The following is a 56,989-nucleotide window of genomic DNA, read 5'->3' as shown; positions in this document are numbered from 1 at the left end:
AGGGCCATCCGCCACGCGCTGATCGTGACCGGTGAGAGGTCGTCGTGCTCGCGGATCAGCTGGACGGCGAGGCCGCCGGTGCCCCAGAGGACGCTGGCGGCGGCGACCTCGGTGAGGCCGCGCAGGTGGGACGAGTGGGTGGACATGCAGGAACGCTCCGTGGCGCGAGTCGGGACAGGGCTCGGTGCGGAGCGGCGGGGACCGCTCCGGTCAGGCGACCGGAGGCGGGAGCAGGCGCGGCGTCAGGCTCATGCCGGCGATTGTGCCAAAGCCTCGCGTGCCGCCAGCACGCTTTTCGGCGGGCGGGCGTCCGTGGCCTAGCATCGGGTGTCCGTAGGAGGCGGACGAGCCCAGCCGTGCCAGACACAACGAGGGGAACTTCCGACCGCATGACTTCAGCGACTGACGTCCGACCGGGCCGCGTGCTCGTCACCGGAGGCGCCGGCTTCATCGGCACGACGCTCGCCACCCAGCTCGCCGACCGCGCCGAGTCCTGGGTCGTGCTCGACAACCTCCACCCGCAGGTCCACCCCGACTCCCAGCCGCCGGCCGACCTCCCCGACTCCGTCGACCTCCGCGTCGGCGACGTCACGAGCGCCGACGACCTCGATGCCGTCGTCGCCGACCTGCGCCCCGACACGGTGGTCCACCTGGCTGCCGAGACCGGCACCGCGCAGTCCCTGTCGGAGAGCACCCGCCACGGCATGGTCAACGTCGTTGGCACCACCCAGCTGCTCGACGCGTTCACCCGCGCCGGCCACGTGCCCGCCCACTTCGTGCTGACCAGCTCGCGTGCGGTCTACGGCGAGGGCGTGTGGCGCAACCACGACGGCTCCACCTTCCAGCCCGGTCTGCGCACCCACGCGCAGCTCGAGGCCGGCAAGTGGGACCACGGCGACGGCGCCGCCCACGTGCCCAACACCGTGGCCGGCACCCACCCCAACCCGATCAACGTCTACGGCGCCACCAAGCTCGCGCAGGAGCAGATCCTCGCCGCGTGGACCGGCTCGCACGACACCCGCCTGTCGGTGCTGCGCCTGCAGAACGTCTACGGCCCGCGCCAGTCGCTCTCCAACCCCTACACCGGCATCGTCTCCCTCTTCTCGCGGCTCGCCCGCGAGGGCAAGTCGATCCCGCTCTACGAGGACGGCGACATCACCCGCGACTTCGTCTACATCGACGACGTCGTCAGCGCGCTCGTGGCCGCGATCGCCCACATGCCGGCCGACCACATGCGCACCGTCGACATCGGCAGCGGCGTTCGGACCACCATCGGCGACCTCGCCCGCGAGATCGCCCTCTACCACTCCGCCCCGGAGCCGCACGTCACCGGCCAGTACCGCGACGGCGACGTCCGGCACGCCTCGTGCGTCGTCGAGGACACCGTGCGGCGCCTGGACTGGGAGCCCCGCTGGAGCCTGCGCGACGGCGTCGCCGGCCTCCAGGAGTGGATCGGGACCCAGCTCGACTGATGGCTGCCTCCACGCCCCTTCCCGCACCCGACGGCGTACCTGCCGCCGGGGTCCCGGCGACCGCACCGGTCACCGCCACCGCACACCGCTCCAACAACCTCGACGCGCTGCGCCTGGTCGGTGCGCTCGCGGTGATCTTCGGGCACGCCTACCACATCGTCGGGCGGCCGTTCGAGAACCCGGTCGTGGCCGGCTACCCCGTCCAGACGCTCGGCGTGGTGATCTTCTTCAGCATCTCCGGCTACCTCATCACCGCGAGCTGGAGCCGCACCCGCAACCCGGTCAGCTACTTCGCCGCCCGCAGCCTGCGCATCTTCCCGGCGCTGGCCGTGGTGGTGCTGGTCTGCATGTTCGTCGTCGGCCCGCTGGTCACGGTCCTGACGACCGGGCAGTACTTCGACGCACCCAACTTCTGGTCCTACCTCGGCAACATCATCCTGCGCCCGCAGTACGAGCTGCCCGGCGTCTGGGCCGACCAGCCCTACCCCAACGCGGTCAACGGCTCGCTCTGGACGCTGCCCGCGGAGTTCTTCTGCTACCTGCTCGTCCCGCTGGTCTTCCTCGTGCCGAAGGTGCTGCGGATCCCGGTGATCGCGCTGCTGCTGGCCTGGTCGGTCTGGTACTCGATGACCCCGCCGCTGGAGTCGGCCATCATCTGGCACTCGCGGATCTCCGACAACGCGCTGATGTGGGCCTTCTTCGCCGCCGGCGCGATCCTGCGGCTGCTCGCCGAGCGCGGCCTGAGGTTCCGCACCGACGTGGCCGTCGGCCTGCTCGCCGTCCACCTGGTCTTCGCCGCGACGCTGCCCCAGCACACGGCGAAGGTGGCGTGGCTCTTCCTGCCCTACGTCGTGCTGACTGTCGGCCTGGCGTCGACGCCGTACGTCCGGCGGGCCTCACGCTTCGGCGACCTGTCCTACGGCCTCTACCTCTGGGCGTTCCCGGTGCAGCAGCTGGTGATCGACCTGTGGGGCGTGCAGCGGATGTCGGTCAACCTCGTCGTCGTCACCGCGATCACCGCCCTGCTGGCGCTCGCGTCGTGGCACGTGGTCGAGCACCCCTCGCTCAAGCTCAAGGACCGGGTCGTGCGCCGCTTCACCCGGCCGCGCCCGCAGCCGGCGCCAGCGGCTGGGACGCCCGTCGAGGAGCCCGCCGCGCGGTCGTAGGGTTTCGGCCATGACCGAGACCCCCGCCGTCGCCGACCTCCTGGAGCAGATCCAGGGGTTCGGGGCCTGGGCGGTGATCCGGCGCAAGGCCGCGCCCACCGCGGGCCTGGTCGGCGGGACGCCCCACGAGGTGGCGAGCCTGCTCGACATCCCGCTCGAGACCGGTACGCCGGAGCCCGGGCGCAGTGCCGACCGGCTGGTCGCCGTGCCGTTCCGCCAGGTGCGCGAGCGGGGTTTCGCCGCGATCGACGACGGCGCCCCGCTGACCGTCGTCGACATCGAGGCCGAGCACGAGGTGGCGGTCGACGACCTCCTCGCGGCGCTCCCCGACGTGCCAGTCGAGTTCGCTGACCGGGGCGGCTTCGCCACCGACGACGAGGACTACGGCACGGTCGTCGAGGCGATCATCCGCGACGAGATCGGCCAGGGCGAGGGCGCCAACCTCGTCATCGGCCGCCACTACCGGGCCGTCGTCGCCGACTGGGACGCCTCGCGGGCGCTGACCGTCCTGCGTCGCCTGATGGAGCGCGAGCGCGGTGCCTACTGGACGTTCTGCTTCTTCACCGGCGAGCGGTTCCTCATCGGCGCCAGCCCCGAGCGGCACGTGTCGGTGCGGCAGGGCGACGTCCGGATGAACCCGATCTCGGGGACGTTCCGCGTCGGCGGCCACGGCGACGAGCTCAAGGACCGGCTGCTGGACTTCCTCGCCGACGAGAAGGAGATCTTCGAGCTCTTCATGGTCGTCGACGAGGAGCTGAAGATGATGTGCGACATCTGCCACGAGGGTGGTCAGGTGCTCGGGCCCTTCCTCAAGCCGATGACGCACCTGATCCACACCGAGTACCTCCTCGCCGGGCGCTCGGACCGCGACCACCGCGAGATCCTGCGCGACACGATGTTCGCCGCGACCGTCACCGGCGCGCCGGTCGAGAACGCCTGCCGGCTGATCGCCGACTACGAGCCCGAGGGCCGCGGCTACTACGGCGCCGCGCTCGCGCTCTTCGGCCGCGCGCCCGACGGGACGCCCACCATGGACAGCCCGATCCTGATCCGCACCGCCGACGTGTCGCCGTCCGGCGAGCTCAAGGTCACCGCGGGCGCCACGCTGGTCCGCGACTCCGACGCGGCCTACGAGGTCGCCGAGACCCGCGCCAAAGCCGGCGGCATCCTCAGCGCCTTCGGCCTCGCGCCGGCGGCGGCGACTGATGGGACCGACATCGCCGACCTGGCCCGCGACGAGGACGTCGTGCTGGCCTTGGGCGGTCGCAACCAGCGGCTCTCGCGCTTCTGGCTGACCGACCAGGCCGGCGAGCCGGCCGACCCGGGTCTGGCGGGCAAGGAGGTCGTGATCCTGCACGGCGAGGACGACTTCGTGAACATGCTCGTCCACGTGCTCGGCGTCTTCGGCATGACCTCGCGCGTGGTGCGGCACGAGGACTACGCCACCGGCGCCTTCGACGGCGCCGACCTCGTCATCGTCGGCCCCGGGCCGGGCGACCCGCGCGAGGGCGACCACCCCAAGATCGCGTCGTTCCGTCGCGCCGTCGACGACCTGCTCGCCTCGGGCCAGCCGTTCCTGGCGGTGTGCCTCGGCCACCAGACGCTGTGCCAGCGGCTCGGCCTCGACCTCGGCTACAAGGACGTCGTCTTCCAGGGCACGCAGTCGCCGGTCCGGCTCGACGGCCGCACCGAGCGGGTCGGCTTCTACAACACCTTCGTCGGCCGGGTGCCGTCCGGCGGTGCGGTCCCCGAGGGCGTGCAGGTCGAGGCCGACGAGGCCACCGGTGACATCCACGCGATCACCGGCCCGCACTTCCGCGGCATCCAGTTCCACGCCGAGTCGATCCTCACCGAGAACGGCTACGACCTGCTCCACCGCGCCGTCCGCGACCTCCTGACCTGAACCGGGCGGTCTGTCGAGCCCCCTGATGCTGGGGTAGTTAGGGACGTTCTCGTAGGTGGGATACCCGAGATCCACCTATTTCGTCCCTAACTACCCCGGGGGTGGCCGGGTCCTCCGCTAAAGTCGAGTCAAACGGTCGACATTGGGTCGGCGTGGCACGCAACCGATCGCGCCTCCACGACGTCACCCTGTACAGGCCGGCTCGGGACATGACGGGGGAGACGTGCGACATCTGAAGCGAGCGCTGGCAGGCGTGTGCCTGCTCGGGCTGGTGGCCTGCGGTGGCACCAGCCGTACGACGACGGACGAGGACGTGCGTCCGCCGCGGGAGACGGGTCGGGCCGCGCCCGTCGCGGACCTGCAGCCGGCCGCCAGCCGGGCCGCTCGGCCCAACATGGTCGTGGTGGTGCTCGACGACTTCTCGATGGACCTCGTCCAGACGATGCGGTCGGTGCAGAAGATGCGGAAGGCCGGCGCGAGCTATCCCCACTCCTTCGTCACCGACTCGCTGTGCTGCGTCTCGCGGTCGAGCTTCTTCACCGGGCAGTACCCCCACCAGACCGGCGTACGGACCAACACGTCGAACAACGGCACGTCGATGCTCGGCGGCTGGCCGGCCTACGACACGCATGGCAACCCCGAGCGCGCCTTCAACGTGCGCCTCCAGGAGGCCGGCTACACGACCGGTTTCGTGGGCAAGTTCCTCAACGAGTACGAGTGGACGCCCGGGCGCGCGCTGCCCCCCGTGGTGCCGGGCTGGTCGACCTTCAACACCGTCTTCGGCTCGGCCTACGACGGCTGGGACTTCGCCAGCACGTCGGTCGCGGACGGGCGGCTCCAGGTCCGGCAGCACCCGGCGCCGCCGGCCTCGGCGAGCAACGCCGAGAAGGACCGGGCCTACGCCGGCACCGTGATCGGCGACCTGGCGATGGACTTCCTCGCCAAGGGCGAGGCGGGCGACGCGCCGTACTTCCTCGAGGTCGCGGTCTACGCGCCGCACAACCGCACCCAGCCGGAGGGCCACTACCCCGGCGACCCGCTGTTCCCGCCGGCGTTCGGCGACCGCACCGGCAAGCGCAGCTGCGGCCGGGTGGCGTGCGGCAAGCTCACCGTCGCCGACCTGCCCGGCTACGGCGACGCGCGCGGCGACAACGTCCCGCGCAACGCGAAGGGCAAGAAGCTGCGCGCCTGGAACACCACCGGCACGCTGCGGGCGGCGGTCGCGGTGCGCGACCTGCGCGACCGCGCGCGGATGGCGCAGTCCGCCGACCGGCTGGTGTCGCGGATCCTCCGCTCCGTCGGCCCCGACACCTACGTCGTGCTCACCTCGGACAACGGCTTCCACCTGGGCCAGAACGGGATGGGCCGCGGCAAGGGGACGCCGTACGACACCGACGTGCGCGTGCCGCTGCTGGTCACCGGACCGGGCGTGGTGCCCGGCAAGCGGCAGGAGGTCACCAGCAACATCGACCTCGCGCCGACCTTCGAGGAGCTCGCGGGCCTCCCGCCCGCGCCCTACCGCAGCGGAGTCTCGCTCGCGCCGACCTTCGCCCAGCCCGCGCTGGTGCGCCGGTCGTACGCCTTCCTCGAGCACACCCAGCAGACGCTCACCGGCGGCGACCCGGACGCCGCGTTCACCGGCTCCGAGCTAGACCGGATCCCGTCCTTCACCGCGGTGCGCAGCCGGACCGCGCTCCTCGCGCGCTTCGACCTCGACCCGCGGCCGGGCAGGAAGAAGTGGGGCTACGAGTACTACAACTACAAGCTCAACCGCTTCGAGAAGAAGAACAACGTCGCCAACCCGAAGAGGCGCGAGGAGGTGGCGTTGCTGATGGCGAAGCTCGCCGCCTTCGACGGGTGCCGCGAGAAGGCCGACCAGCCGGTCTCGGAGGCCTGCCGACTGCTGACCCAGTGAGCACGGCAGTGAGTAACCTCGGCGCGTGACGCCGGACGTGATCGTGGTCGACCACCACGACTCCTACACGTGGAACCTGGTGCACCTGGTCGCCGCGGTCACGGGCGCGCTGCCGCGGGTCGTCCAGCACGACGAGGTCGAGCCCGACGACGTGCTGCGTCACTCGCACGTGGTGCTCTCCCCGGGCCCGGGCCACCCGGCGTCGCACACGGACTTCGCCGTCGGGACCGAGGTGCTGCTCGCGGCGAGCCGCCCGGTGCTCGGGGTGTGCTTGGGCATGCAGGGGCTGGTGACGGCGTACGGCGGGACAGTGGACCGTGTCGCACCGGCGCACGGGGAGGTGGCCGCGATCCGGCACGACGGCGCCGGCGTCTTCGCCGGGCTCGCGCAGGGCTTCGCGGCCGTCCGCTACCACTCGCTCGCCGCGACCGACCTGCCCGACAGCCTGGTGGCGACCGCCTGGAGCGAGGACGGCGTGGTGATGGGCGTACGCCACCGCGACCTGCCGCTGGAGGGCGTGCAGTTCCACCCGGAATCGATCCTCTCGGCGCACGGCGAGGCCATGATCAGGAACTTTCTGGCATGAACGACCCGGTCGACTTCTTCACCTCGGTGGCAGCCGAGCACCGGCGCTGCTTCTGGCTCGACGGCGGCGGCGCCCGCGAGTGGTCGGGCCGCCGCTCGATCGTCGGCTGGCTCGACGACGACGACGTCTCGCTGACCTGGTCCGCCAGCCGGCGCGAGGTGCGCGCGTGGTCGGGCGGCACGTCGACGGTGGTCGGCGACGACGTGTTCGCCGCACTGGAGGAGTGGCTCCGCCCGGGCGAGCAGTGGTTCGGCTACCTCGGCTACGCCTCGCGCACCGACGTCCCGGCGTACCCCGACCCGACCCTCCCCGACGCGGTCTGGATGCGGCCGTCGTCGGTGCGGGTCTTCGAGCACCCCCCTTCGGGATCCCCGGCTGGCCGGGGATCGCTGAACATGTCGGCCCGTGCACGGCCTGACAACTTCAGCGACTCCCTGACAACCCCGCCCGATGAGTACGCCGCTGCCTTCGCGCGCGTGCAGGAGCACCTCCACGCGGGCAACTCCTACGAGGTCAACCTCACCCACCGCCTCACCCGCGAGTCCGACCTCGACCCGGTCGCGGCGTACCTCCGGCTGCGCGAGCTCAACCCCGCGCCCTACAGCGGGTTCCTCCAGCACGACGTCGACGGCGCGCGGGCGTGGCTGCTGTCGAGCTCACCGGAGCGGTACGCCCTGGTCACGCCCGACCGGCACCTGGAGACCAAGCCCATCAAGGGCACCACGCCGCGCGGCGCGACGCCAGAGGAGGACGAGGCCCATCGCGTGCGGCTGGCGGCCGACCCGAAGACCCGCGCGGAGAACCTGATGATCGTCGACCTGCTCCGCAACGACCTCTCGCTGGTGTGCGAGGTCGGGTCGGTCGAGGTGCCCGCGCTGATGGAGGTCGAGTCCTACGAGTCGGTGCACCAGCTCGTCTCGACGGTGCGCGGGCGGCTGCGCGACGACGTCACCACCGTCGCCGCGCTGCGCGCGCTCTTCCCGGCGGGCTCGATGACCGGGGCTCCGAAGCTGCGGACCATGCAGGTCATCGAGGAGGTCGAGTCGACCCCGCGGGGCGTGTACGCCGGTGCGTTCGGCTGGATCAGCGGCGACGGCCCGGCCGACCTGGGCGTCGTGATCCGCTCGCTGATGACCGACGGCGGCGGCACCTGGACGCTCGGCACCGGCGGCGGCATCACGGTCAAGTCCGACGTCGCCGAGGAGTGGGCGGAGTCGGAGTGGAAGGCCGAGCGGCTGCTACGCGTCTTCGACCATCCCGCTGGTTGAGCAGGGCGAGGAACGAGCCCGTGTCGAAACCGAGGGGGCCTGGGTTTCGACACGCTCGCTTCGCTCGCTGCTCAACCAGCGGGGGCGTCGGCCGCCACGCCGGGCAGCCACAGCGAGATCCGCGCGCCACCCGAAGGCGACTCGGACACGTCGATGCGCCCGCCGTGCCGGTCGACGACCTGGCGCACGATGGCCAGCCCGAGGCCGGAGCCGGGCATCGCCCGGGACTCCTCGGACCGGAAGAACCGCTCGAAGACGTGCGGGCGGTCGGCCTCCGCGATGCCGGGGCCCTCGTCGTCGACGGTGAGCACGCCGTCGGTCAGCCGCACCCACACGGTGCCCTCCGGCGGGCTCCACTTGCCGGCGTTGTCGAGCAGGTTGGTCACCGCCCGCTCGAGGCTGCTGGAGTCGCCGACCACGGGCCAGTGGTCGAGCTCGAGGTCGAAGGAGATCCCCTGCGCGCGGCGGCGCACCCGCGTCACGGCGCGCTCGACGACCTCGGCGAGGTCGACCTGTGCGACCACGCGCGTCATCGGCTCGTCTCGGGCCAGCTCGACGAGGTCGCCCACGAGGGCGCTGAGCTCCTCGATCTGCCCGCGCACGTCGTCGAGCAGCTCGAGCCGTGCCTCCGTCGGCAGCGCCGTGTTGCCCTCGGCCTGGCGGAGCAGGTCGAGGTTGGTGCGCAGCGAGGTCAGCGGCGTACGCAGCTCGTGGCTGGCGTCGGCGACCAGGCGGCGCTGGCGGTCGCGCGAGGCGCCGAGGGCCAGCAGCATCTGGTTGAAGGCGGTCGCCAGGCGGGCGACCTCGTCGTCGCCCTCCACCCGCAGCGGGGTCAGGTCCTCGGTGACGGCGATCCGCTCGACCGCGGAGGTGAGGCGGCGCACGGGTCTCAGGCCGTTGCGTGCGACCAGCCACCCGGCGATCAGGGCGGCGAGCACGCCCAGGGCGCCGAACACGAAGAGCACCCCGCCGAGCTTGCCCAGCGTGCGGTCGGTCGCGGTCAGCGGTTGGGCGAGGATCAGCGCCTGACCGCTGCCGGCGCTGACGGTCGCCACCCGGTAGCGCTCGCCCTCGTCGGTCACCAGCGTGCGGACGACCGACTCGCGCTGCCCGGTGACGACCTCGTACTCGGGCTTGCCCAGGGAGAACGTCGGGATCGCGGTGCCCGACATGCCGCGGCCGTCGGCGGTCATCAAGATGATGCGCACGTCCGCGGCGCCGAGCAGCCACGGCGGGACGTCACCGACGGCGATCCCGGACAGCGAGGTGACGGCCGTGGCCTTGTGCGCCCGGTTGAGCAGGGACTGGTCGAGCGAGCTGATCAGCTGCTGGCGCATCACCACGAACGCCGTGAAGGCCATGACCGCGATCGACAGGCCGAGCGCGACCGTGGTCAGCACCGCGACCCGCGACGCCAGCGACCTCCGGTAGTGCCAGCGGCCGTCGGGCCACGTGGAGGCGGGCATCACGACTCCTTGAGCACGTAGCCGACGCCCCGCACCGTCTGGATCAGCCGCGGCTCGCCCTCGGCCTCGGTCTTGCGACGCAGGTAGCCGACGTAGACCTCGAGGGAGTTCGCGCTCGTCGGGAAGTCGTAGCCCCAGACCTCCTCGAGGATGAAGGAGCGCTCGAGCACCCGGCGAGGTCGCCGCAGGAACATCTCGAGCAGCGTGAACTCGGTGCGCGTCAGCTCGATCGGCCGCCCGCCGCGTGAGACGTCGCGACTGGCCACGTCCATGGTCAGGTCGGCGAAGGTCAGCACCTCGCCCTCCGCGTCGGGGTCGGGCACGACGCGGCGCAGCAGCGCCCGCAGCCGGGCCAGCAGCTCCTCGAGGGCGAAGGGCTTGGTGAGGTAGTCGTCGGCACCGGCGTCGAGGCCCTCGACCCGGTCACCCACCGCGTCGCGTGCGGTCAGGACCAGCACGGGTACGTCGTTGCCGGCCGCGCGCAGGGCGCGGGTGGTCTCGATCCCGTCGAGCCGCGGCATCATCACGTCGATCACGACCACGTCGGGGTGCTGCGCGCCGAGCGTGACCAGCGCCTCCGCGCCGTCGGCGGCGAGGACGACCTCGTAGCCGTTGAACTCCAGCGACCGCCGCAGCGAGTCGCGCACGGCCCGGTCGTCGTCGACGACGAGGACGCGGGGCCGGGAGTCACTCACAGCGCAAGGATGCCAGCCGTGCCTGAGGCGATCCTGAACGTCGGGTGCGCGGCCCCGTGTCCACCGCTACCGCGAGGGCACTCGACCCCGGGTCAGGTGTAGCGCGCCGCGACCGCGCCGGCCCGGGCGCCGTAGCCGCCGCCGAACATGCAGGCGTGCACCAGCAGCGGGAACAGCTGGTGGATGCCCAGCCGGTCCTCCCAGCCCTCGGCCAGCGGGGTGGCCTCGTCGTAGGCCGCCATCACCCGCGGCAGGTGGGTGAGGCCGAAGAGGTGGAGCATCGCCAGGTCGACCTCGCGATGGCCGCCGTGGGCCGCCGGGTCGATGACGTGGATGGCGAGGTCCTGGCCCCAGAGGCAGTTGCCGTTCCAGAGATCTCCGTGCAGCCGGGCGGGCTGCTCGTCGGGCAGCAGGTCGGTGAGCCGGCCGACGACCGCCTCGACCGAGGCGGCGTCCTCCTCGGTGATGGCGTCGCGGTCGCGGGCGAGCTTGAGGTAGGGCAGCACCCGGCGCACGGCGTAGAACTCCGGCCACGAGCCGGCGGTCTTGTTGGGCAGCGGCAGCCGCCCGATGTAGCCGTCGTGGTCCAGCCCCCAGCCGTCGGCGCCGGCGGCGTGGGTGGTGGCGAGCTGCTGGCCGAACGCGGCCGCCGCCTCGATCGGGGTCTTGGCGCTCTGCTCGACCCACTCGAGGATCAGGCAGTCGCTGGCCGCGCCGAGCACGTCGGGCAGCGGCACCCCGCCCTCGACCGCGGAGAGCCAGCGCAGGCCGGCGGCCTCGGCCTCGAAGAACCCCTCCGGGGCGTGCGGCAGCGTCTTCATCAGGGCGGTCTGCCCGGTCGAGAGCCGCAGCCGGGTGGCGGTCGCGATGTCACCGCCGGCCACGGGCGAGGTCGCCACCACCGACGCGCCGAGGAGCTCCTCGGCGCGCTTGGCGACCAGCGGCTGGCGAGCCATCAGGCGCGGGGCCCCAGCGCACCGTCCAGTGCGGTCACGATCGCATCGCTCGTGCGCTCGACCATCGCCAGCACCTCCTCGAACCCGTCGGCCCCACCGTAGTACGGGTCTGGTACCTCGCCACCCGGATCGACCGGATCGAGGTCGCGGAACAGCCCGATCCGGTCGCTGCGCCCGCCGACGTCGGCCAGGTTGGACCCGTCCATCACGAGCACCAGGTCGTACGCCTCGGGCCAGGTGGCGTCGTACTGCTGGGCGCGGTGCCGGGTCGGGTCGTAGCCCGCCGCGGTGAGCGTGGCGGCCGCGCGGTCGTCCATCGGGTTGCCGACGTGCCAGCCGCCGGTGCCCGAGGACCGGACCTCGACGCGGTCGTCGAGCCCGGCGTCGGCGAGCCGGCTCTCCAGGACGACGTGCGCCATCGGGGAGCGGCAGATGTTGCCCAGGCACACCAGCGCGATGCGGTAGTGGCCGGGGATGCGGGGATCGGGCAGCCGCACGCGCCTCAGTCCCGGGCGGGCAGGGCGGTCCGGACGCCCCAGCCGACGATGGTGACGACGATGGCGCCGACGAGCGCGTTCCAGAAGCCGTCGACGTGGAAGCCGAGGTCGAAGGCGTCCGCGAGCCGGGCGGTCAGCAGCAGCATCAGCGCGTTGATCACCAGCAGCAGGAAGCCCAGCGTGAGGATGATGAACGGCAGCGAGAGCAGCTTGATGACCGGCTCGATGAAGGTCGAGACGAGGCCGAGGATCAGCGCCACCACCAGCAGCGGCACGATCTTCTCCTGCAGCTCGGCCTGCCCGTTCCTCGGCCCGTCGAACCAGATGCCATCGAGCAGCTGCGCCGCCACGGCGAGGCCGGCGGCGTACGTCAGCAACCACGTCACGAAACGCATGGGTAGGACAGTAGCCAAGCCACCCGTCCTCGCGACCTCCGCCGGCTGAGCAGCGAGCGCCAGCGAGGACCCCGCCGGTTGAGCAGCGAGCGCCAGCGAGCGTGTCGAAACCAAGGGTGCGTGGTGGCCTCGGTTTCGACACGGGCGCCGGGGCGCCCTGCTCAACCAGCGGCGGGTGGCTACCCTCGCCCGCGTGGTGACGATCGGCGGGACGGGCGTGATGGTGCTCGGCGGTCTGCTCGCCGCTGTCGTCGCCGTCCTGCTCGCCGTGGTCGCCCGCCGGTGGCTGGGCACCGTTTCGGCGGTCGCCGTCGCGGGGCTGCTCTGGTCGCTGGTCGCGATCGCCCTGGTCACCCTCGTGCCGACCCGCCCCGACGTCGGGATCGTGCCGGCGGAGGGACGCAGCGAGACCTGCTCGTGGGACTACGGCGGCCCGTCGGGGACGACGTTCGAGGTCTTCGGCCTCGACCAGCGGACCCTCAACGTGCTGCTCTTCGTCCCGGCCGGCCTGTTCCTCGTGCTGGCGGTCGGACGCTGGTGGTCGGGCGTCGTGCTCGCGCCGCTCGGCCTCGCCGCGCTGGCGGCGTACAGCCTCGGCATCGAGTTCCTCCAGCTCCAGCTGGCCCGCCTCGACCGCGCCTGCGACGTCACCGACATGGTCGACAACGTCCTCGGCGCCGCGATCGGCTTCGCGATCGGGCTCGTGCTGCTGCCGGTCGTGAGGCCGTGGCGGGGGCGGAAGCCGGCTCACTAAGGTCGGGGCCATGACCACGAGTCCCCAGCCCCGGCCCAACGTGCTCGCCATCCCCGCGTACGTCGCCGGCAAGCCGCCCGTCGCCCGACCCGGGCTGGCGTCGTACAAGCTCTCCTCCAACGAGAACCCCTACCCGCCGTTGCCCGGCGTGCTGGAGGCGGCGACCGAGGCGGCGGCCGCGATGAACCGCTACCCCGACATGGGCAGCACCGCGCTCTACGCCGCGCTCGGCGAGGCGATGGGCGTGCCCGTGGAGGACCTGGCCGCGGCGACCGGGTCGGTGGCGCTGATCTACCAGCTCGTCAACGCCTTCTGCGAGCCCGGCGACGAGGTCGTCTACGCCTGGCGCTCCTTCGAGGCGTACCCGATCGCCGTCACCGCGGGCGGCGCGCGCAGCGTGCAGGTGCCGGTGACCGCGGACGGGCGCCACGACCTCGACGCGATGGCCGCGGCGGTCACCGACCGCACCAAGGTCGTCATCGTCTGCACCCCGAACAACCCCACCGGTCCCGCGGTCACGCAGGCCGAGCTGGACGCCTTCATCGCGAAGATCCCCACCCACGTGGTCGTCGTGGTCGACGAGGCCTACCTCGAGTTCGTGCGCATGGACGACGCGATCGACGGCATCGCCACCTACGAGCGCCACCAGAACGTCGTGCTGACCCGCACGTTCTCCAAGGCCTACGGCCTCGCCGGCTTCCGGGTCGGGTACGCCGTCGCCCCCGCGCCGCTGGCCGCCGCGCTCCGCGCGGTGTCGCTGCCCTTCGGTGTCAGCCACGTCGCCCAGGCCGCCGCGATCGCCTCGCTCGAGGCGCGGGACGAGCTGTTCGCGCGGGTCGCGGACCTCGTCGAGCGTCGGGCGGACCTGATCTCCCGGCTGCGCGAGGTCGGCTGGGAGCTGCCCGACGCGCAGGGCAACTTCGTCTGGTTCCCCCTCGGCGACCGCGCCCTCGACTTCGCCGCGGCGTGCGGGGAGGTCGGCGTCTCGGTGCGGCCCTTCGCCGGCGACGGCGTACGCGTCAGCATCGGCGAGGCCGAGGCCTTCGACCGCGTCGTCGAGGTGGCCGCCCGCTTCGCGCCCTGAGGGCGCCGCGCATCCTCGTCGTAAGGTTGAAGGGTGAACGACAAGGCGAGCTACACCAAGCAGGGCGAGCCGTTCGAGCGCGACATGACCTACCTCCCCGACCGCATCCTGGCGGGGGAGCGGTCGGCCGACCCGCTCGACGAGGAGTTCCCCAGCGGCTCGAAGGACAGCCCGCGCGACGTCCCGGTGTGGGAGGCGACCCCCGGCCGCTACCGCCTCGTTGCCGCACGCGCCTGCCCCTGGGCGCACCGCTCGATCATCGTGCGCCGCCTGCTCGGCCTCGAGGACGTCATCTCGTGGGGTGCCCCCGGCCCGACCCACGACCAGCGCAGCTGGACCTTCGACCTCGACCCCGATGGCCGCGACCCGGTGCTCGGCATCGAGCGGCTCCAGGAGGCGTACTTCGCCCGCGAGCCCGGCTACCCGCGCGGCATCACCGTGCCGGCGATCGTCGACGTCGAGTCCGGCAAGGTCGTCACCAACGACTTCCCGCAGATCACCCACGACCTCTCCTTCGAGTGGCGCGAGCACCAGCGCCCCGACGCGCCGGACCTCTGGCCCGAGGACCTCCGCGCGGAGATGGAGCCGGTGATGAAGCGGATCTTCACCGAGATCAACAACGGCGTCTACCGCTGCGGCTTCGCGGGGTCCCAGGAGTCCTACGAGGACGCCTACGACCGGCTCTGGACCGCGATGGACTGGGTCGAGGAGCGGCTCGCCGACCGGCGCTACCTGATGGGTGACCGCCTCACCGAGGCCGACGTCCGGATGTTCACCACCCTGGTCCGCTTCGACGCGGTCTACCACGGCCACTTCAAGTGCAACCGCAACAAGCTCACCGAGATGCCGCACCTCTGGGGCTACGCCCGCGACCTCTTCCAGACGCCCGGCTTCGCCGACGACGTCGACTTCGACCAGATCAAGAAGCACTACTACGTCGTCCACGAGGACATCAACCCGACCGGCATCGTGCCCGTCGGCCCGGACGAGTCGGGGTGGCTCACGCCCCACGGGCGCGGCTGATCCTCACTCAGGCGGCGGCGTCGGGCTCGTCGGAGGCGGGCTGGGCGTCGGTGTCGGAGTGGGTGTGGGCGACGGAGTCGGGGTCGGCGTGGGAGTCGGGGTCGGAGTGGGCGGCGAGGTCCAGGCAGGTCCCTGGCCGAAGCGTGCGAGCCGCGGCCCGTCCTTGGTCCAGCGGAGGCGGGCGAGGTAGAGCACCCGGTGCCCGCGGTCGAGGGTGTCGGTGTGCGAGGAGTACGACGACTCGCACGGTCCGTTGACCCCGTCGCACACCCAGCCGTGGACGAACAGCCGGTTCGGCGTGGTCGCGACGTAGTCGGCGCCGCCCGGGCCGCAGATCCCCGTGGTGGAGCGGTCCAGCAGCACGCGCTCGGGGGCCGACTGCCAGCCGCGACGGATCGAGACCGACTCCCGCCAGACGGTGCGGTAGCCGCAGCGCCCGAAGTCGCCGCGGCTGAGCAGCAGGTGGTGCCGGCCGCGGGCGTCGACGAGCTCCGGGTTCTCCAGGACGCCGGGGTCGCGCAGCACCTCGCGGCTCGGGCCGGCGGCGCGCAGCCCGCTGCGGGTCAGCCGCACCATCCGGATCGAGGACGGCGTGCCCTGGGTGCGGTAGAGCAGGAACCGCCGGCCGTCCGGAGCGACGTACGACGAGGGGTCGATGACGCCGCGCCGCGGGAGCCCCGCCTCGGTCGGCACGACGTCGCTGGCGGCCGCGGTCGACGCGCCGGCCGGGCAGGCCAGCGGCTGGGAGTGCAGCGGCGTGAACGGTGTCGACAGGTCCGGCGAGGTGGCCACCCCGATGCAGCGGTCGGTGAGGTTGGGCAGCCCGGTGACCGGGATCGAGTAGTAGGCCAGCCAGGTGCCGTCCGACGCCCGCTCGACCTCCGGCGCCCAGACGTCGCCGTTGCGCGCCCACAGCGGCCGAGAGTCGAGCAGCGGCGCGCCGGCGACCCAGCCGGCGTACTCCTGGGTGCTCGTGCTGGTGCCACCACGCCAACCGGTGCCCGCGGCGAACCACCGGGTCCCGTCGTGGACCACGGACGGGTCGGCGAGCGGCTGCTCCCAGAAGAGCGGGCGCGGCGGGAAGGTCGTCACGTCGGCCCGCGAGACGGGCGCGGAGGTGCCCAGCGCGAGCGCCGAGACGGCGACCGCGAGCAGCGCGCGGGTCACGTCTCGCATCCGCCCACACCCCCGTCTCCGGCACCTCGACAGGTCGTCAGGCTACGTCCGGTCTGGTCCGGTGGGCCGCTGATCGGCACGCGTCGTCCAGAAACGATCAAGCCACGCCGCACGCTTGACCGATCTTCGTGCAGGGGGCTTGGCGTGCGCCCCCGGCATCTCGATGCTGTGCGAAGAGCGTTCGCGGAAAGCACGGGGGTGTGCAGGGGGCCGCGGATACGGGAGGGCCGACGACACGTCGGACAGGGGGGCGACATGAGCCTCGTCGGTCCTCCCGGACTCTCACCTCGGGGTGACGGACGCCAGACGAGGGACGAACTCCGGGCGCACGCAGAACAGCCGCCCGAGCCTCCACCCCCCATGGAGGGAGCCGGCGTCGACGGATCACCCACGAGTCCATCGGCGCCGGCTCGTCTGCGCGCCCGCGTGCCTCTCCGGAGCGCCCCGGGGACCCCCTCCTGATTGGTGCTGGCAGGCTGCGGCCGATACGTTGAGCACCACCATGTGGTCGGGGTCACACACGCCGACGACCACGCTGCAAGCCGTCGGCGTCCGGCGATCCCGAGACCGCCGCTAGCTGTTGAAGGAGACTGCGTTGTCCGATCCTGCCTCCCCCGGGAGTGACACCTTCGGCCCCGACCTTGCGGAGGTCTTCGGGCCCTCCCAGTCCGACGGTGGCCCCGACCTCGTCCAGCTGCTGACGCCTGAGGGTGAGCGCGTGCACCACCCCGAGTTCGACCACGACTTCTCCGCCGAGGAGCTGCGCGGCCTCTACCGCGACATGGTGCTGACCCGGCGCATCGACGTCGAGGCCACCGCCCTCCAGCGCCACGGCGAGCTCGGCATCTGGGCCCAGCTGCTCGGCCAGGAGGCCGCCCAGATCGGCGCCGGCCGCGCGCTGCGCCCCCAGGACTACGTCTTCCCGACCTACCGCGAGCACGGCGTCGCCTACTGCAAGGGCGTCGACCCGCTGCGCCTCCTCGGCCTGTTCCGCGGCGTCGACCAGGGTGGCTGGGACCCCAACGAGAACAACTTCGGGCTCTACACGATCGTCATCGGCGCGCAGACCCTCCACGCCACCGGCTACGCCATGGGCATGCAGCGCGACGGCGTCGTCGGCACCGGCGACCCCGAGCGCGACGCGGCCGTGATCGCCCACTTCGGCGACGGCGCGTCCTCGCAGGGTGACGTCAACGAGGCGTTCATCTTCGCCGCCTCCTACAACGCACCCGTGGTGTTCTTCTGCCAGAACAACCAGTGGGCCATCTCCGAGCCGATCGAGCGCCAGACCCGCATCCCGCTCTACCAGCGCGCGCTGGGCTTCGGCTTCCCGGGCATCCGCGTCGACGGCAACGACGTGCTGGCGACGTACGCCGTCACGAAGGCCGCGCTGCAGCGCGCCCGCGAGGGCAACGGGCCGTCGTTCGTCGAGGCCTACACCTACCGGATGGGCGCGCACACCACGACCGACGACCCCACCCGCTACCGCCTCAACGACGAGCTCGAGCACTGGAAGCTCAAGGACCCGATCGAGCGCCTCAAGGTCTACCTGCGCCGCAACGGCCTGGTCGACCAGCAGTTCTTCGACGACCTCGACGCCGAGGCCAAGGAGCTGGGCCACCACCTCCGCGAGGGCTGCAAGGCACTGCCCGACCCGAAGCCGCTGGACCAGTTCGGCTACGTCTTCAGCGAGATGACCGACGAGATCGCCGCCCAGCGCGACGGCTTCGCCGCCTACCTCGAGTCGTTCGAAGGAGCCCACTGATGAGCAAGATCACCCTGGCCAAGGGCCTCAACATGGGCCTGCGCAAGGCCATGGAGGACGACGACAAGGTCCTCCTGATGGGCGAGGACGTCGGCAAGCTCGGCGGCGTCTTCCGCATCACCGACGGCCTGCAGAAGGACTTCGGCGAGGACCGCGTCATCGACAGCCCGCTCGCGGAGTCCGGCATCGTCGGCACCGCGGTCGGCATGGCGCTGCGCGGCTACCGCCCCGTCGTGGAGATCCAGTTCGACGGCTTCGTCTACCCCGCCTACGACCAGATCGTGTGCCAGGTCGCCAAGTACACCTACCGCTCGCAGGGCAAGGTGAAGATGCCGATCGTCATCCGCATCCCCTTCGGCGGCGGCATCGGCGCGGTGGAGCACCACTCGGAGAGCCCGGAGGCGCAGTTCGCGCACACCCCCGGCCTCAAGGTCGTGGCCTGCTCCAACCCGGTCGACGGCTACTGGATGATCCAGCAGGCCATCGCCCACGACGACCCGGTCATCTTCCTCGAGCCCAAGCGGCAGTACCACGCCGACAAGGCCGAGCTCGACGAGTCGGCGACCCCCGAGCCGCTGTTCACCTCGCGCGTGGTGCGGGCCGGCAGCGACGCGACCGTGCTGGCCTACGGTCCGACGGTCAAGACGGCGCTGAAGGCGGCCGAGGCCGCCGAGTCCGAGGGCCGCAACCTCGAGGTCATCGACCTGCGCACCCTCTCGCCGCTCGACATGGCACCGGTCTACGAGTCCGTACGCCGCACCGGCCGTTGCGTGGTCACCCACGAGGCCCACGTCAACCTCGGCATGGGCGCCGAGCTCGCCGCCCGGGTCACCGAGGAGTGCTTCTACTCCCTCGAGGCCCCCGTCCTCCGCGTCGGCGCCTTCGACACCCCCTACCCGCCCTCGCGGATCGAGGAGGAGTACCTCCCCGACCTCGACCGGGTGCTCGACGCCGTCGACCGCTCCTTCGGCTACTGAGCCCACGTCCGCTGGTTGAGCAGGTCGCGCAGCGACCGTGTCGAAACCAAGGACCTCCGAAAGGATCCTGATGTCTGAATTCCTCCTTCCCGACGTCGGCGAGGGCCTGACCGAGGCCGAGATCGTGGCCTGGAAGGTCAAGGTCGGCGACACCGTCGAGATCAACGACGTGATCGTCGAGATCGAGACCGCCAAGTCGCTCGTCGAGCTGCCCTCGCCGTTCGAGGGCACCGTCCTCGCGCTGCTCGTCCCCGAGGGCGAGACCATCCCCGTCGGCACCCCGATCATCTCGATCGGCGCCGAGGGCGAGGCCCCCGCGCCCACCGCCCCGACGGAGCAGACCGAGTCCGACCCCTACCTCGGCATGGCCGAGAAGGCCGGCGCGGCCGAGGCTCAGGTCGACCCGGCCGACATCGACCTGTCCAACCCGGCCGCCTCCGGCTCGATGGAGGGCGCGTCCCTCGTCGGCCGGATCAAGGCCGAGCGCGGCCCCATGCGTCGCGCCCGTCGCGGCTCGGCGTCGCCGAGCACGGTGGCCGGCGGCCAGACCCAGATGCAGGTGCAGGGCGCGTTCTCGCCCGGCGGTGCCCAGTCCGACGAGGTCATGCCGGCCGACGAGTCCCCGGTGCCGGCGACCGACCAGCGGGCGACGCAGGCCGCCCCGGCCGAGGCGCTGGTGCCGGCCGCGGCGCAGGAGCCGGGTGTCGTACGCGCCCTGGCGAAGCCGCCGGTGCGCAAGCTCGCCAAGGACCTCGGCGTCGACCTGACCACCCTCACTGGCTCGGGCCCGTCGGGCTCGATCACCCGCGACGACGTGCAGGGCGCTGCCAACGGCGCGGCCCCGGCCGCTCCGGCAGCCACCGTTCCGGTCGCCCCTGCGGCGGCACCCGGTGAGCGCGAGACCCGCGAGCCGATCAAGGGCGTGCGCAAGATGATGGCGACGGCGATGAGCCAGTCGGCCTTCACCAGCCCGCACGTCACCGAGTGGATCACCGTCGACGTCACCGCCGCGATGCAGCTCGTCGCGCGGCTGAAGAAGCGCCCGGAGTTCCGCGACACCCGGGTCAGCCCGCTGCTCGTACTGGCCCGCGCCGTCATCCTGGCGATGAAGCGCACCCCGGAGATCAACTCCTTCTGGGACGAGGCCGCGCAGGAGGTCGTCTACAAGCACTACGTCAACCTCGGCATCGCGGCCGCCACCCCGCGCGGCCTGGTGGTGCCCAACGTCAAGGACGCCGACACGCTGTCGATGACCGAGCTCGCGGCCGCGCTGGGCGAGCTCACCGCGACCGCGCGCGACGGCAAGACGCAGCCGGCGGAGATGGCGGGCGGCACGTTCACCATCACCAACGTGGGCGTCTTCGGCGTCGACGCCGGCACCCCGATCATCAACCCGGGCGAGTCGGCGATCCTGTGCTTCGGCGCGATCAACAAGCGGCCCTGGGTCGACGAGGAGACGGGCGAGATCGTCGTACGCGACGTCACCACGCTGGCGTTGTCCTTCGACCACCGCCACATCGACGGCGAGAAGGGTTCACGCTTCCTCGCCGACGGGGCGGGGTGGCTGAGCCCCCCCGGCACCGCGCGGCTCTTCGGCGCGCCCGGCCAATTCCACCCCCCCCCCGGGGTGGAAGTGCCCGGTCGGCGTTCGGGACGGGGACGGAGTGCCCGGTCAGCGGGGCCCATCGGGGTGGACATCCCTTTGTCACCCTCAGGGGTGTCCTGAGAGGATGTAGGGCGTCGGACTCGGCCGGAGAGGAGCAGCGGATGAACGACGGTGCCCCGGACACCACGCCCGGGGAGTCCTCGACCTCTGCGCTGCTGGCCCGGGCCCAGCAGGTCGCCGACCAGCTGGTCACCGAGGCCCGGCTCGAGGCCGAGCGGCTCACCGCCGACCTCGCCGACCTCCGCGAGGAGGCCCGCCTGCTGAAGGTCGAGGCCGAGCGTGACCGGGCCGAGGCAGGCCGGGCCCGCAACCAGGCCGAGCAGGTGCTGGCGGGCGCGTCCGAGGAGGCCTCGACGATCGTCCTCGACGCCAACGAGCAGGCCGCGCTGCTGATGAGCTCCGCGTCGAGCGCCCGCGACGAGCAGGTCGAGGCGGCCAGGGCCGAGGGCGAGAAGCTCCGCGCGCAGGCCCAGGACGACGCCATCGTGCTCCGCGCCGAGGCCCAGGAGCTGCGCGACACCGCGGCGCTCGAGCGCGCCGACCTCCTCGAGAGCGCCCGGTCCGAGTCCGAGTCGGCCGTCGCCGCCGCGCAGGAGGCCGCCGCCCGGCTGGTCGAGGAGGGCCGCACCGCTGGCCAGCAGCACCTCGACTCCGCGACCGCCGAGGCCGAGTCGCTCCGCGCCACCGCGTCCGTCGATGCCGCCCGGATGCGTGACGACGCGGGGCTCCACGTCGAGGAGCTGCGGCGTACGACCGGCGCCGAGGTCGACCGGATGCGCCAGGCCGCCGAGGAGATGCTGGCCGCCGCCCGGGTGGAGAGCGAGGAGAAGCTGCGCCACGCGGCCGAGCAGACCGAGTGGGCCACCCGCACCGTGGAGTCGGTCCTCGCCGGCGCCGGGACCGAGGCCGACTCGATCCGCAAGGCCGCCCACGCCGACGCCGGTGACCACGCCCGGCTCGTACGCCAGCGCGCGCACGGCGTCATCGCGGCCGTCAACGCCCGGGTGGCGCTCGAGCTCGCCGAGGCCAAGCAGCGCGCCGAGGAGGTCGCGCAGGACGCCTTCCACGCCGCGGAGGAGCGGCGGGCGGAGGCGCGTGCCGTCCTCGAGCAGGCCGAGGCAGAGGCAGTCCGGATCGTCGCCGACGCGACCGACGAGTCCGAGCGCGCCGTCGAGCGCCTCGAGCGTAGACGCGCCGAGGCCGAGTCCGGCGCGGCCAGCCTGCGCGCGCTGGTCGCCGAGGAGGTCACCCGCGCTCGTGCCGAGGCTGCCGAGGAGCGCCGCCGCGCCCGCGAGGAGTCCGTCGCGCACGTCGCGGAGGGCCGCGCGGAGGCCGACCAGCTGCGCGAGAGCGCCCGCCTCGCGCTCGAGCGCGCCCGCTCCGAGATCGCCCAGCTCCAGGCCAGGCGCGACGGCATCGTGGCCGAGCTCGGTCAGTGGTCCGGCGTCATCGAGGCGCTGTCCGTCCCCGAGACCGACCAGCCGAGCACCGTCCAGCGCGCCCCCGAACCCCACCCCTTCGCCCCCGAGTTCCAGCCCGACCAGGAGACCCCCGATGCCTGAAGAGTTGTTCACCACCGTGCGCCGCGGCTACGACCCGGCGGAGGTCGAACGAGCGTTCAGCGCCGCCCAGACCGAGCTCGCCGCCCTGCGCCAGCGCGTCGAGGCGGCCGAGCAGGCCGTCGAGCAGTCCCGCTCCGAGGCCGCAGCCTCCCGCGAGGCGCTGGTCTCCCGGGAGGCGCAGCAGCCGGAGCCGCCGACGTACGCCCACCTCGGTGAGCGCGTCGGGCAGATCCTGTCCCTCGCCGAGACCGAGGCCGCCGAGATCCGCGACCGGGTGGTCGGCGAGATCGAGGCGCTGCGCAAGGACGCCGACATGGAGGTCTCGGCGCTGCGGCAGGACGCCGACCGCTACGCCGAGGAGACCCGCCGCGACGCCGAGGCGGAGAGCGCCCGGCTGGTCGCTGACGCCCGGACCGCCGCCGACTCCGAGCGCGACGCGGCCGAGCGTGACGCCTCCGCCCGCCGGGCCGAGGCCGAGGCACTGCACGAGGACCAGCGCGCCAAGGCCGCCCAGGCCGCGGCCGACTTCGAGACCACGCTGGCCGAGCGCCGGCAGAAGGCGACCTCGGAGTTCCAGGCACAGCAGGCCGCCACCCAGGCCGAGCTCGACGCGATGACCGCGCGCAACCGCGACGCCGAGTCCGCGATGGAGCGCAGCCGCGCCGAGGCCGAGGCCCGCATCGCACGGATGCTCGCCGATGCAGAGGAGCGCTCGACCGCGATGGTCACCGAGGCCCGGGCGACCGCCGACCGCGTGCGCGCGGAGTCCGAGCGCGAGCTCACCGCCGCCGCCCAGCGTCGCGACAGCATCAACGCCCAGCTCTCCAACGTCCGCCAGATGCTCGCCACCCTCACCGGCACCGTGCCCGGCATGGTGCCCCCCGAGCCCGCCGCCGAGCCCGCCGCCCAGGTGGCTGCCGACGAGGCGCCCGACGGTCCCGCCGACGAGCCCGAGGCCGTCACCGAGGCCGAGGTCGTCGAGGCCCAGGACGAGGCGGCCGCCGAGCAGGCCGAGCGCGCCGACACGCCCGACTCCCCCGAGGAGCGGTGATCGAGGGGGATTCCGACAGCCCGGAATCCCCCTGGACCACCGCCGAACCGGGCGAGCGGTGGCCCACCGACATTCGTACGGCCGGAAATGTAGGTGGACCACCGCCCGGGCGTACGACAACGCCGCCCCCGCGAAGATCAGACGTAGCGCCGGGCCCGCTTCTCCGGCGACCCCGGGCCGGCGGCGAGGAGGGCGCTGAGCTCGTGCTCGAGCACGGCGCCGACGCGGTGGCAGAAGTCCTCCGCCTCGTCGGCGGCGTCGGGCTTCTCGGCCACGATCCGGTCGACGATACCGCGGCGGTAGAGGTCGATCGCCCGCACCTGCTGGGCGCGCGCCATGTCGGCGGCGTGGTCGAGGTCGCGGTGCACGATCGCCGACGCGCCCTCGGGGGGGAGGGGCGAGAGCCACGCGTGCTGTGCGGCGACGACCCGGTCGGCGGGCAGCAGCGCGAGGGCGCCGCCTCCGTTGCCCTCGCCGAGCATCAGGCACAGCGTGGGCGCGTCCAGCGTCACGAGGTCGGCCAGCGACCGGGCGATCTCGCCGGCGAGCCCGCCGTTCTCGGCGTCGGCCGACAGCGCGGCGCCCTGGGTGTCGATCACCGTCACCAGCGGGAGCCCGAGCTCGGACGCCAGCCGCATTCCGCGTCGGGCCTCGCGCAGCGCCTCCGGCCCGAGCGGGTGGTCGGTCGTCTGGCCGCGCCGGTCCTGGCCGAGGAACACGCAGGGCGCCTCGCCGAAGCGGGCCAGCGCGATCAGCAGGCCGGGGTCGGCCTCGCCCTGCCCGGTCCCGTTGAGGGGTACGACGTCGCTGGCGGCGTAGCGGAGCAGCCGGCGCACGCCCGGCCGGTCCGGCCGCCGCGACCGGGTCACGCAGTCCCACGTGTCGACGTCGGGGACGTCCTCCTGGCCCGGGTCGGCCACCGGCATCACGCCCTCGCGCGCCGCCATCAGGATCGTCAGCGCCCGGTCGAGGATGTCGGCGATCTCGTCGGGTGGCAGGACCGCGTCGATGATGCCGTGGGCGTACAGGTTCTCCGAGGTCTGTACGTCGCTGGGGAAGGGCTTGCCGTAGAGCGCCTCGTAGACCCGGGGACCGAGGAAGCCCACGAGGGCGCCCGGCTCGGCGACGGTGACGTGGCCGAGCGAGCCCCACGACGCCATCACGCCGCCGGTGGTCGGGTGGCGGAGGTAGACGAGGTAGGGCAGTCCCGCGGTGCGGTGCGCGGCGACCGCCGCAGAGATGCGGACCATCTGCACGAAGGCCGGCGTGCCCTCCTGCATCCGCGTGCCGCCACTGATCGGGGCGGCCACGAGCGGCAGCCCCTCGCGGGTCGCGCGCTCGATCCCGGCGACGATCCGGTCGGCGGCGGCGCGGCCGATCGAGCCGGCCAAGAAGCCGAACTCGCCCACCAGGACGCCGATCCGGCGCCCGTGCATCCGGGCCTCGCCCGTCAGCACGGACTCGTCGACGCCCGACTTCTCGGCCGCGGCCGCCAGCTCGGCGGCGTACTCCTCCGAGATGCCGTGTCTGGCGGGCGGGGTGTCCCACGACGACCACGAACCGGGGTCCAGGACGAGGTCGATGAGGTCGCGCGCACTCAGTCGTTCGCTCATTGCGCGAGGTTAGGCCATCCCCGGCTGCGGGTCAGGCCTTCGGCACGCCTGGCTGCGGTGTGGTGCGTCCGGTGATCCAGGCGTCGAAGAAGGCCGACAGCTCGCGGCCGGTCTCCTTCTCCCAGTGGTCGAAGACCTGTTCGCGGGTCACCGAGGTGCCGTCGTTCTCGGTGAGCCACGAGCGGGCGATCCGGTAGAACTCGTCGTCGCCGAGCTCGAGCCGCAGCTCGTTCCACATCAGGCCGGGCGAGGTGTAGATGTTCGACCCGCCGAACTGGCGCGGGTCGTAGTCACCGGGCGGGCCGTAGTCGTTGCGCAGCGCCTGGTCGCTCGCGCGGGCGTTGGTGACGCTCACGCGCATCGGCTGGATCTCGTGCTCGTCCTGGTAGATCCACTGCATCAGCATCGTCATGCCCTCGTTGAGCCACACGTCGCGCCAGTCGCTCGGCGAGACCTGGTCGCCGTACCACTGGTGGACGAGCTCGTGGGCGATGACCGCGGGCGACAGCACGTAGTCGTTGTTGCCGAGCGTGACCATGGTCTGGGTCTCCATGGCGCTCATCGAGTCGGTGACGACCAGGCCGAGCGAGTCGAAGGGGTAGGGGCCGAGCTTGGACTCGATCCAGTCGACCGACGCGGCAGCGCCCTGGACCTGCTCGAGGTGCTGCGCCAGTCCGCGCGGGGTCCAGTAGTCGACGCGCATGCCGCTGCTGGTGGTGTTGCTGCTGTGGGCGTAGTCGCCGATGGCGAGCGTGATGAGGTACGACGACGCGGGCTCGGTGAGCTGCCAGGAGGTCGTGGTGCCGGCGTCGTCGGTGGTGAGCTCGGTGAGGTGGCCGTTGGAGATGCCGGTCCACGGCGCGGGCGCGTGCACGGTCACGTCGTACAGCGCCTTGTCGGACGGCTGGTCGTTGACGGGGTACCACGTGTAGGCGCCGTAGGGCTCCTGCATCGTCCACACCTCGCCGGTGGGCGTGATCGTGAAGCCGGTGGTGGAGAAGTCGCGCCGGGTGGTGGGGGCGGGCGCGGGCTCCGGCGTGCCGACGTAGTCCAGGCTCAGCTGGTAGCGCTGGTCGGCGGTGACCGGCGCCTTGACCACGAGGTCCTTGCCGCGCCGGGCGAAGCCGACGACCTCGCCGTCGAGGGAGACCTCGCCGACGGTGAGGCCCGGGCCGAGGTCGAGCTGGAAGCGCGGGGCCCTGCGGGTGGCGCGGAAGTCGATGACGGCCTCGCCCTCCAGCCGCTTGTCCGCCGGATCCCAGGTGAGGTCGAGGTCGTAGAGCAGGGCGTCGACGCGCGGGTCGCCGACGTCGGGGTAGACGCTGTCCTCCACCGGCTCCGAGAGCGCGAGGTCGAGGTCCTGCTCGACGGCGTCGGTCACCGGGGCGGGCGACGTCGGCGCGAGGACGTCCTCGGTCGACCCGCTCGTCGTGGTGGCCGACGGCGGCGCGAGCTCGTCGGCGGCGTCCTGCTCGGTCGAGCAGCCGGCCAGCAGCACCACCATCGCCGCGACCCCGAGTCGAGTGCGCAGCCGCGCGGCGACTGCTGCCGCGGGCGCACTCGACCGGCGCGGCAGGGTCATCTCTCGCCCCGCAGCAGCGGCCGGGCGAGCTTGCGGCCGTGGTGGATCTGCGCCTTCACGGTGCCCAGCGGGGCGTCGACCAGCGCGGCGATCTCGTCGTAGGGGAGGCCGTAGACGTCGCGCAGCAGCAGCGGCTCGACGAACTGCGGGTGGTCGCGCTCGATCGTCTCCATCGCCTCGAGCAGGTCGAGCCGGGTGCCGGCGATGACGCTCGTGGTGCGCGGGTCGGGACGGTCGTGCGCGCCGTCCTCGAAGTCGGTCGGCGTGGCCAGGTTGCGCAGCCGGCGGTACGTCGTCCGCGCGCTGTTGACGGCCACGATGTGCAGCCACGTGGTGAAGCGGCCCCGGCCGCCCCAGCTGCCGATCTTGGTGGCGACGTTGAGCATCGCCTCCTGGCAGGCGTCCTCGGCGTCGCCGGAGTACGGGAGCACCCCGCGACAGATGTTGAGGACGCGCGGGCGCACCTCGGACAGCAGCCGCTCCAGCGCGTCACGGTCGCCGTCACGCGCGTCTCGGGCCAGTGCGTCGATGTCGTCCGGCGCCAGTGCGGCCCCGCCGTCCCCCGAATAGCTCACGCCTGCACGATAATGCCCGGGTGTCCGCTCCTTCTCGTCTCGGTCGGTATCCGGTGCGCCGTCGCATCGGGTCCGGAGCCTTCGCGACCGTCTGGCTGGCCTACGACGAGCACCTCGACTCGCCCGTCGCGATCAAGGTCCTCGCGGACAACTGGACCGGCGACCTGCACATCCGGCAGCGCTTCCTGGAGGAGGGCCGGTTCCTCCGCAAGGTCGAGTCGCCGCACGTGGTGACCGTCTACGACGCCGGCGAGCTGGCCGACGACCGCCCCTACCTCGTGATGGCGTACGCCGACCAGGGCACGCTCGCCGACCGGCTCGAGCTGTCCGCCCTGGAGCCCGCGCAGGCCCTCACCGTCATCGCCCAGGTCGGCCAGGGGCTCACCGCCCTGCACGACCGCGGCGTGCTGCACCGCGACATCAAGCCCGCCAACGTGCTCTTCCGCACGATCGAGAACGGCCGCGGCTCGCAGGTCGTCGCGATGGTCGGCGACCTCGGGCTCGGCAAGGCGATGGACATGTCGTCCCGGCTGACCATGGTCGGTGGCACGCCGACGTACGTCGCCCCGGAGCAGGCGCTCGGCGAGGGCCTCGACCCGCGGGCCGACCAGTTCTCCCTCGCCGCGCTGAGCTACTACCTGCTCGCCGGCCGCCAGCCCTACGACCACAAGAGCCTCTCCGCGGCCGAGGACCCCGCGCCCCCGCCCCCGATGGAGATCGACAACCCCGACGCCGAGGCCGTCGTGCTCAAGGCGCTCTCGAAGGACCGGGACGACCGCTACGAGGACGTCGCGTCCTTCGTGGGCGCGCTGGTGGACGCCCTCGGCGGCGAGATGGACGAGGCCCCGCAGGCGTGGATCCCGCCCGACCCCGAGCTCACCCAGGCGGCCGGCCGTCCGGCGAGCACCGGCATCGCCGCCAGCCTGCCGCCCCTGCCCGATGCTGTACGCCGTCGCACGTGGCCGTGGGTGGTCGCCGGGGTGCTGGCGCTCGTGGTCGGTGGCGGCGTCGGCTGGTTCCTCGAGCGGGCCGCGACGACCGACCGCACCGTCGACGACGCCACCGGCACGATCTCGGTGACCGTGCCCGAGGCCTGGACCGCGCAGGTCGATCCCGAGCCGTGGACGCCCGCCGACGGCGAGCAGGAGCAGCCCTCCATCGCCGCCGGCGTGCGCGCCGGCTGGAACACCGACACCGAGCCCGCCGAGGGCGTGTTCGTCGGGCTGCTCGAGGGCGAGAAGCTGCCGACGCGCGTTCCCCAGCACCCGGCCTGCGAGACCGCGCGCAAGCCGGTCTTCGACGAGCGCAACGGCGACCGCTCGATGACCGTCTTCTTCAACGGCTGCCCCGAGGTGGACTACACCGTCGAGCGCGTGGTGCAGGTCAACGAGAGCCAGCTGCTCTGGGTGCAGGTCCGCAGCGACGACCGCGCGACTGCCAACCAGGTGCTGGATGCCGTCAAGGTCTCCGGGATGGGGATCTGAGGGGCTCTCAGCCCAGCTCGATGCCGGCCGCCACGCGGGCGACCAGGTCGGCCATGCCCGCGTCGTCGACCTCGCGGCCGGTGACCGCGATCTCGACCTGCGCGTTGTCGGAGCCGGTGAGGTCCAGCCAGGTGAGGTAGCCGTGCCGCAGGTGGTTGGACGTCACGAAGGTGAAGTGCAGCAGCCCGTCGTCCTGGCTGAGGATCTCGACGTTGTCCTCGTCCTCGTCCAGCTCGGCGATCCTGTTCTCGAGCGTCCACTGGATCGAGCGGCGGTTGCTCAGCACCTGCTCGACGCGCAGGACGTAGCCGAAGTCGGGCTGGTCGGGCGGTCGCCACTGCCACTCGTTGAGGGAATTGACGAAGAAGTCCCAGCCGCGGGGCACCGGCAGCGACATCTGGAAGTCACCGGTGCCGACGCTCGTGCGGACCAGGTCGAGCGACGGGGCGAGCGGCGCAGTCGGGGGATCGGGCAGCAGCTCGGGGACCGGGTCGACGGGCAGGCTCGGCGACTGGGCGGCCACTGGCGCCGCGGCACCGCTGCCGGGCGGGTGCTCGGCGACGACCAGGGAGATGCCGAAGCCCGCCGCGGTGCCCAGCACCAGCAGCAGTCCCAGCGCCAACGGGCCTCGCGTCCTCACAGTCACGGATCCAACCAGCTACTCGACGGGTCCGCCGGTCGCGCCGCGCATGCCTTCGGCCACACGATCGATGAGGTCCTTGCTGCCGGGGACGTCGCGCTCGCGCCCGTGCACCACGATCTCGACGTCCGCCTGGCCGCTGGAGTCCAGGTCGAGCCAGCGCATGAAGCTGTGGCGCGCGTTGCCCTCGTTGCTGCGGTAGGTGTACTCGAGCGAGCTCGCGCCGCGGTCGACGATCACCACGTCCTCCTGCTCGGCGCGCAGCCGCTCGACGCGGATGTCGATGGCGTCCTCGATGGTGATGTCCTGGCTGTCGATCTGCTCCACGCGCATGACGTAGCTGTTGTTGGACGTGCCCGGCGCCTTGAACTTCATCTCGTTGGAGGCGTTGGCGTTGGTGCGCCAGCCCACCGGCACCGGGAACAGGATCTCGAACTTGCCGGTGCCCATCGTGCCGGTGGTCATCGGGATGCCCGGCTCCAGCTCGGGGTCGTCCGGGTCGGGCGAGTAGGGGCGCGGCGCCTCCACCGGGGGATCCGGGCTCTCGAGCGGCACCGGGACCGGCACCCCGGCCCCGATGCTGGTGTCGCGGGTCTGCGCGGACGCGGCGTAGCCGCTCCCGGCCCCGATCGCCAGGAGCGCGACCAGCACCGCAGGCCCCTGCCATTCCATGGGCACAACCTATCCGGAGGGCCTCGCGCGGCGGTCGCGGCACGACCTCCTACGGTGGCCCCATGCTCCTCCGCAACGCCCGCCTGGTCGCCGTCACCGAGCCCGTGCCCGGACCCGTCGACGTGCGGGTCGAGGGTGGTCGCGTGGTCGAGGTCGGCCCCGGCCTGACCGCCGGCACGGGCGAGACGGCGTACGACGTCGCGGGTGGCTGGCTGATGCCCGGCCTGTGGGACCAGCACGTGCACCTCGGCCAGTGGACGCTCGCCTCCGCGCGGCTCGACCTCGGCCCGGCGCGGTCGCGCGAGGAGGCGGTGGCGCTGGTCCGCGAGCGGCTCGAGCAGTGGCCCGACCTGCCGGTCATCGGCTGGGGGCACCGGCCGACCGCGTGGCCGGACAACCCGACCGTGTCCGACCTCGACGCGATCGGCACCGACCAGCCGGTCGTGCTCATCGCCGGCGACGGGCACCACGGCTGGCTCAACACGATCGCGCTGCACATGCTGGCGCTGCCGATCCGCGACAGCGTGGTCAGCGAGGGCGAGTGGTTCCAGGCCTACGGTCGGCTCGCCGCCGTCGTCGGCTCCGACGGCACCGGCCCGGAGGCCTACCGCCGGTCGATGGAGGCCGCCGCGGCGCAGGGCGTGGTCGGGGTCGTCGACCTCGAGTTCAGCGGCGGCGTGGCCGACTGGGCGGCCCGCTGGGCCGGCGGCGCCGACCTCATCCGCGTCCGGCACGCCTGCTACGCCGACGGCCTCGACGACGTGCTCGCGCGCGGGCTGCGCTCGGGCGACCCGCTGGCCGGCGACCCACGGCTGACCATGGGACCGCTGAAGATCATCAGCGACGGGTCGCTCAACACCCGCACCGCCTGGTGCTGCGAGCCCTACGCCGAGAAGGCCGTGCCCGGCTTCGAGGAGGGCCAGCCCAACCAGACGCCCGCCGAGCTGCGCGACCTGCTCGCCCGCGCCGCCGCCGGCGGGCTCGACGTGGCGGTGCACGCCATCGGCGACCGGGCGGTCACCGAGGCGCTGGCGGCCTTCGCCGACACCGGCGCCCGCGGCGGGATCGAGCACGTCCAGCTCACCACCCGCGACGACGTACGCCGGATGGCCGAGCTGGGTGTCCGGGCGAGCGTCCAGCCGGCCCACCTGCTCGACGACCGCGACGTCACCGAGCGGCTCTGGCCGGGGCGGGCCGAGCGCTGCTTCCCGCTGCGCTGGATGCTCGACGACGGCGTGGAGGTCGTGCTCGGCTCGGACGCCCCGGTGTCGCCGCTCGACCCGTGGCTCGCGATCGCGGCGGCCGTGCACCGCTCGGGCGACGATCGCGAGCCGTGGCACCCCGAGCAGTCGATCACCGCCCGGGAGGCGCTGGCCGCCTCGACCGACGGCTGGGGCACCGTCGCCGCCGGCCACCCGGCCGACCTGGTGCTCCTCGACGCCGACCCGCTCGAGGGTGCGTCCGACCGTGAGCACGGTCTGGCGCTGCGGGGCTTCGCCGACAACGTGGTCGCGACCTGGGTGGCGGGGGAGCCGGCGTACGAGCGCAGTGGGACCAGCATGTGACCCGGGCCACGTAGCCATCCCGGTCGATGTGAGTAAGGTAAGGCTTACCTAATTCCTTCGTCTCGGGAGCTACGCACGTGGGCGCACCCTGGCAGCACCTCTTCCACCCGGCCAACGCCGCCGGCTACCGGCAGGCCGTCGGCTCGGCCGTCGACCACCTCGTCGAGCACCTCGGCGCGACGGCCGGCCGGCCGCTCACCGGGGTGACCCCGCGCGAGGCCGCCGAGCGGGTCGCCGCCGTCGACCTCGACCGTCCGCTCGGCACCGGCCCGGACGCGCTGGCCGAGCTGTCCCGGCTCTGGCTCGACGACGCGATCTGGTTCCACGAGCCGACCGCGGCGGCCCACCTCAACTGCCCGGTCGTCATCCCGGCGCTGGCCGCCGAGGTGTTCATCAGCGGGGTCAACTCCAGCCTCGACACCTTCGACCAGAGCGCCGGCGCCACCTTCATCGAGCGCCACCTCGTCGACTGGACGGCCGCCCGCATCGGGTACGACGACGCTGCCGACGGCATCTTCACCACCGGCGGCACCCAGTCCAACCTCCAGGCACTGCTGCTCGCGCGGGGGCAGCAGGCCGCGCCGGCCGAGCGGCTGCGGATCTTCGCCAGCGCCGACGGCCACTTCTCGGTGCAGAAGGCCGCGCGGATGCTCGGCCTTGGCGACGCCGCTGTGGTGCCGGTGCCGGTCGACGTCTCGCGCCGGATGGACCCCGCGGCGCTGTCGACGGCCCTCGCGGACGCGGCCGAGCGCGGCGACGTGGCCATGGCGGTGGTGGCCACCGCGGGGACCACCGACTTCGGCTCCATCGACCCGCTTCCGGAGGTCGCCGCGCTCGCCCGGGCGTACGGCGCGTGGTTCCACGTCGACGCGGCCTACGGCGGCGGGCTGCTGGTGTCACCCCGCCGGCGCGACTGGCTCGAGGGGATCGAGCTGTCCGACTCGGTGGCCGTGGACTACCACAAGACCTGGTTCCAGCCGGTCTCGTGCAGCGCCCTGCTGGTCCGGGACGGGGCCACGCTCGGCCACGTCACCTGGCACGCCGACTACCTCAACCCCAAGGACTCCGCGCACCCCAACCAGGTCGACAAGAGCCTGCAGACCACGCGCCGCTTCGAGGCGCTCAAGCTCTGGATGACCCTGCGGGTGATGGGCGCCGACGCCATCGGCGAGCACCTCGACGCGGTGATCGACCTGGCCGACGCCGTCGCCGCCGAGCTCACCGCGATGCCCGACATCGACGTCGCCGCGGCCCCACAGCTCAGCACGATCGTGTTCCGCCTGTGCCCCCCGGGACTGGACGAGGCGGCCCTCGCCTCGCTCAACGCGGCGATCCGCGCGGAGCTCTTCGACGACGGTCGCGCCCTCGTCGCCGCCACCCGCGTCGACGGCCGGAGCTACCTCAAGCTCACGCTGCTCAACCCGGTCGCGACGGTCGCCGACGTCCTCGGCGTGGTCGAGATGGTGCGGGAGGCGGGACGGCGGATCGCCGGGGAGCCCGCCGTCCCGCGGCCGTCGCGGCAGCGGCTGGCGGTGGCGCGATGACGACGACGTACGACCTGCTCGGCATCGGGCTGGGGCCGTTCAACCTCGGGCTGGCCTGCCTCGCCGACCCCATCGACGACCTGGACGCGGTCTTCCTCGACGCCGCCGACGGCTTCTCCTGGCACCCGGGGATGATGCTGCCCGACGCGACCCTGCAGGTGCCGTTCATGGCCGACCTCGTGACGCTCGCAGACCCGACCTCGCGCTTCTCCTACCTGGCGTTCCTCAAGGACGTGGGCCGGCTCTACCCCTTCTACATCCGGGAGAGCTTCTACCCCCTCCGCCGCGAGTACGACGACTACTGCAGGTGGGCGGCCGAGCGCCTCGACTCCCTGCGCTGGGGCGAGCGCGTGGTGGCGGTCGAGCACGACGGCGAGGCCTACGTCGTCCGGTCGGCGACCGGTCGCAGCTGGCGTGCGCGCCACCTCGCGCTCGGGACCGGCACCGCGCCGCGCCTGCCGTTCGACGTCGACGGCCCGGCCCTCCACTCCGCCGACTACTGCGACCGCAAGGCGGACCTGCTGGCCAGCGACTCGGTGACCGTCGTCGGCAGCGGCCAGAGCGCCGCGGAGGTCTACGCCGACCTGCTCGCCGAGCAGGAGCACCACGGCTTCGAGCTGACCTGGCTGACCCGGTCGCCGCGGTTCTTCCCGATGGAGTACACCAAGCTCACCCTCGAGATGACCTCGCCCGAGTGGTCGGCGTACTTCCAGGCGCTGCCGGCGCCCCGCCGTGCCGAGGTGCAGGCCGGGCAGGCCGCGCTGTCCAAGGGCATCAGCTCCGACACCATCAACGCGATCTTCGACGAGCTCTACCGCCGTGAGGCGACCGGCGGCGTCGCGACGACGCTGCTGACGGCGACCGAGGTGACCGGCGCCCGCTGGGACGGCAGCCGCTACACCCTCGACCTGCGCCACACCGAGCAGGGGACGACCGGCCGGCTGGCCACCGAGTCGCTCGTGCTCGCCACGGGCTACGCACCGCGGGTGCCCGACTTCCTCGAGCCGGTCCGCGACCGGATCCGGTGGGACGAGCGCGGCCGGTTCCTGGCCGGACCGACCTTCGCCGTCGACCACGCCGACGCCGAGGTGTTCGTGCAGAACGCCGAGGAGCACACCCACGGCTTCGTCGCCCCCGACCTCGGCATGGGCGCCATGCGCAGCTCGGTGATCCTGGCGCAGGTCCTCGGCCGCGAGCCGTACGCCGTGGAGAAGCGGATCGCCTTCCAGGAGTGGGGCATCCCCGACCGCTTCCGGGAAGGAGTGACCGCATGAGACTGACCCTCGAACCCCTCGACCCGACCCGCGACCTCGCCCTGCTGCACGCCTGGGTGACGCACCCGCGCTCGGTCTTCTGGGGCATGCAGGACGCGACGCCGGAGCAGGTCCACGACGAGTACGCCCGGATCGCTGAGGACCGGCACCACGACGCGCTCCTGGGCCGCGCGGACGGCGCACCCGCGTTCCTGATGGAGCGCTACGACCCGTCCCACTCGCCCCTCGCCGGCCTGGCCGAGCTCCGCCCCGGCGACGTGGGGATGCACGTCCTCGTCGCCCCGACCGACACCCCCGTCCACGGCTTCACCTCCGCGGTGATGCGCCGGGTGATGGAGGAGTGCTTCGCCGACCCGACCGCCCGCCGCGTCGTGGTCGAGCCCGACGCGCGCAACGACAGGATCGCCGTCCTCAACGCGGCCGTCGGCTTCGTCGTGGCCCGCCACGTCGAGCTGCCCGACAAGACCGCGGCGCTGAGCTTCTGCAGCCGCACCGACTTCGCCGCATCCGCTCCTCGGAGGACCGCATGATCGACACCGCCCACCTCACCCCCGCGACCATGGCCCGGGCGCACCGCCACCTCGTCGCCAAGGCGATCGCCGAGTTCAGCCACGAGCGGCTGCTGACGCCCGAGCCCGACGGCGCCGACTGGCAGCTCCGCCTCGGCACCTCGACGTACGCCTTCTCGGCCCGGCGGCACCCGCTCGAGCACTGGGTCGTCGACCCGTCGTCGATCGTCCGCGTCGTCGACGAGCGCGCGCTGCCGGTCGATGCGCAGGACTTCGTCGTCGACTGCAACGACGCCCTCGGCATCCCCGACCACCTCCTGCCGGTCTACCTCGAGGAGATCGCCGCGACCCTCGCCTCCGCGGCGTGGAAGCTCACGCACCACACGCTCTCCTCGGCCGACCTCGTGCACGCCGGCTACCAGGAGATCGAGGCGGCGATGACCGAGGGCCATCCCGGCTTCGTCGCCTGCAACGGCCGCATCGGCTTCGGGGTCGACGACCACGCCGCCTTCGCGCCGGAGACGGGCGCGGACGTGCGCCTGTGGTGGATCGGCGTACGCCGTGACGAGGCGCAGCTGTCGCTCGCGGCGGGCCGGACCGAGGTGCAGCACTACCGCGACGAGCTCGGCGACGAGGTGCTCGTCGACTTCGAGAAGCGGCTGCGCGACCTCGGCCTCGACCCCGCGGACTACCTCTACCTGCCGGTGCACCCGTGGCAGTGGACCAACCGGCTCGCGATCACCTTCGCGCCCGACGTCGCGCGGCAGGCCCTCGTGCCGCTCGGCGAGGTCGACGGCGCCCACCGCGCCCAGCAGTCGATCCGCACCTTCTTCCCGGTTGACCACCCCGAGCGGTCCTACGTGAAGGTCGCGCTCGCGATCCAGAACATGGGCTTCCTGCGCGGCCTGTCCCCGGCCTACATGGCCGCCACCCCGGCGATCAACGACTGGGTCCACGACCTCGTGACCGGCGACGAGGAGCTGACCGCGCTGGGCTTCACGGTGCTGCGGGAGCACGGCGCGATCGGCTGGACCGGCGACGCCTACCACCGGCTGCCCGTCACCTCCCCCTACCGCAAGATGGTCGCGGCGCTCTGGCGCGAGAGCCCCGTCCCGCAGCTCGCCGAGGGGGAGCGGCTGGCCACGATGGCCTCGCTGCTGCACCGCGACGCGGCCGGGGTACCGCTGGTCGGCGAGCTCATCGCCGCCTCGGGTGTCGACGCGACCACCTGGGTGTCGACCTACCTCCGCGCCTACCTGCGTCCCGTCGTGCACTGCCTGCTCGCCCACGACCTCGCCTTCATGCCCCACGGGGAGAACCTCGTGATGGTGCTGCGCGACCACGTGCCGGTCCGGATGGTCATGAAGGACATCGGCGAGGAGGTCGCCGTGCTCACCGACCGTCCGCTGCCCGACGAGGTCGCCCGGATCCGTGCGGTCGTGACGCCGGACCTGGCCGCGCTCGCCGTGCACACCGACGTCTTCGACGGCTTCCTCCGCCACCTCGGTGCGATCCTCGACGAGGCCGGCCTGCTGCCCGACGACGACTTCTGGGGACTGGTGCACGACTGCATCGCCGGGCACGCCGCCGACCACCCGGAGCTGGCGCCGGCCGCGGCGACGTACGACCTGCTGCGTGGGGAGTTCGCGCACAGCTGCCTCAACCGGCTCCAGCTGCGCAACACCCTCCAGATGGTCGACCTCGCCGACCAGGCCGAGTCGCTGATCTTCGCGGGCACGCTCCGCAACCCGGCCGCGCGCCGATGAGCGTCCACCGCGACCGTCACGGCGTCCCCCACGTCCGCACCCGCACGCTGCACGACCTCGCCTTCGAGCAGGGCCGGGTGACCGCGCACGACCGGGCCTGGCAGCTCCAGGTCGAGCGGCTGCGCGGCGAGGCGCGGGTCGGCGCGCTGGGCGGGTCCGACGCCTGGGACGCCCTCGCCCGCGACCTCGACATCGAGGGCACCGCCCGCCGCGGCTTCACGGCCCTCGACGCCGAGTCGCAGGAGCTCTTCGCGGCGTACGTCGACGGGGTCCGGACCGGCTTCGCAGACGGCGCCACCTCGCCGGAGCTCGCCGGTCGCGAGGCCCCGGGGTCGTGGCAGCCGTGGACCCCGCTCGCGGTGTTCCTGGTCCAGCACGTGCTCTTCGCGGGCTTCCCGACGAAGCTGTGGGCGGCGTCCGTCGGCCCGGGCCTCGACCCGCGGCTCGGCGCGCTGCTCGGCGTCGGCGAGCCGCCGCACGGCAGCAACGCCTTCGCCGTCGGCGGTGGGCGTACGACCTCGGGCTCGCCGCTCATCGGCGCGGACCCGCACCGGGTCTTCGAGGCGCCGGGGATCTACCAGCAGGTGGGCCTGGCCTGCGACGAGGTCGACGTCGTCGGGCTGGCCTTCCCGGGCGTGCCGGGCGTGCAGCACTTCGGCCACACCGGGCACGTCGCCTGGGCGGTCACCAACGCGATGGCCGACTACCAGGACGCCCGCGTCGTCGACGGCCGGCTCGTCGTCCGCACCCCGACCGCCGAGCTCGGCGACACCGGCCTGTCCGCGGTGCTGCCGCTGCTGCGGGCCCGGAGCGTCGCCGACGTGGACGCCGCGCTCGAGCACTGGGTGGAGCCGGTGAACAACGTGCTCGTCGCCGACACGGCCGGGCGGGTGCTGCACCGCGTGGCCGGCCGGGTGCCGGTGCGCGAGGGGGAGTCGTGGACGGGGTGGGCCGACCTGCCCCGGATCGAGGTTGCGCCGGCCGCTGTGGCCGTCACCGCCAACGACCGCACCGACGACCGCTGGGACGTGCTGGCCGACCGGTTCGCACCGTCCTTCCGGCGGGACCGGATCGCCGCGCTGCTCGCCGAGGGCGCGGTCGACGTGGGCTCTGCGGCGGCGGTCATCACCGACGCCCGCGACACGTCGGCCGGCCCGCTCCTCGCGCTGCTGCGGGGGCTCGAGGACCTCCCGGAGCCGAGCCGCCGCCTCGTCGAGCAGCTCCGGTCGTGGGACGGTGCGATGAGCGCCGACTCGGCGGCCGCGGGGACGTACGCCGCCGTGCGCGACGCCCTGGTCGCGGCCGTCGTCGCGCACCCGGTGCTGGCGCCGGCCCGCGCGGCCGTGCCGCCGGTGCACGCCGAGGTGCTGGTGCCGTGGTGGCACCTGCCCAGCCGGGTGGCCCGGGTGCTGCCCGACCTCGTCACCGACCCGCCGGCCGGACTCGACCTCGTGGCCTTGGCCGGCGACGCGCTCGCGCAGGTCGCGGCGATGCCGGCGCGGACCTGGGGGGAGCAGCACCGGTTCGCCCCCTGCCACGCCTTAGCCGACCTCGGCCTCGATCCCACGTCGTACCTCCCCTCCGTGGCCGGGCACCCGCTCGACGGCGACACCGAGTGCGTGGCCTCGACGCGCTGGATCCCCGGCACGGACGCGTGCACCACCGGCCCGATCGCCCGCATCGTCTGGGACCTCGGCGACCGCTCACGCAGCCGCTGGGCCGTGCCCCTCGGCGCCGGCGGACGTGTGGCCGACCCCCACCACGACGACCAGTTCCCCCTCTGGAAGGACGGCACCTTGCTCCCCGTCAGCCCCTTCGCCCTCCGGCCGGTCGAGCCCGCCGCCGACGCCCCGATGCTCCACGCGTGGTTCACCGAGCCGCGCGCCCGCTTCTGGGGGATGGCGTCGCGGACGGTCGAGGAGGTCGGCGAGATCTACGGCTGGATCGACGAGCAGGACCACCTGACCGCCTCGCTCGTCCTCGTCGGCGGCCACCCGATCGGGCTCGTGCAGACCTACGACCCGTCCGTCGACGAGATCGGGCAGCACTACGACCGGGAGCCCGGCGACCTCGGTGTCCACCTCTTCCTCGCCGACGACGCCGCGCGCGCGGGCACCACGGCCGAGCTGATGGCGTACCTCGCCGCGCGCCTCTTCGCCGACCCCGCCGTGCAGCGGATCGTCCTCGAGCCCGACGTCGACAACGAGTTGTCCCTCGCCCTCCTCCTCCGCTCCGGCGCCGAGCTCGGCCCGGTCACCGAGCTCCCGCCCCCGCTGCCCGACCTCCCGCCCAAGAAGGCCCAGTTCGCCTTCCTCCGCCGCCCGCCAGCGTTCGTGGAGCGGTGATCCACCTACATTCCGGGGCCGCCGAATGTAGGTGGACCACCGCTGAGCCGCGTGTCGCGGTCCGCCGCGCCCATGGGCGGTGATCCACCTACATTTCCGGGCCGTCGAATGTAGGTGGACCACCGCTGGCCGGCGTGTCTCGGTCCGCCGCGCCCACGGGCGGTGATCCACCTACATTTTGAGGCCGCCGAATGTAGGTGGACCACCGCCGAGCGGTGATGGAGGGGCATTCTGAGGACCCCGATTCCCCCTCAGTCACCGCCCGAGCTCGTGTCGGTGTACGCCACGCCCGTGGGCGGTGTTCCAGGGGGATTTCCGGACCGCGGAATCCCCCTCGACCACCGCCCGAGCGGCGACGTCAGGCGAGCGCCAACGTCGCGTCGAGGACGAAGGCCGGGTCCTCGAGCCGGTCGCCGTAGACCTCGCGGAGCTGGCCGACGCGGTAGCGGACGGTCTGGGCGTGGACGAACAGCTCCTCGGCGACCGCGTCGCGGCGGCCGTGGTGGAGCAGCCAGCTGCGGAGGGTGTCGGTGAGCTTCTCGGCGGTCGAGGGGCGGAGGTCGGCGAGCGGCGCGAGCACGCGGGCGCGCAGGTCGGCGCGGGCCTCGGCGTCGGCCGCGAGCACCAGCGCAGCGAGATGCTCGTCGGAGTCGACCAGCCCCTCGAGGCCGAGGGCGGCGCAGCGCAGCGCGCGGCGGTACGACGCCGACGCCTCGAGCCACGCCGCGCTCGGCCCGACCACCGCGTCCGTCCCGCGCAGCGCCCGCAGCAACGTACGTCGCGCAGTGGCCGAACCCGTGCTCGGCACGAGCAGCGAGGCGTGTCCCTCGGGCAGCCCGGGCACGTCGTCGGTCGGCTGGAGGGTCCGCGGGTCGAGCGCGGTCAGGGCGTGGGAGACCTGCGACTCCGGCAGCACGACGGCGGTCAGCGCGCCCGGAGGTTCCCAGTCGGCGCGCTCGGCGGCCGCGTTGACCGCGTCGGCCGGCGCGCCGGTGAGCAGCGCCCGCGCGAGGCGTTCGAGGTTGCGCTGCCGGACACGCCCGCTGCTCTCGAGCTCGTCGGTGTGCCCGGCGACGGAGGCCGCGGACAGCTCGTCGATGTAGGCGAAGACCAGTCCGGCGAAGCGCGAGAGCTGGTCCGCGCCGATCCCGGCCTCGACGGCCGCGTCGGCCATGTCGCGCCACGACGTGCGCGCCCCGACGCGGTAGGCGGCCAGGAGCGCCTCGACGGTCCGGCCGCTCCGCGCCTCGCCGCGGCCGAGCTGGTAGGCACCCTCGATCGCCGGCGCCTTGGGGGCGTTGCCCTCACGCCGCGTGGCCAGGGTGAGGAAGCCGCCGAGCGCGAGCTGGACCGCGTTGCGGATCACCTCGCCCATCCGCCCGCTGAACGCGCCGGCATAGCTGGGCACCTCGTCGATGATGGTGAGCACGACCCGGTCCGCGACCTCGGCGAGCCGCGAGCGCAGCGCCTCGGCCACCTGCGGGTCGAGGCCGACGACGGTCTGCATTTGTGTGGCAGCGCGCACAGCTTGTGTGGCCATCGGGGCTCCTGAGGTGGTTTTTGTTCGCGGCGAACAAGAGTCTACCGCCGATTCACGTGCCCAGAGCAGGCAAGCAGGCGTCCGTTCGGGGACATTGGATGTCATGAGCACGACTCTCGAGCCGCCCGTGCGCGGCGCCCGCGTGCGCGACCACTTGGTCCGCGTCGCCGAGGCCGCCACCACGCCGTACCTCCCGGCCGACTTCATGGACCTCTTCGCGCCCCTGCGCTCCGGCGCCGACCTGCGCGGGCGCATCGAGTCGGTCCACCCCGAGACCGCTGACGCCGCCACGATCGTGATCCGCCCCGGCGCCGACTGGGCCGGCCACGTGCCCGGCCAGTACCTCCGCATCGGCATCGACGTCGACGGCGTACGCCAGTGGCGCGCGTACTCGCTGACGCACGGCCCCCGCCGCGACGGCCGCATCTCCATCACCGTGAAGGCGGTGCCGGACGGCCTGGTCAGCAACCACCTCGTGCACGAGGCCCGCCCCGGCACGCTGGTCCACCTCGAGCAGGCGGCCGGCGAGTTCGTCCTCCCGCCGGCGGGTGGCAAGTTCCTCATGGTCACCGCGGGCTCGGGCATCACCCCGGTGATCGGGATGCTGCGCAACCTGTTCCCGAGCACCGACGAGGGCGTGCTGCGCCCGGTCCGCAGCGCCGGCCACGACATCGTCGTCGTCCACGTCGCCCCGAGCCACCCCGACTCGATCTTCATCCGCGACCTCGAGGCGCTCGACGCCGCGGGCGCGATCCGCCTCGTCGCGCGGTACGACGACGAGCACGGCGTCCTCGACGTCGACGACCTCGCCGCCCTGGTCCCCGACCTGGCCGAGCGCCAGACCCTCGCCTGCGGGCCGGCAGGCCTGCTCGACGCCCTCGACGCCCACCACGACGCCGCGGGCCTGACCCTCACGACCGAGCAGTTCCGCACCGCCCGGGTCGAGCCCGGCGACGGTGGCACGGTCACCTTCTCGTCCGGCACCACCCTCGACCTCGACGGCGCCACGCCGATCCTCGACGCGGCCGAGGAGGCGGGCATGCTGATGCCGAGCGGCTGCCGGATGGGCATCTGCATGGGCTGCGTGATCCCGCTGCGCGAGGGCAGCGTCCGCGACCTGCGCAACGGCGCGATCACCACCGCCGTCCCCGGCGAGACCGGCGACCTCAAGGTGCAGACCTGCATCAACGCCGCCGCCGGCCCCTGCCACATCGACCACTGACCAGACCTCCCCGACACCCCCAGGAGATCGACATGACCACCGTGCAGAAGAAGGCCGTCCTCGGCCAGACCAACCCCATCGCGCACCTCACCGAGGCCGACATCGAGCAGATCGGCATCGAGCTCGACGCCATCCGCCAGGAGGTCCTCGACACCCGCGGCGCCAACGACGCGGCGTACATCCGCCGGGTCATCGACACCCAGCGCAAGATCGAGCTCGGCTCGCGCGCGGTGCTGCTCTTCAGCGCGTTCCCGCCCGCCTGGATCCTCGGCACCGCCGGCCTGAGCATCTCCAAGATCCTCGACAACATGGAGATCGGCCACAACATCCTCCACGGACAGTGGGACTGGATGCGCGACCCCAAGATCCACTCCTCCACCTGGGAGTGGGACATGGCCTCGCCCGCCGAGCAGTGGAAGCACAGCCACAACGAGCTGCACCACACCTACACCAACGTCATCGGCAAGGACAACGACCTCGGCTACGGCATCATGCGCGTCGACGAGGACCAGGCCTGGACCCCGGCCTCCCTCGCGCAGCCGCTCTTCTGCTTCATCAACGCCGTCTTCTTCGAGTACGGCATCGCCGCCTACGACCTCGAGCTCGGCGCGGTGATCAAGAAGAAGCAGACCAAGGACCCCGAGTTCCGCCGTCGCGCCAAGGCGGTCCTCGGCAAGATCCGCAAGCAGGCCACCAAGGACTACGTCGTCCACCCGCTGCTGTCGCTGCCCACCGGGTCCTTCCTGCCGACCCTCGCCGCGAACTTCACCGCCAACGTGGTGCGCAACCTCTGGTCCAACTCGGTCATCCTGTGCGGGCACTTCCCCGAGGGCGTCGAGACCTTCGAGAAGCGCTCGATCGAGGGCGAGACCAAGGGCGAGTGGTACGTCCGCCAGATGCTCGGCAGCGCCAACATCTCCGGCTCGAAGTTCCTCCACCTGATGACCGGCAACCTGTCGCACCAGATCGAGCACCACCTCTTCCCGGACCTGCCGTCCAACCGCTACGGCGAGATCGCCCCCAAGGTGCAGGCCCTCTTCGAGAAGTACGACCTCACCTACTGCTCGCGCCCGATGGTCCCGCAGGTCTACTCGGCCTGGCACAAGGTCGTACGCCTCTCGCTGCCCAACGGCTGGCTCGCCACGACCAACGCCAAGAACGCCCCGCAGCAGCTCGCCGTCCTCTACAAGATGGCCACCGGCGACCGCCGCACGCGCCGCCTGCTCGGCCGCAAGCTCGAGAGCGAGGCGCGCGCCGCCGCTGCGTAGTTCCCGCATCTGTCGAATCCGTAGTCCTGCGGATGTATCAGATCGGCTTCCCGGACATCCTTGATGTCGACACCGCGCCAGGCTCGGGGGTGCCTGGCGCGGGTGTCACGGGGGAACACATCCGGGGGAGCAACAGGGGGAGAGAGATGGACGTGCGCATGACGAGCAGGACCGCCACCACGGGGGCGGACCGATGATCCGCGTCGGTTCGGTGGGGCGGCCCCTGCAGGAGGACACCGGTCGGGTCGTGGTCTACGTGCCGCGCCCGAGGGGGTCGGTGGCCGACGAGTGGCCGGCGTTCCCGGCGGCCTGAGGGCCCTCGCACATCAAGCACACGTCAACTCGTCGACGAGGGACGGTCCTGGTCTGGACCGTCCCTCAAGACATTTCGCAGGCTTCGTTCAGGCCATTCCCTCGTGGCCGGGGGCGCTCCTAGCCTCTCCCACGAGGCGATCCGTGGGGGGTCGCCTGGTGGTGGGGACCAGAGGGGGTTCGCTGACATGGGCGAGCACAGGATGGAAACGTCGGACATGGCCGGTCGGCTCGCAGAGCTCGAACGGATCACGGGGGGCCTCCTCCCACGGCGTGAGCCCGAGGTGGTCGTGATCCCTGAGGCGGCGCGCCCTCTGATTCCCGTCCCCCGCCGGTCGCGGGTCTTCCTGCGACACGGCGAGGGACACGGCGCCTTCGCCGACCTGACGCTGACCGCGCCGCGCATCCGGCACGTCACCGACTGACGATCACCCGGGCGGGCGCCGCTGCGCCTCCCTGAACCGGACCCGCAGCTGACCTAGAGTCAGCCAGTGATCTGGGTGGTGGGGGTGCTGCTGCTTGCCTGGATGGCGTGGGGGCCGCTCGTCCTGGTGCTCGCGGCGGCCGCGCTCTGCGTGCCGCGGCTGCGGTGGTGGGTGCAGGACCACCTCTACGTCAGCCGCCGCATCGCCGTGCGGACCGCCGGCGTGGTCGCCGTCCTGGTCGCCGCGGTCGTGGTCGTCCCCGACGGCTGGCTGCCGATCCCGCCGGCGCCCGGCGTCCTCGCCGCACCGGCGTACGTCGGTCGCCCGGCCACCGCACAGGCCATCACCTCCGAGCTGCCGCCGAACCCGCAGCTCTCCGCGGTGCCCGCCGTCGCCCGGCCGGGGCCGCTCGGCCTCCAGCCCGAGGTCGAGACCTCGTGGTTCGGCCTGCAGCGCTGCGGGCGGCTCGAGGTGACCTCGACGGACCTGCTGGTCGCGCTCTGCGAGGGCCGGTCCGGACCGAGCCTGCGCCTCGTCGACCCGGACTCGATCCGTCCGCAGGCGACCAAGGGCCTTCCCGAGCACGACGACCGGGCGGGCTGCCGCGGTGACGCGTTCTACCTCGACGCCCAGGACCGCGCGGTCGTGGCGACCACCGAGCGCAGCGTCCTGGCCGTGCGCACGTCCGGCGCCGAGGGCGAGGCCGAGCTGCGCACCGAGTCGACCTGGGACCTCAAGCCCTACGTGCCTTTCGGCGACTGCCTCGTCGCACTCGCGCCCGACTGGTCCGGCCGGGTGTGGTGGGCGTCCGGGAAGGGGTTGGTGGGCACGATCGCGCCCGACTCCGGCGACGTACGGGTGCTGGACCTGGGTGCGGACGTCGAGCACGGCTTCGCGGCGGACCCCGACGGCGGCATGCTCCTGGCCACCGACGAGGGCGTGCACCGGCTCGGCCTCGCTGCCGACGGCGCACCGCAGGTCGCGTGGACGTCCGCGACGGAGCACCCGAGCGGCACGGCTCCGGTGCTGGTGGACGGAGGGGCCATCGCGGTCACCGACACCACGAAGGACCAGCTGTCGGTGGTGTTCCTCCGGCGCGGGACCGGCGAGGAGGTGTGCCGCCAGCCCGTCTTCGGGAAGGGGGAGGGAGCCGTCGACGCCGACCTCGCGCCGGTCGGGCCGGGCGTCGTGGTGACCAACGACCACGACTACTCCTCCCCGCGGAGCACCCTCCTCGGCTTCACCAGCAGCCACGGCATCGCGCGGGTCGACCTCACCGACGGCTCGTGCGCCGAGCGGTGGACCAGCGACCAGGTCGCCCCCGGCTCTGGCGCCGTGGCGAGCTGGCCCAACGGCCTCGTCTACGCCTGGACCAAGCGGCCCTCGCTGCTCGGGGTCAGCGCCTGGTACGTCACCGGGCTCGACGCCGCGACCGGTCGCGCGATGTGGAGCGTGCGGGCCGGTACGGGGCTGCTGGCGAGCAGCGACGGCTCCCGGCTCGCCGTCGGTCCGGGCGGCTCGGTGTGGATGGGCACGCTCGCCGGACTGGTCCGCGTCACCGACCGCAGCTGAGCCTCACGGCGTGACGCCCATCGAGGCGAGCACCCGCTCGCCGAGCTCCGCATCGCCCGCCACCCGGACGACGCCGGGCTCGGCGGGCCGACGCCCGCCGGCCAGCACGATGAACGTCTCCCGGTCGGTGGTGAGCGTGACCGTCGGTTCGCCGTCCTCGGGTCCGCCGGGTCGTCCGCGGCCGTCCGCGCCCACGATCGCGGTCACCGGGTCGTGGCCCGCCACCTCCAGGCGTACGACGCTGCCCACCGGCGCCTGCGCCCGCTTGGCGACGACGAAGGGCAGGGTCTCCATCAGGTAGGCCGCGCTGTGCCGTGCCGGCGCGGAGTCGAGGTTGCCCGGCATGTCGAGCGCCCGGCGTACGTCCTGCTCGTGCATCCACACGTCGAGCGGGCGGTTGCGCAGCAGCAGCCCGGTGCTCCAGCCGATCGCTCCGAAAGGACCGGGCGCCGGCGCCGCGGGGTCGGTCGGCGGGTCAGCCAGCAGCTGGGTGTGGCGCGCGGTCGTGGCCTCGCGGATCTCGGTGATCAGCGCGTCCGCGGCCCGGTCACGCCGCGCCACGACTCCCTGCTCGGTGAACTGCCCCATCATCCCGCGTGCATGCGGTGCGTCGCCGACCTCGACGTCGTCGTGCGGCCGGCCGGCGAGCAGGGACTCGAGATGGGCGGTGTGCGCCGCGATGGCGTGGACGTCCCACCCCGGCAGGTCCGTCGGCGTCGCCCACTGGTCGTCGTCGACGTGCTCGAGCAGGCGGGTGAAGGAGTCCACCGCCTCCCACCACACGGCGACGAGGGCGCTGAGTCGGTCGGCATCCGTCATGGTGCAGAGGGTAGGCCCACCCCTGCGGGGGAGCGGGTTGCGCCGTCTGCGCGTGCATCGGCTCTACGCTGCCGGGGACGGCCGTTCCCCGAGCCGGCCGCGCCACCTCGACAAAGGAGTCGTCATGGGTATCGGACTGGGCATCCTGCTTCTCGTCCTCGGCCTGATCCTGCTCTTCGCGATCAAGGAGTTCCCCGCAGCGGTCCAGGACGTAGTCGACCCGGGCACGGTCGGCTGGATCCTCGTCATCGCCGGCGTGCTCGCACTGGTGCTGGGCCTCGTCATGAACAACCAGCGCTCGAAGACCACCCACGTGGAGGAGCGCCGCGACCTCTGAGACACGCAGCCGCCGATCCGCCAGGGGCGCCCGAGGACAACTTCGGGCGCTCCTGCTGCGTCCCAGCACCACGGCGCACCCGCGCCACCCGGAAGAAGGAAGATCCCGTGCCACGTCGTCTCGTCCAGGGGGCCCTGGTCCTCGCCCTCCTCGCCTCGCCCGCCGCGGTGGTGGCGCCCGCTGAAGCGGCCTCGGGCCCCGCGTTCACGATCGGGGCGCCGAGCCGGTTCTCGCCCAACGGTGACGGCGTCAAGGACACCCTCCGGATCCGCTACACGCTGAAGGAACCGGCACACGTCCGGCTCACGATCGGACCGGCTTCCCGCCGCACGACCGACCGGCGGGTCGATCTCGGCATGCAGTCCCGCGGCACGCACACGTGGACCTGGAACGGCCGCAACCAGTCGGGCAAGGTGGTGCCGGACCGCGCCTACACGATCCGCCTGTACGACTCCGACCCCGCGGCCGGCATCTTCACGTCGCGGGCGACGGAGAAGGTGCAGGTCGACACCCACTTCTCGCCGACCCTCGCCGCCCCACGCTTCGGTGCGCCCTCGGACGCACCCGCGCGCGTCTACCCACGCACGACGGTCGTCACCGACGTCCTCCCCCTCACGGCCGGCGTCTGGGACAACAAGGTCGCCTCCTTCGAGCTGGTCATCCGCAACGCCAAGGGCCGCGTCGTGCGCCGCGCCGACCTCGACGAACGCCACACCGGGCCCACCGGCCCGTCCTTCGGCACCGGCCGCACCGTGGAGTGGGCCGCCGTCCGTGGTGGCAAGCCGCTGCCCCAGGGGCGCTACACGGCGGTCGCGTCGGGCCGCGACCTGGCGGGCAACACCGGTCGCTCGACACCCCTCCGGATCTGGGTGTCGGAGGAGGAGCTGGAGTGGCGTGAGACGACCGCCACGGTGACCCCCGACGCCACCGACTTCGGGCCGTGCACGTGGAGCACGGCCATGGGGTGCGGCGACTTCCCGGACTGCGGCAGCGTGGTCCCGAGCACGCTCTACGCCGGTGGCCTCAGCTACCGGTCGACGGTGTGCGACCCGCCCCAGACCTACGGCAACGTCGCGAGCAGCAGTCACCTCCTCGAGGTGCCCGATGCCACGGGCGTCCGTGGCCTGGCCGCCGTCCGCGTGTCCTTCTCTGGCGCCGCCACCGTCACCGGAGAGCCCGACACCGGGACGCTCACGGTGTCGGGAAGCACCCCCTCGGCCGTCACCGGCACGTCCGGGCAGTCGGCCTGGGTGGAGGGACCTCCCTGGGGCGCCGGTCTGAGCGACGGCGACGACGAGCTGCCCCAGCGCGACCCGGCCGCTCTGTGGAGGTTCACGACGTCGGGCACCGACTCCGTCGACGTCGCCACCTTCACCGTCGACGTGCGCTACCTGGCCGTGGTGCGCTGACGCGGGCTCGATCTCGGTACGAGCCGGGCGCGGCCTCGTTCCTCGACCGCGGGCTCACTCGATCTGGCCGGGCCCACGCCGCCGACTCGTGCCTCGTCGGCGGCTGCCCGGCTCACAACCAGCCGCGGTCCTGGGCGATCCGTGCCGCCTCGCTGCGGGTGGTCGCGCCGGTCTTGCCGATGGCGGCGGAGAGGTGGTTGCGGACCGTGCCCTCCGACAGGTGCACGCGCGCCGCGATCGTCGCCACCGGCGCGCCGTCGAGGGCGTGGGTGAGCAGCTCGCGCTCCCGGTCGGTCAGCGGGCTCGGGCCGTCGATCAGCGACTCGGCCGCGAGGTCGGGGTCGATCACCCGCAGCCCGGCGTGCACCCGGCGCACGGCGTCGGCGAGCTGGCGGGCCGGGGTGTCCTTGACGACGAAGCCGGACGCCCCCGCCTCGATGGCCCGCCGGACGTAGCCCGGGCGCCCGAACGTGGTGACGACGAGGGAGCGTACGCCGGGCAGCTCGCGTCGTACGGCCGCTGCGGCGTCGATGCCGTTGAGGCCGGGCATCTCGATGTCGAGCAGGCACACCTCGGCGCCGGACGCCCGGGCCGCCTCGACGACCTCGTCGCCGCGGCCGACCTGGGCGACCACCTCGAGGTCGGACTCCAGGTCGAGGAGCGCGGCCAGCGCGCCCCGCACGAGCGCCTGGTCGTCGGCGAGCAGCAGCTTGATCACGGGAGTCCCACCTCTACTCGGGTGCCGGGGTCGGCGGGGGCCACGCTGAGGGTGCCGCCCACGCCGCTGACGCGTTCGCGCATGCCGCGCAGGCCGTTGCCCTCGGGCCCCGTGAGCCCCACGCCGTCGTCGGTCACGACGATCCCGCGGGGGCCGAGCTCGATCTCGACCGACCCGGCGCGCGCGTGGCGTACGACGTTGGTGACCGACTCGCGCAGCACCCAGGCGAGCAGCGCCCGGTGGCGCGGGTCGGTGTCGGCGACCCCGCCGACCACGCGCGTGCTGACACCGGCGTCGGCCAGCACCCGCGGCGCGGCGGCGAGCTCCGCCTCGAGGTTGCCCGCACGCAGCCCGCCGACGGTGGCCCGCACCTCGGCGAGCGCCTGGCGGGCGGTGGCCTGGATGGACTCCAGCTCCTCCTTGGCGCGCGCCGGGTCGACGTCGACCAGGCGCGCGGCGAGCTCGGCCTTGACCGACAGCGCGGTGAGCGAGTGGCCGAGGACGTCGTGCACGTCGCGGGCCACCCGCTCACGCTCGATGACCACGGCGTGCTCGCGGAGGGCGGCGTTGGCGAGGTACTCGCGCTCGCCGAAGAGCCGCAGCATCACGCCGCCGATCATGACCGGCCACAGCATCAGGAAGAAGAAGGTCGGGAAGCCGTCGATGTCCAGCAGCGACAGCAGCGGGAAGGCCGCCCAGAGCCCGACGGCCCACTTCCACCACGGCCCCGGGAGCTCGAGGGCCGAGAGGATCGCGAGGTAGGGGGTGAAGGAGATGACCCCGATCCCGATCACCGGGACGGTGGCCAGGGCCAGGACCAGCATCAGGCCCAGGGCCCACCACGGGCTGAGGCGGGAGGAGTAGCCCAGCACGTTGGCCACCGCGAAGCCGGCGATGCAGACCAGCGCGACGCCCTTCGCCGGCACGCCCACGTCGGAGTCGAGGACCGCGATGACCGGGAAGGCGAGGAAGACCAGCCAGATGGCGGCGAAGGCCCACCCCCACTTCTCCCAGGGGTTGTCGGGCAGCGTCGCCGCGGTCACGTCCGCGCCCGGCTCCGGCGTACGCCCCACAGGGCCAGCAGGGAGAAGGCGATCGTCCACGCGAGCACGTTAGCGACCGGCAGCCAGAGCGGGTCGCGCCCGCCCACGGGCAGGTACCCCTCGGTGAGCGGGAAGCGCGCCAGCGCGGCGTAGCCGTAGAGCGGGGTGAGCCGGCCGATGTCGAGCAGCAGGCCGCTCATCGGCGTGAAGACGTTGCCCAGGAACGCCATGATCACGATCATCCCGGACGCGATGCCGGTGGCATTCGGCCCGCGGAAGACCAGCCACATCGCCAGGCCGTAGATCGCGAAGAGGGCCGAGCCGCACCACACGAGCAGCGCCGCGAGCACCCAGTCGCTCCAGCTGCCGCGCGCGCCCGTGGTCGCGCCGATGGCGAAGATCAGGGTCACCGGCATCAGCGCCACGACCATCGCGATGCCGGCCTTGGCGACGACGAAGGCGAGCGGGCGCATCGGGGTCAGGCCGAGCTGGCGACCCCACCCCATCACCTGCTCGGTCGCCGCGCTGCCCGCGACGCCCGTGGTGGCGGTGACCGCGCCGTACGCCGCCATCGAGATCATGACGTACATCGCGACGTTGCCGCTGCCGACCGGCTCGTCGTCACCGAGCCCGAACACCAGGAACATGAAGGTGGGCAGCCCGACGATGAAGAACATGCCGAACTTGTCGCGCAGCTGGCGGCGCAGGTCGAGCCGGGCGTACGCCAGCACGTCCGGGCGCGGCACGGTGCGGACGTCGGGCTGGATCAGCTGGGCGGTCATCGGGTGGCTCCTTCGAGGATGGTGTCGACCGGCTCGTCCGCGGTCAGGGCGAGGAATGCGGCCTCAAGGCTGGCGGCGGAGACCTCGAGGTCGGTGACGCCAAGCGGCGCCAGCGCCTGGTGCACGAGGGCCAGCCAGGCCGGGTCGATCCCGTCGGACCCGACCACGCCGGCCGGCGGCCGGAACGTGAGGGTGCGGCCGCCGTAGGCAGCGCGTACGTCAGTGGTGGCGGCGTCGTGGACGATCCGGCCCCGGTTCATCAGCACGGTCCGCTCGGCGAACTCGTCGGCCTCGGCGAGGTAGTGGGTGGCGAAGACGATCGTGCGCCCGTGCGCGGCGTCCTCGCGCATGGCCTGCCAGAACTCCTGGCGTGCGCCGACGTCCATGCCGGCGGTCGGCTCGTCGAGGATCACCAGGTCGGGGTCGGGCAGCAAGGCCAGGGCGAACTTCAGGCGCTGCTGCTCACCGCCCGAGCACGCCTCGACGCGACGGCCGGCAAGCCCGGTGAGGCGGGCGCGCTCGAGCACGACCCCGACCCGGTCGAGTCGGCCGTGCAGGGCGGCGATCGCCCGGACGGTCTCCTCGACCGTGAAGTCGTTGAGCAGCCCGCCGGTCTGCATCACCGCCGACACCCGCCCGCCGCGCACCGCGGCGCCCGGCTCGACGCCGTACACCTCGATCGTGCCCGCGTCGGGCCGCGTCAGCCCCAGGAGCATGTCGACCGTCGTGGTCTTGCCGGCACCGTTGGGCCCGAGGAAGGCGACGATCTCGCCCGGCTGGATGGTCAGGTCGACGTCGTCGACCGCTACGACGGTCGCGCCGTCGGTGGCGCGGAACTGCTTGCGCAGCCCGGTCGCGCGGATCGCTGGTGTGCTCATGGCACCAGCCTGTGGCCGGATGCGCTCACGCCCCTCGCCGAAGTGTCACGAGGTCACCGTGACACGTGTCATCGGCTCACTTGGTCGATTCGCGTCATGGAGTCCTTGACTTCCACCTAGGGTCGCGGAGGCGGCCGCCACGGCCGTCACCACACAAGAGCACAGAGGAGAACACACGTTGTTCAGCACGGGGGTGCGAGCAGGGGCGACGATTGTCGCGATGCTCGCCGTTCTTGCCGGGACCAGTCCGGCGCAGGCAAGTGGCACGGGGTCGATCCGGGGCCAGCTGACGTCGTCGACGGGTGCAGACCTGTCGCAGGTCAAGGTCACCGCGTGGACGTCGGTCGACGGCCAGATCGGCGGGATCGCCAAGGAGACGATGGTCGACGGGGCAGGCAGCTACGCCCTCCAGGGGATGGCCGACGGCACCTATGTCGTGTGCTTCCAGGACCTCGCCGGGCTGCACGCCTCCGAGTGCTGGGACGACGCGCCCGACGCGCTGAGGGGGACCCCGGTCGCCGTCGCCAACGGCGCGCCGACGCAGGTGGACGCCAGGCTCACGCCCCCGGGCAAGATCACCGGCACCGTGTCCTACGACTCCGGACGACCGGCCTCGGTGAAGGTCTGGGCATACCCGCTCGACGGGTCGATGGCCTCGATGGCCGGCGTCGACTACTCGACCGGGGCCTACACGTTGCCGCCGCTGCGTCCTGGCAAGTACGTCGTCTACTTCGAGGACTGGACCGGCTCGGTCGTCAACGAGTGGTCGGGCGACCAGCTCTTCCGCCGCAACGCCAGCGTGATCGACGTACCCGACGACGGCACGCCGGTCCAGGTGGACGCCCGGCTCGCGGTCGCCGAGCGGATCCGGGGCACGATCACCCGCATCGGACGAGCGCCGATGTTCGGTGAGGAGATGGCGGCGGCCTACCTCGAGGACCCGGCGACCGGCACCTGGGACGAGATCGGCGTGTTCCAGCTCCTCAGCGCGCAGGACGGCACCTACACGATCGGCGGGCTGCCCGCGGGCACCTACAAGATCCGGTTCGGCGACGGGCCAGGCGGATACACGGTCGACGAGTACTGGCTGGACCAGCCCACGCTCGCGGCGGCCACCCCGATCGCGATGCTCGCCGGTGGCACGCAGCCCACGATCGACGCTGAGGTCGTCGCGACCAGCCACCTCTACGGCGGTGTGACCCTGAACGGCTCCCAGGCCGTCGGGACTGTCGACCTGCTCACGAAGATCGACGGGACCTGGACGGTTGCGGACACCGTCCCGCTCGGCGCGGGATCGCAGACCGGCATCTTCGAGGGTGACTTCGTCCCCGGCACCTATCGGCTCCGCTACACCGTGAGCGGCGCCGCGCAGCCGTTCTTCCACCCGGGGGTCGCCACCGTCGAGGCCGCGGACGACGTGGTCCTCGGCCCCGGAGCTTCCTCCTCGGTCAACGCCGCGCTGACCACGGCCCAGGCTCCCCAGCCGCCCACGCCGCCGGTGCCGACGCCGGTATCTACCGCGACGCCGACGCCCGTGCCGACGACTCCCGCTGCCCCCTCACGGGTCACCGGACGCGTGGCACTCACCGGCAAGCCTGTCGTCGGCAACAAGCTGGTGGCCAGATTGAGTGGAGTCTCGCCGTCCAGCGCCTCAGCCACCTACGCGTGGTACGTCGGCACGCGCCCGATCAAGGGTGCAACGGCGAAGAGCCTGAAGGTGACTCGCAAGGTCGCGGGCAAGAAGGTCAGCGTCAAGGTGACCCTCCGCGCGACTGGTCTGCAGAAGCTCGTCGTCACGTCCCGTCCCCTGTTGATCAAGGGCTGACGCCTCACCACGACACACCGGGCCTGCAGCTCGGTGGCTGAGGTGCGAGCGCAGCGAGCCTCGAAGCCACATGTCTCCATGGGTTTCGAGGCTCGTCGCTGCGCTTCTCGCACCTCGACCACCGGGGGTGAGGTGCAGGTCGATCAGAAGGCGGACTCGTCGAGGTCCATCAGGTCGAGGGTGGTCGCCTCGGCGATGGCCCGCTCGGAGCCGATCTTCGGCAGGTTGTGCTGCGCGAAGAACTGCGCCGCGGCGACCTTGCCCTCGTAGAAGGCCTTGTCCTTCGCGGAGACCTCGCCGGCGAGCTTCTGCAGGGCCACGTCGGCCTGGCGGAGCAGGAGCCAGGCGCAGACCACGTCGCCGAGCACCATCAGCAGGCGCGAGGTGTTCAGGCCGACCTTGTAGATGTTGCGCAGCTCGTCCTGCGAGGACATCAGGTCGTTGATCATGTGGCCGACGATCGCGTTGGCGTCCTCGAGCGCGGTGGCGAGCAGGGCGCGCTCGTTCTTGAGTCGACCGTTGCCGGCCTCGGCGGTGATGAAGCCCTCGATCTCCTTGGCCAGGTGGCCCAGGGCGCGGCCCTGGTCCTTGACGATCTTGCGGAAGAAGAAGTCCTGGCCCTGGATCGCGGTGGTGCCCTCGTAGAGGGTGTCGATCTTGGCGTCGCGCACGTACTGCTCGATCGGGTACTCCTGCAGGAAGCCCGAGCCGCCGAAGGTCTGCAGCGACTCGGTGCCGAGCAGCACCCACGAGCGCTCGGAGCCGTAGCCCTTGACGATCGGGAGCAGCAGGTCGTTGACCGCGGCGGCGAGGCGGGCCTCGTCGGAGTCGGCGGTGCCCGCGTGCTCGGCGACCATCACCTGGTCCTGCCAGGTGGCGGTGTAGAGGACGAGCGCGCGCATCGCCTCGGCGAACGACTTCTGCGTCATCAGCGAGCGGCGTACGTCGGGGTGGTGGGTGATCGTCACGCGGGGCGCGGTCTTGTCGGCGGCCTGGGTCAGGTCGGCGCCCTGGACGCGCTCCTTGGCGTAGTCGAGGGCATTGAGGTAGCCGGTCGACAGCGTCGCGATGGCCTTCGTGCCGACCATCATCCGGGCGTTCTCGATGACCTGGAACATCTGCGCGATGCCGTCGTGCACCTCGCCGAGCAGCCAGCCCTTGGCCGCCTCGCCGCCACCGACCTGCGGGTCGCCGAAGGTGACCTCGCAGGTGTTGGACACCTTGATGCCCATCTTGTGCTCGACGTTGGTGACGTAGACGCCGTTGCGCTCGCCGGTCAGCTCGCCGGTCTCGAGGTCGAAGTGCTGCTCGGGCATCCAGAAGAGCGAGAGGCCCTTGGTGCCCGGGCCGCCGGCGCCCTCGACGCCCTCGGGGCGCGCGAGGACGAGGTGCATGATGTTCTCGCTCATGTCGTGCGTGGCGCTGGTGATGAAGCGCTTGACGCCGGTGATGTTCCACGAGCCGTCCTCGTTGGGGACGGCCTTGGCGCGGCCGGCACCGACGTCGGAGCCGGCGTCGGGCTCGGTGAGGACCATCGTGCAGCCCCACTGGCGGTCGACCATGAACTGGGCGACGGCCTTGTCGCGCTCGTTGCCGTTGCGGTGGACCACGTTGGCGAACGCCGGGCCGGCGGCGTACATCCACACGGGGGCGTTGGCGCCGAGCACCATCTCGCCGATCGCCCAGATCAGCGACGACGGGGCCGGGGTGCCGCCCATCTCCTCGAAGACCTGGAGGCGCCAGAACTCGGAGTCCATCCACGCCTGGTAGCTCGCCTTGAACGACTCGGGTACGGGGGCGGTGTGGGTGGCCGGGTCGAAGACGGGCGGGTTGCGGTCGCTGTCCTCGTAGGACGCGGCGAGGTCCTCGCGGGAGAGACGCTCGACCTCACGCAGGATCTCGCGGGCGCTCTCGCCGTCGATCTCGCCGAAGGGACCGGTGCCGAGCACCTCGTCCCGGCCGAGCACCTCGAAGAGGTTGAACTCGATGTCGCGGAGGTTGGTCTTGTAGTGGCTCACAGCTTCCACCTGTTCCGTGTCGCGGTCGTGGGGGCGAGCCGATGCCGAATCAGCAACGTGCTACTCGCCGGTAACAAAATCATGCCTCGCCACCGCCCGCGACGCAACACGAACGCCCAATGTCGCCCGCCACACCGGGTGCCACGACCCGCCGATGTGGTGGTCGGTTTTGTCTATCACTCAAAGTATGTCTACTCTTTCAAGTGACAAACCACGGTCACATGACCTAGACCTGACAGATCACCAGAAAGGAGCCTGCGCATGCGCAAGCTCATCGTGCTCGGTGTGGTGGGCCTGATCGCCCAGCTCATCGACGGTTCCCTGGGCATGGCCTACGGCGTGACCTCCTCGACCCTGCTGCTGGCCGCCGGTGTCGCCCCGGCCGCCGCCTCGGCCGCCGTCCACTTCTCCGAGATCGGCACCTCGCTGGTCTCCGGCGCGTCCCACCACAAGCTCGGCAACGTCGACTGGCGCACGGTCTCGATCCTCGCCGTGCCCGGCTTCGTCGGCGCCTTCATCGGCGCCACGCTGCTCTCCAACCTCGACGCCGCGGTCGCCAAGCCGGTCGTCGCGGTGATCCTGCTGAGCCTCGGCTTCTACGTCGTCTACCGCTTCCTCCGCCTCGGCGGCGCTCGCCCGACCTTCAAGGGCCACCCGTCGGCGTTCTTCCTCGCCCCGATGGGCCTGGTCGCCGGCACGCTCGACGCCGTCGGTGGCGGCGGCTGGGGCCCGGTCGGCACCACCTCGCTGCTCTCCAGCGGTCGCCTCGAGCCCCGCAAGGTCGTCGGCTCGATCGACACCTCCGAGTTCGTCGTCGCCGTCGGTGGCTCGCTGGGCTTCCTCCTCGGCCTCGGCGCCGAGAACATCAACTGGGGCTACGCCGGTGCGCTGCTGGCGGGTGGCGTGGTGGCCGCCCCGATCGCGGCGTGGCTGGTCAAGCACCTCGCGGCCCGCGTGCTCGGCACCGCCGCCGGTGGCCTGATCATCCTGACCAACTCCAAGACGCTCCTCGAGGCCGTCGGCGTGCCGGGTGTCGGAGTCGCCGTCACCGCGGCCGTGATCTTCGTCCTCTGGATCGCCGGCATCACCTGGGCGGTCAAGCAGGAGCGCCTCGCCAAGGCGGCCCTGTTCGACGAGCGCGAGCTCGAGACGGCCCGCGCCTGACGCGCCTCTCCGACCCCACGACGTACGCCGTCACCCCTGCTGCACCGGGGGTGGCGGCGTGCTGTCGCCGGGGCCTTTACCGACTCGTAGCCGTCAAGCATGACTGTCCAAGCCGACATATCTGACAAACTGCCCTTATGCGCGTCTCCGCCAAAGCCGACTACGCCCTCAGGGCCCTGATCGAGATCGCGGTGCGCACGGACGGGGCAGCCGTCAGTGCCGAGCAGCTCGGCAAGGCCCAGGGGATCCCCCACGGCTTCCTCCAGGCCATCCTCGCCGACCTCCGTCGCGCCGACATCGTGGTGTCGCAGCGCGGCCAGTCCGGCGGGTGGCGCTTCGCCCGGCAGCCGGAGTCGGTCACCGTCGCCGACGTGATCCGCGCGGTCGACGGCCCCCTCGTGTCGGTCTACGGCCTGCGCCCCGAAGCCGTCGAGTACGACGACTCGGCCCAGGTGCTCCAGCACGTCTGGATCGCGGCGCGCAGCTCGCTGCGCGCGGTCTTCGAGCAGGTCACCATCCAGGACCTCGCCGACGGCAGGCTCCCGGGCGGCGTCGCCGCCCTCACCGAGGACGAGGACGCCTGGCAGCCCCACTGATCCGACCTTTGCACCCGAGTCTCCCGCTTGTCGGCCGAGATCTGGTGTGACAAGCGGGGTGGTCACCGGATATCCGGCTCTCCTGACTGATGTGTGGGTCAGGTCCGGCCGGGGA

At 72.6% G+C, this 56,989-nt stretch carries 49 protein-coding genes (1 of these 49 cut by a window edge); 30 read left to right on the top strand and 19 right to left on the bottom strand.

The window, feature by feature from the left end; genetic code table 11:
• A protein-coding gene (locus ACE3QY_RS15050) for a DMT family transporter (RefSeq protein WP_374456848.1) crosses the window boundary here: on the bottom strand, positions 1-146 show its start. It extends 790 nt beyond the left edge of the window; the window shows 146 of its 936 coding nt (coding positions 1-146); it begins with the start codon at positions 144-146; the stop codon falls past the left edge of the window.
• Between the two features lie 243 nt (positions 147-389).
• Here ACE3QY_RS15050 and ACE3QY_RS15045 point away from each other — a divergent pair, with 243 nt between their 5' ends.
• From ACE3QY_RS15045 to pabB, 6 genes are all read left to right on the top strand, one after another.
• The gene (locus tag ACE3QY_RS15045) at positions 390-1,472 is read left to right on the top strand and encodes an NAD-dependent epimerase/dehydratase family protein (protein ID WP_374456847.1); all 1,083 of its coding nucleotides are present in this window, start codon (positions 390-392) and stop codon (positions 1,470-1,472) included.
• The gene (locus ACE3QY_RS15040; RefSeq protein ID WP_374456846.1) at positions 1,472-2,638 is read left to right on the top strand and encodes an acyltransferase family protein; all 1,167 of its coding nucleotides are present in this window, start codon (positions 1,472-1,474) and stop codon (positions 2,636-2,638) included. The genes ACE3QY_RS15045 and ACE3QY_RS15040 overlap by 1 nt, the downstream gene beginning before the upstream one ends.
• Before the next feature lie 10 nt (positions 2,639-2,648).
• Complete coding sequence (locus ACE3QY_RS15035; protein ID WP_374456845.1) at positions 2,649-4,541, top strand: anthranilate synthase family protein; 1,893 nt, start codon at positions 2,649-2,651, stop codon at positions 4,539-4,541.
• A gap of 223 nt (positions 4,542-4,764) precedes the next feature.
• Positions 4,765-6,456 carry a sulfatase-like hydrolase/transferase gene (locus tag ACE3QY_RS15030; protein ID WP_374456844.1) on the top strand — a complete coding sequence of 564 codons (1,692 nt, stop codon included), beginning with the start codon at positions 4,765-4,767 and terminating at the stop codon, positions 6,454-6,456.
• A 25-nt stretch (positions 6,457-6,481) separates the two neighbouring features.
• On the top strand, positions 6,482-7,042 hold the full coding sequence (locus tag ACE3QY_RS15025; protein WP_374456843.1) for an aminodeoxychorismate/anthranilate synthase component II: 561 nt from the start codon (positions 6,482-6,484) through the stop codon (positions 7,040-7,042).
• On the top strand, positions 7,039-8,310 hold the full coding sequence (pabB, locus tag ACE3QY_RS15020; RefSeq protein ID WP_374456842.1) for an aminodeoxychorismate synthase component I: 1,272 nt from the start codon (positions 7,039-7,041) through the stop codon (positions 8,308-8,310). The genes ACE3QY_RS15025 and pabB overlap by 4 nt, the downstream gene beginning before the upstream one ends.
• Positions 8,311-8,381: 71 nt before the next feature.
• Here the strand turns inward: pabB and ACE3QY_RS15015 are convergent, their stop codons facing one another.
• From ACE3QY_RS15015 to ACE3QY_RS14995, 5 genes are all read right to left on the bottom strand, one after another.
• Positions 8,382-9,776: a sensor histidine kinase gene (locus tag ACE3QY_RS15015; protein ID WP_374456841.1), complete on the bottom strand. Its 1,395-nt coding sequence runs from the start codon at positions 9,774-9,776 to the stop codon at positions 8,382-8,384.
• On the bottom strand, positions 9,776-10,471 hold the full coding sequence (locus ACE3QY_RS15010; RefSeq protein WP_374456840.1) for a response regulator transcription factor: 696 nt from the start codon (positions 10,469-10,471) through the stop codon (positions 9,776-9,778). Before ACE3QY_RS15010 ends, ACE3QY_RS15015 begins: the two co-directional genes overlap by 1 nt.
• A 92-nt stretch (positions 10,472-10,563) precedes the next feature.
• Entirely contained in the window at positions 10,564-11,427 is an 864-nt protein-coding gene (locus ACE3QY_RS15005; RefSeq protein WP_374456839.1) for a fructosamine kinase family protein, read from the bottom strand.
• On the bottom strand, positions 11,427-11,924 hold the full coding sequence (locus ACE3QY_RS15000; RefSeq protein WP_374456838.1) for a low molecular weight protein-tyrosine-phosphatase: 498 nt from the start codon (positions 11,922-11,924) through the stop codon (positions 11,427-11,429). The genes ACE3QY_RS15005 and ACE3QY_RS15000 overlap by 1 nt, the downstream gene beginning before the upstream one ends.
• Before the next feature lie 5 nt (positions 11,925-11,929).
• Positions 11,930-12,319, bottom strand: a complete 390-nt coding sequence (locus ACE3QY_RS14995) for a phage holin family protein (protein ID WP_374456837.1) — start codon at positions 12,317-12,319, stop codon at positions 11,930-11,932.
• A 193-nt stretch (positions 12,320-12,512) separates the two neighbouring features.
• Between ACE3QY_RS14995 and ACE3QY_RS14990 the strand changes: the two genes are divergently transcribed.
• Genes ACE3QY_RS14990 through ACE3QY_RS14980 form a run of 3 tightly spaced genes read left to right on the top strand, consistent with a single transcriptional unit; the run spans position 12,513 to position 15,180 of the window.
• Positions 12,513-13,073 (top strand): VanZ family protein, encoded by a 561-nt coding sequence (locus ACE3QY_RS14990; RefSeq protein WP_374456836.1) that lies wholly within the window; start codon positions 12,513-12,515, stop codon positions 13,071-13,073.
• 10 nt (positions 13,074-13,083) lie between these two features.
• On the top strand, positions 13,084-14,157 hold the full coding sequence (gene hisC / locus ACE3QY_RS14985; RefSeq protein WP_374456835.1) for a histidinol-phosphate transaminase: 1,074 nt from the start codon (positions 13,084-13,086) through the stop codon (positions 14,155-14,157).
• A 33-nt stretch (positions 14,158-14,190) separates the two neighbouring features.
• Positions 14,191-15,180 carry a glutathione S-transferase family protein gene (locus tag ACE3QY_RS14980; protein WP_374456834.1) on the top strand — a complete coding sequence of 330 codons (990 nt, stop codon included), beginning with the start codon at positions 14,191-14,193 and terminating at the stop codon, positions 15,178-15,180.
• Positions 15,181-15,183: 3 nt separating this feature from the next.
• Here the strand turns inward: ACE3QY_RS14980 and ACE3QY_RS14975 are convergent, their stop codons facing one another.
• Entirely contained in the window at positions 15,184-16,356 is a 1,173-nt protein-coding gene (locus ACE3QY_RS14975) for a family 43 glycosylhydrolase (protein ID WP_374456833.1), read from the bottom strand.
• A 694-nt stretch (positions 16,357-17,050) separates the two neighbouring features.
• Here ACE3QY_RS14975 and pdhA point away from each other — a divergent pair.
• The 5 genes from pdhA to ACE3QY_RS14950 all read left to right on the top strand — a co-directional run bounded on the left by pdhA (position 17,051) and on the right by ACE3QY_RS14950 (position 23,377).
• Complete coding sequence (gene pdhA / locus ACE3QY_RS14970; protein WP_374456982.1) at positions 17,051-18,121, top strand: pyruvate dehydrogenase (acetyl-transferring) E1 component subunit alpha; 1,071 nt, start codon at positions 17,051-17,053, stop codon at positions 18,119-18,121.
• Positions 18,121-19,098 carry an alpha-ketoacid dehydrogenase subunit beta gene (locus tag ACE3QY_RS14965; protein WP_374456832.1) on the top strand — a complete coding sequence of 326 codons (978 nt, stop codon included), beginning with the start codon at positions 18,121-18,123 and terminating at the stop codon, positions 19,096-19,098. Before pdhA ends, ACE3QY_RS14965 begins: the two co-directional genes overlap by 1 nt.
• A gap of 70 nt (positions 19,099-19,168) precedes the next feature.
• Positions 19,169-20,824 (top strand): 2-oxo acid dehydrogenase subunit E2, encoded by a 1,656-nt coding sequence (locus ACE3QY_RS14960; protein WP_374456831.1) that lies wholly within the window; start codon positions 19,169-19,171, stop codon positions 20,822-20,824.
• 41 nt (positions 20,825-20,865) lie between these two features.
• The gene (locus tag ACE3QY_RS14955; protein ID WP_374456830.1) at positions 20,866-22,326 is read left to right on the top strand and encodes a hypothetical protein; all 1,461 of its coding nucleotides are present in this window, start codon (positions 20,866-20,868) and stop codon (positions 22,324-22,326) included.
• The gene (locus ACE3QY_RS14950) at positions 22,319-23,377 is read left to right on the top strand and encodes a hypothetical protein (RefSeq protein WP_374456829.1); all 1,059 of its coding nucleotides are present in this window, start codon (positions 22,319-22,321) and stop codon (positions 23,375-23,377) included. The genes ACE3QY_RS14955 and ACE3QY_RS14950 overlap by 8 nt, the downstream gene beginning before the upstream one ends.
• A 137-nt stretch (positions 23,378-23,514) precedes the next feature.
• Here the strand turns inward: ACE3QY_RS14950 and ACE3QY_RS14945 are convergent, their stop codons facing one another.
• The 3 genes from ACE3QY_RS14945 to ACE3QY_RS14935 are packed head-to-tail and all read right to left on the bottom strand — an operon-like array spanning position 23,515 to position 27,147.
• Complete coding sequence (locus ACE3QY_RS14945; RefSeq protein ID WP_374456828.1) at positions 23,515-24,990, bottom strand: carboxyl transferase domain-containing protein; 1,476 nt, start codon at positions 24,988-24,990, stop codon at positions 23,515-23,517.
• A 31-nt stretch (positions 24,991-25,021) separates the two neighbouring features.
• Entirely contained in the window at positions 25,022-26,572 is a 1,551-nt protein-coding gene (locus tag ACE3QY_RS14940) for a M1 family metallopeptidase (protein WP_374456827.1), read from the bottom strand.
• Positions 26,569-27,147 (bottom strand): RNA polymerase sigma factor, encoded by a 579-nt coding sequence (locus ACE3QY_RS14935; RefSeq protein ID WP_374456826.1) that lies wholly within the window; start codon positions 27,145-27,147, stop codon positions 26,569-26,571. The genes ACE3QY_RS14940 and ACE3QY_RS14935 overlap by 4 nt, the downstream gene beginning before the upstream one ends.
• Before the next feature lie 53 nt (positions 27,148-27,200).
• Here ACE3QY_RS14935 and ACE3QY_RS14930 point away from each other — a divergent pair, with 53 nt between their 5' ends.
• A complete protein-coding gene (locus ACE3QY_RS14930; protein ID WP_374456825.1) occupies positions 27,201-28,631 on the top strand; it encodes a serine/threonine-protein kinase in 1,431 nt (476 codons plus the stop codon).
• A 7-nt stretch (positions 28,632-28,638) separates the two neighbouring features.
• Here the strand turns inward: ACE3QY_RS14930 and ACE3QY_RS14925 are convergent, their stop codons facing one another.
• Together ACE3QY_RS14925 and ACE3QY_RS14920 are read right to left on the bottom strand one after the other, a co-directional pair.
• Positions 28,639-29,271, bottom strand: coding sequence for a hypothetical protein (locus ACE3QY_RS14925; protein WP_374456824.1), 633 nt, complete (start codon positions 29,269-29,271; stop codon positions 28,639-28,641).
• A gap of 18 nt (positions 29,272-29,289) precedes the next feature.
• Entirely contained in the window at positions 29,290-29,943 is a 654-nt protein-coding gene (locus ACE3QY_RS14920) for a hypothetical protein (protein ID WP_374456823.1), read from the bottom strand.
• A gap of 62 nt (positions 29,944-30,005) precedes the next feature.
• Between ACE3QY_RS14920 and ACE3QY_RS14915 the strand changes: the two genes are divergently transcribed.
• From ACE3QY_RS14915 to ACE3QY_RS14890, 6 genes are all read left to right on the top strand, one after another.
• Positions 30,006-31,508 carry an amidohydrolase gene (locus ACE3QY_RS14915; protein ID WP_374456822.1) on the top strand — a complete coding sequence of 501 codons (1,503 nt, stop codon included), beginning with the start codon at positions 30,006-30,008 and terminating at the stop codon, positions 31,506-31,508.
• 77 nt (positions 31,509-31,585) lie between these two features.
• A complete protein-coding gene (locus ACE3QY_RS14910) occupies positions 31,586-33,052 on the top strand; it encodes an aspartate aminotransferase family protein (RefSeq protein WP_374456821.1) in 1,467 nt (488 codons plus the stop codon).
• Positions 33,049-34,326, top strand: coding sequence for a lysine N(6)-hydroxylase/L-ornithine N(5)-oxygenase family protein (locus tag ACE3QY_RS14905; RefSeq protein ID WP_374456820.1), 1,278 nt, complete (start codon positions 33,049-33,051; stop codon positions 34,324-34,326). Before ACE3QY_RS14910 ends, ACE3QY_RS14905 begins: the two co-directional genes overlap by 4 nt.
• On the top strand, positions 34,323-34,856 hold the full coding sequence (locus ACE3QY_RS14900) for a GNAT family N-acetyltransferase (protein WP_374456819.1): 534 nt from the start codon (positions 34,323-34,325) through the stop codon (positions 34,854-34,856). Before ACE3QY_RS14905 ends, ACE3QY_RS14900 begins: the two co-directional genes overlap by 4 nt.
• Complete coding sequence (locus ACE3QY_RS14895; RefSeq protein ID WP_374456818.1) at positions 34,853-36,601, top strand: IucA/IucC family siderophore biosynthesis protein; 1,749 nt, start codon at positions 34,853-34,855, stop codon at positions 36,599-36,601. The genes ACE3QY_RS14900 and ACE3QY_RS14895 overlap by 4 nt, the downstream gene beginning before the upstream one ends.
• Complete coding sequence (locus ACE3QY_RS14890; protein ID WP_374456817.1) at positions 36,598-38,946, top strand: GNAT family N-acetyltransferase; 2,349 nt, start codon at positions 36,598-36,600, stop codon at positions 38,944-38,946. Before ACE3QY_RS14895 ends, ACE3QY_RS14890 begins: the two co-directional genes overlap by 4 nt.
• Before the next feature lie 358 nt (positions 38,947-39,304).
• On the opposite strand, the gene ACE3QY_RS14885 is transcribed toward ACE3QY_RS14890, so the two are convergent.
• Positions 39,305-40,486 (bottom strand): helix-turn-helix domain-containing protein, encoded by a 1,182-nt coding sequence (locus ACE3QY_RS14885; RefSeq protein ID WP_374456816.1) that lies wholly within the window; start codon positions 40,484-40,486, stop codon positions 39,305-39,307.
• 103 nt (positions 40,487-40,589) lie between these two features.
• Between ACE3QY_RS14885 and ACE3QY_RS14880 the strand changes: the two genes are divergently transcribed.
• The 4 genes from ACE3QY_RS14880 (at position 40,590) to ACE3QY_RS14865 (ending at position 45,285) form a co-directional block, all read left to right on the top strand.
• Entirely contained in the window at positions 40,590-41,708 is a 1,119-nt protein-coding gene (locus ACE3QY_RS14880; protein WP_374456815.1) for a ferredoxin reductase, read from the top strand.
• A 32-nt stretch (positions 41,709-41,740) separates the two neighbouring features.
• Positions 41,741-42,976 carry a fatty acid desaturase gene (locus ACE3QY_RS14875; RefSeq protein ID WP_374456814.1) on the top strand — a complete coding sequence of 412 codons (1,236 nt, stop codon included), beginning with the start codon at positions 41,741-41,743 and terminating at the stop codon, positions 42,974-42,976.
• Positions 42,977-43,476: 500 nt separating this feature from the next.
• Positions 43,477-43,713, top strand: coding sequence for a hypothetical protein (locus ACE3QY_RS14870; protein WP_374456813.1), 237 nt, complete (start codon positions 43,477-43,479; stop codon positions 43,711-43,713).
• Positions 43,714-43,779: 66 nt separating this feature from the next.
• On the top strand, positions 43,780-45,285 hold the full coding sequence (locus ACE3QY_RS14865) for a hypothetical protein (RefSeq protein ID WP_374456812.1): 1,506 nt from the start codon (positions 43,780-43,782) through the stop codon (positions 45,283-45,285).
• A 3-nt stretch (positions 45,286-45,288) separates the two neighbouring features.
• On the opposite strand, the gene ACE3QY_RS14860 is transcribed toward ACE3QY_RS14865, so the two are convergent.
• Positions 45,289-46,104: a maleylpyruvate isomerase family mycothiol-dependent enzyme gene (locus ACE3QY_RS14860; protein ID WP_374456811.1), complete on the bottom strand. Its 816-nt coding sequence runs from the start codon at positions 46,102-46,104 to the stop codon at positions 45,289-45,291.
• Positions 46,105-46,228: 124 nt separating this feature from the next.
• On the opposite strand from ACE3QY_RS14860, the gene ACE3QY_RS14855 reads away from it, so the two are divergent.
• Both ACE3QY_RS14855 and ACE3QY_RS14850 read left to right on the top strand, forming a co-directional pair.
• Positions 46,229-46,441, top strand: a complete 213-nt coding sequence (locus ACE3QY_RS14855) for a DUF6458 family protein (protein ID WP_374456810.1) — start codon at positions 46,229-46,231, stop codon at positions 46,439-46,441.
• Positions 46,442-46,548: 107 nt separating this feature from the next.
• Entirely contained in the window at positions 46,549-47,850 is a 1,302-nt protein-coding gene (locus tag ACE3QY_RS14850; RefSeq protein WP_374456809.1) for a FlgD immunoglobulin-like domain containing protein, read from the top strand.
• Between the two features lie 112 nt (positions 47,851-47,962).
• On the opposite strand, the gene ACE3QY_RS14845 is transcribed toward ACE3QY_RS14850, so the two are convergent.
• From ACE3QY_RS14845 to ACE3QY_RS14830, 4 genes are read right to left on the bottom strand one after another with little or no spacing between them, the layout of a single operon-like run.
• On the bottom strand, positions 47,963-48,568 hold the full coding sequence (locus ACE3QY_RS14845; RefSeq protein WP_374456808.1) for a response regulator: 606 nt from the start codon (positions 48,566-48,568) through the stop codon (positions 47,963-47,965).
• Positions 48,565-49,671, bottom strand: coding sequence for a sensor histidine kinase (locus tag ACE3QY_RS14840; protein WP_374456807.1), 1,107 nt, complete (start codon positions 49,669-49,671; stop codon positions 48,565-48,567). Before ACE3QY_RS14840 ends, ACE3QY_RS14845 begins: the two co-directional genes overlap by 4 nt.
• Entirely contained in the window at positions 49,608-50,393 is a 786-nt protein-coding gene (locus ACE3QY_RS14835) for an ABC transporter permease (RefSeq protein WP_374456806.1), read from the bottom strand. The genes ACE3QY_RS14840 and ACE3QY_RS14835 overlap by 64 nt, the downstream gene beginning before the upstream one ends.
• Positions 50,390-51,271 carry an ABC transporter ATP-binding protein gene (locus ACE3QY_RS14830; protein WP_374456805.1) on the bottom strand — a complete coding sequence of 294 codons (882 nt, stop codon included), beginning with the start codon at positions 51,269-51,271 and terminating at the stop codon, positions 50,390-50,392. Before ACE3QY_RS14830 ends, ACE3QY_RS14835 begins: the two co-directional genes overlap by 4 nt.
• 220 nt (positions 51,272-51,491) lie before the next feature.
• On the opposite strand from ACE3QY_RS14830, the gene ACE3QY_RS14825 reads away from it, so the two are divergent.
• Entirely contained in the window at positions 51,492-53,096 is a 1,605-nt protein-coding gene (locus ACE3QY_RS14825) for a hypothetical protein (RefSeq protein ID WP_374456804.1), read from the top strand.
• 143 nt (positions 53,097-53,239) lie between these two features.
• Here the strand turns inward: ACE3QY_RS14825 and ACE3QY_RS14820 are convergent, their stop codons facing one another.
• Positions 53,240-55,114: an acyl-CoA dehydrogenase gene (locus ACE3QY_RS14820; RefSeq protein ID WP_374456803.1), complete on the bottom strand. Its 1,875-nt coding sequence runs from the start codon at positions 55,112-55,114 to the stop codon at positions 53,240-53,242.
• Between the two features lie 261 nt (positions 55,115-55,375).
• Between ACE3QY_RS14820 and ACE3QY_RS14815 the strand changes: the two genes are divergently transcribed.
• Together ACE3QY_RS14815 and ACE3QY_RS14810 are read left to right on the top strand one after the other, a co-directional pair.
• Positions 55,376-56,278, top strand: coding sequence for a sulfite exporter TauE/SafE family protein (locus ACE3QY_RS14815; protein ID WP_374456802.1), 903 nt, complete (start codon positions 55,376-55,378; stop codon positions 56,276-56,278).
• Between the two features lie 137 nt (positions 56,279-56,415).
• Positions 56,416-56,874, top strand: a complete 459-nt coding sequence (locus ACE3QY_RS14810; protein ID WP_374456801.1) for an Rrf2 family transcriptional regulator — start codon at positions 56,416-56,418, stop codon at positions 56,872-56,874.
• The last annotated feature ends 115 nt before the right edge of the window (positions 56,875-56,989 follow it).

This window comes from Nocardioides sp. (assembly GCF_041913365.1).
Classification (GTDB): domain Bacteria; phylum Actinomycetota; class Actinomycetes; order Propionibacteriales; family Nocardioidaceae; genus Nocardioides.
Note: the sequence above shows the minus strand (reverse complement) of the source record. Positions and strands in the feature narration are given on the sequence as shown.

Bases quoted from the DNA above. Each gene is read 5' to 3' on its own strand.
- ACE3QY_RS15045 (WP_374456847.1), top strand. From the start codon at position 390: ATGACTTCAGCGACTGACGTCCGACCGGGCCGCGTGCTCGTCACCGGA.
- ACE3QY_RS15040 (WP_374456846.1), top strand. From the start codon at position 1,472: ATGGCTGCCTCCACGCCCCTTCCCGCACCCGACGGCGTACCTGCCGCC.
- ACE3QY_RS15035 (WP_374456845.1), top strand. From the start codon at position 2,649: ATGACCGAGACCCCCGCCGTCGCCGACCTCCTGGAGCAGATCCAGGGG.
- pabB (WP_374456842.1), top strand. From the start codon at position 7,039: ATGAACGACCCGGTCGACTTCTTCACCTCGGTGGCAGCCGAGCACCGG.
- ACE3QY_RS15015 (WP_374456841.1), bottom strand. From the start codon at position 9,776: ATGCCCGCCTCCACGTGGCCCGACGGCCGCTGGCACTACCGGAGGTCG.
- ACE3QY_RS15005 (WP_374456839.1), bottom strand. From the start codon at position 11,427: ATGGCTCGCCAGCCGCTGGTCGCCAAGCGCGCCGAGGAGCTCCTCGGC.
- ACE3QY_RS14995 (WP_374456837.1), bottom strand. From the start codon at position 12,319: ATGCGTTTCGTGACGTGGTTGCTGACGTACGCCGCCGGCCTCGCCGTG.
- hisC (WP_374456835.1), top strand. From the start codon at position 13,084: ATGACCACGAGTCCCCAGCCCCGGCCCAACGTGCTCGCCATCCCCGCG.
- ACE3QY_RS14975 (WP_374456833.1), bottom strand. From the start codon at position 16,356: ATGCGAGACGTGACCCGCGCGCTGCTCGCGGTCGCCGTCTCGGCGCTC.
- ACE3QY_RS14965 (WP_374456832.1), top strand. From the start codon at position 18,121: ATGAGCAAGATCACCCTGGCCAAGGGCCTCAACATGGGCCTGCGCAAG.
- ACE3QY_RS14960 (WP_374456831.1), top strand. From the start codon at position 19,169: ATGTCTGAATTCCTCCTTCCCGACGTCGGCGAGGGCCTGACCGAGGCC.
- ACE3QY_RS14955 (WP_374456830.1), top strand. From the start codon at position 20,866: ATGAACGACGGTGCCCCGGACACCACGCCCGGGGAGTCCTCGACCTCT.
- ACE3QY_RS14950 (WP_374456829.1), top strand. From the start codon at position 22,319: ATGCCTGAAGAGTTGTTCACCACCGTGCGCCGCGGCTACGACCCGGCG.
- ACE3QY_RS14945 (WP_374456828.1), bottom strand. From the start codon at position 24,990: ATGAGCGAACGACTGAGTGCGCGCGACCTCATCGACCTCGTCCTGGAC.
- ACE3QY_RS14940 (WP_374456827.1), bottom strand. From the start codon at position 26,572: ATGACCCTGCCGCGCCGGTCGAGTGCGCCCGCGGCAGCAGTCGCCGCG.
- ACE3QY_RS14920 (WP_374456823.1), bottom strand. From the start codon at position 29,943: ATGGAATGGCAGGGGCCTGCGGTGCTGGTCGCGCTCCTGGCGATCGGG.
- ACE3QY_RS14915 (WP_374456822.1), top strand. From the start codon at position 30,006: ATGCTCCTCCGCAACGCCCGCCTGGTCGCCGTCACCGAGCCCGTGCCC.
- ACE3QY_RS14905 (WP_374456820.1), top strand. From the start codon at position 33,049: ATGACGACGACGTACGACCTGCTCGGCATCGGGCTGGGGCCGTTCAAC.
- ACE3QY_RS14900 (WP_374456819.1), top strand. From the start codon at position 34,323: ATGAGACTGACCCTCGAACCCCTCGACCCGACCCGCGACCTCGCCCTG.
- ACE3QY_RS14895 (WP_374456818.1), top strand. From the start codon at position 34,853: ATGATCGACACCGCCCACCTCACCCCCGCGACCATGGCCCGGGCGCAC.
- ACE3QY_RS14890 (WP_374456817.1), top strand. From the start codon at position 36,598: ATGAGCGTCCACCGCGACCGTCACGGCGTCCCCCACGTCCGCACCCGC.
- ACE3QY_RS14885 (WP_374456816.1), bottom strand. From the start codon at position 40,486: ATGGCCACACAAGCTGTGCGCGCTGCCACACAAATGCAGACCGTCGTC.
- ACE3QY_RS14880 (WP_374456815.1), top strand. From the start codon at position 40,590: ATGAGCACGACTCTCGAGCCGCCCGTGCGCGGCGCCCGCGTGCGCGAC.
- ACE3QY_RS14875 (WP_374456814.1), top strand. From the start codon at position 41,741: ATGACCACCGTGCAGAAGAAGGCCGTCCTCGGCCAGACCAACCCCATC.
- ACE3QY_RS14870 (WP_374456813.1), top strand. From the start codon at position 43,477: ATGGGCGAGCACAGGATGGAAACGTCGGACATGGCCGGTCGGCTCGCA.
- ACE3QY_RS14860 (WP_374456811.1), bottom strand. From the start codon at position 46,104: ATGACGGATGCCGACCGACTCAGCGCCCTCGTCGCCGTGTGGTGGGAG.
- ACE3QY_RS14855 (WP_374456810.1), top strand. From the start codon at position 46,229: ATGGGTATCGGACTGGGCATCCTGCTTCTCGTCCTCGGCCTGATCCTG.
- ACE3QY_RS14835 (WP_374456806.1), bottom strand. From the start codon at position 50,393: ATGACCGCCCAGCTGATCCAGCCCGACGTCCGCACCGTGCCGCGCCCG.
- ACE3QY_RS14830 (WP_374456805.1), bottom strand. From the start codon at position 51,271: ATGAGCACACCAGCGATCCGCGCGACCGGGCTGCGCAAGCAGTTCCGC.
- ACE3QY_RS14825 (WP_374456804.1), top strand. From the start codon at position 51,492: ATGCTCGCCGTTCTTGCCGGGACCAGTCCGGCGCAGGCAAGTGGCACG.
- ACE3QY_RS14815 (WP_374456802.1), top strand. From the start codon at position 55,376: ATGCGCAAGCTCATCGTGCTCGGTGTGGTGGGCCTGATCGCCCAGCTC.
- ACE3QY_RS14810 (WP_374456801.1), top strand. From the start codon at position 56,416: ATGCGCGTCTCCGCCAAAGCCGACTACGCCCTCAGGGCCCTGATCGAG.